The 54,880-nt window shown below is 70.4% G+C and carries 59 protein-coding genes (2 of these 59 only partly in view); 28 read left to right on the forward strand and 31 right to left on the reverse strand.

The genetic code is table 11. The features are described 5' to 3' along the window. The 6 genes from infA to rplQ all read left to right on the forward strand — a co-directional run. A protein-coding gene (infA, locus tag J2W21_RS11545; protein ID WP_011775571.1) for a translation initiation factor IF-1 crosses the window boundary here: on the forward strand, window positions 1-191 show its 3' portion. 31 nt of this gene lie to the left of the window's left edge; only the last 191 of its 222 coding nucleotides appear in the window; its start codon lies beyond the left edge, outside the window; it ends in the stop codon at window positions 189-191. 67 nt (window positions 192-258) lie between these two features. Then, window positions 259-372 (forward strand): 50S ribosomal protein L36, encoded by a 114-nt coding sequence (gene rpmJ / locus J2W21_RS11550; protein ID WP_011775570.1) that lies wholly within the window; start codon window positions 259-261, stop codon window positions 370-372. Window positions 373-558: 186 nt separating this feature from the next. After that, on the forward strand, window positions 559-936 hold the full coding sequence (rpsM, locus tag J2W21_RS11555; protein ID WP_066499470.1) for a 30S ribosomal protein S13: 378 nt from the start codon (window positions 559-561) through the stop codon (window positions 934-936). A 36-nt stretch (window positions 937-972) separates the two neighbouring features. Beyond that, complete coding sequence (gene rpsK, locus J2W21_RS11560; RefSeq protein WP_043120112.1) at window positions 973-1,377, forward strand: 30S ribosomal protein S11; 405 nt, start codon at window positions 973-975, stop codon at window positions 1,375-1,377. Window positions 1,378-1,564: 187 nt separating this feature from the next. Beyond that, window positions 1,565-2,578: a DNA-directed RNA polymerase subunit alpha gene (locus tag J2W21_RS11565; protein ID WP_307114648.1), complete on the forward strand. Its 1,014-nt coding sequence runs from the start codon at window positions 1,565-1,567 to the stop codon at window positions 2,576-2,578. A 57-nt stretch (window positions 2,579-2,635) separates the two neighbouring features. Then, entirely contained in the window at window positions 2,636-3,217 is a 582-nt protein-coding gene (rplQ, locus tag J2W21_RS11570; protein ID WP_307114649.1) for a 50S ribosomal protein L17, read from the forward strand. A 133-nt stretch (window positions 3,218-3,350) separates the two neighbouring features. Here the strand turns inward: rplQ and J2W21_RS11575 are convergent, their stop codons facing one another. Further along, a complete protein-coding gene (locus J2W21_RS11575) occupies window positions 3,351-5,009 on the reverse strand; it encodes a sensor histidine kinase (protein ID WP_307114650.1) in 1,659 nt (552 codons plus the stop codon). A gap of 124 nt (window positions 5,010-5,133) precedes the next feature. Here J2W21_RS11575 and J2W21_RS11580 point away from each other — a divergent pair, with 124 nt between their 5' ends. Beyond that, window positions 5,134-5,997, forward strand: coding sequence for a response regulator transcription factor (locus J2W21_RS11580; protein WP_307114651.1), 864 nt, complete (start codon window positions 5,134-5,136; stop codon window positions 5,995-5,997). Here J2W21_RS11580 and J2W21_RS11585 read toward each other — a convergent pair. Further along, window positions 5,970-6,182: a hypothetical protein gene (locus J2W21_RS11585; protein ID WP_307114652.1), complete on the reverse strand. Its 213-nt coding sequence runs from the start codon at window positions 6,180-6,182 to the stop codon at window positions 5,970-5,972. The genes J2W21_RS11580 and J2W21_RS11585 overlap by 28 nt on opposite strands. A 591-nt stretch (window positions 6,183-6,773) precedes the next feature. Between J2W21_RS11585 and J2W21_RS11590 the strand changes: the two genes are divergently transcribed. The 12 genes from J2W21_RS11590 (at window position 6,774) to J2W21_RS11640 (ending at window position 17,867) form a co-directional block, all read left to right on the forward strand. After that, window positions 6,774-8,300 (forward strand): hypothetical protein, encoded by a 1,527-nt coding sequence (locus tag J2W21_RS11590; protein WP_307114653.1) that lies wholly within the window; start codon window positions 6,774-6,776, stop codon window positions 8,298-8,300. 753 nt (window positions 8,301-9,053) lie between these two features. After that, window positions 9,054-9,260 (forward strand): Flp family type IVb pilin, encoded by a 207-nt coding sequence (locus tag J2W21_RS11595; protein ID WP_307114654.1) that lies wholly within the window; start codon window positions 9,054-9,056, stop codon window positions 9,258-9,260. Then, the gene (locus tag J2W21_RS11600) at window positions 9,257-9,433 is read left to right on the forward strand and encodes a Flp family type IVb pilin (protein ID WP_307114655.1); all 177 of its coding nucleotides are present in this window, start codon (window positions 9,257-9,259) and stop codon (window positions 9,431-9,433) included. Before J2W21_RS11595 ends, J2W21_RS11600 begins: the two co-directional genes overlap by 4 nt. Window positions 9,434-9,521: 88 nt before the next feature. Then, window positions 9,522-9,893, forward strand: a complete 372-nt coding sequence (locus J2W21_RS11605) for a TadE/TadG family type IV pilus assembly protein (RefSeq protein ID WP_307114656.1) — start codon at window positions 9,522-9,524, stop codon at window positions 9,891-9,893. Further along, window positions 9,881-10,921, forward strand: coding sequence for a pilus assembly protein TadG-related protein (locus tag J2W21_RS11610; protein ID WP_307114657.1), 1,041 nt, complete (start codon window positions 9,881-9,883; stop codon window positions 10,919-10,921). Before J2W21_RS11605 ends, J2W21_RS11610 begins: the two co-directional genes overlap by 13 nt. 33 nt (window positions 10,922-10,954) lie before the next feature. Beyond that, the gene (gene cpaB / locus J2W21_RS11615; protein WP_307114658.1) at window positions 10,955-11,674 is read left to right on the forward strand and encodes a Flp pilus assembly protein CpaB; all 720 of its coding nucleotides are present in this window, start codon (window positions 10,955-10,957) and stop codon (window positions 11,672-11,674) included. Then, entirely contained in the window at window positions 11,671-12,870 is a 1,200-nt protein-coding gene (locus J2W21_RS11620) for an AAA family ATPase (RefSeq protein ID WP_307114659.1), read from the forward strand. Before cpaB (J2W21_RS11615) ends, J2W21_RS11620 begins: the two co-directional genes overlap by 4 nt. After that, a complete protein-coding gene (locus J2W21_RS11625) occupies window positions 12,867-14,309 on the forward strand; it encodes a CpaF family protein (RefSeq protein ID WP_307114660.1) in 1,443 nt (480 codons plus the stop codon). The genes J2W21_RS11620 and J2W21_RS11625 overlap by 4 nt, the downstream gene beginning before the upstream one ends. Then, a complete protein-coding gene (locus tag J2W21_RS11630; protein ID WP_307114706.1) occupies window positions 14,306-15,232 on the forward strand; it encodes a type II secretion system F family protein in 927 nt (308 codons plus the stop codon). The genes J2W21_RS11625 and J2W21_RS11630 overlap by 4 nt, the downstream gene beginning before the upstream one ends. A gap of 9 nt (window positions 15,233-15,241) precedes the next feature. After that, window positions 15,242-16,132: a type II secretion system F family protein gene (locus tag J2W21_RS11635; RefSeq protein ID WP_307114661.1), complete on the forward strand. Its 891-nt coding sequence runs from the start codon at window positions 15,242-15,244 to the stop codon at window positions 16,130-16,132. Between the two features lie 3 nt (window positions 16,133-16,135). Further along, complete coding sequence (locus tag J2W21_RS19810) at window positions 16,136-16,567, forward strand: Hpt domain-containing protein (RefSeq protein WP_373423103.1); 432 nt, start codon at window positions 16,136-16,138, stop codon at window positions 16,565-16,567. A 418-nt stretch (window positions 16,568-16,985) separates the two neighbouring features. Beyond that, complete coding sequence (locus J2W21_RS11640) at window positions 16,986-17,867, forward strand: tRNA pseudouridine synthase A (protein WP_307114662.1); 882 nt, start codon at window positions 16,986-16,988, stop codon at window positions 17,865-17,867. 12 nt (window positions 17,868-17,879) lie between these two features. Here J2W21_RS11640 and J2W21_RS11645 read toward each other — a convergent pair whose 3' ends face one another. The 11 genes from J2W21_RS11645 to J2W21_RS11695 form a co-directional block, all read right to left on the reverse strand. Beyond that, window positions 17,880-18,047, reverse strand: a complete 168-nt coding sequence (locus J2W21_RS11645; protein ID WP_307114663.1) for a hypothetical protein — start codon at window positions 18,045-18,047, stop codon at window positions 17,880-17,882. A 232-nt stretch (window positions 18,048-18,279) separates the two neighbouring features. Next, window positions 18,280-19,173, reverse strand: a complete 894-nt coding sequence (locus tag J2W21_RS11650; protein ID WP_307114664.1) for a hypothetical protein — start codon at window positions 19,171-19,173, stop codon at window positions 18,280-18,282. A 107-nt stretch (window positions 19,174-19,280) separates the two neighbouring features. Next, a complete protein-coding gene (locus J2W21_RS11655; RefSeq protein WP_307114665.1) occupies window positions 19,281-19,472 on the reverse strand; it encodes a Flp family type IVb pilin in 192 nt (63 codons plus the stop codon). Between the two features lie 15 nt (window positions 19,473-19,487). Next, entirely contained in the window at window positions 19,488-20,363 is an 876-nt protein-coding gene (locus tag J2W21_RS11660; RefSeq protein ID WP_307114666.1) for a type II secretion system F family protein, read from the reverse strand. Between the two features lie 11 nt (window positions 20,364-20,374). Continuing rightward, the gene (locus J2W21_RS11665; RefSeq protein WP_307114667.1) at window positions 20,375-21,316 is read right to left on the reverse strand and encodes a type II secretion system F family protein; all 942 of its coding nucleotides are present in this window, start codon (window positions 21,314-21,316) and stop codon (window positions 20,375-20,377) included. Window positions 21,317-21,320: 4 nt separating this feature from the next. Then, a complete protein-coding gene (locus tag J2W21_RS11670; protein WP_307114668.1) occupies window positions 21,321-22,790 on the reverse strand; it encodes a CpaF family protein in 1,470 nt (489 codons plus the stop codon). Continuing rightward, a complete protein-coding gene (locus J2W21_RS11675) occupies window positions 22,787-23,983 on the reverse strand; it encodes an AAA family ATPase (RefSeq protein WP_307114669.1) in 1,197 nt (398 codons plus the stop codon). Before J2W21_RS11675 ends, J2W21_RS11670 begins: the two co-directional genes overlap by 4 nt. Then, window positions 23,980-24,732 (reverse strand): Flp pilus assembly protein CpaB, encoded by a 753-nt coding sequence (gene cpaB, locus J2W21_RS11680; RefSeq protein WP_307114670.1) that lies wholly within the window; start codon window positions 24,730-24,732, stop codon window positions 23,980-23,982. The genes J2W21_RS11675 and cpaB (J2W21_RS11680) overlap by 4 nt, the downstream gene beginning before the upstream one ends. A gap of 54 nt (window positions 24,733-24,786) precedes the next feature. Then, window positions 24,787-25,794 carry a pilus assembly protein TadG-related protein gene (locus J2W21_RS11685; protein WP_307114671.1) on the reverse strand — a complete coding sequence of 336 codons (1,008 nt, stop codon included), beginning with the start codon at window positions 25,792-25,794 and terminating at the stop codon, window positions 24,787-24,789. Continuing rightward, window positions 25,782-26,174, reverse strand: coding sequence for a TadE/TadG family type IV pilus assembly protein (locus J2W21_RS11690; RefSeq protein WP_307114672.1), 393 nt, complete (start codon window positions 26,172-26,174; stop codon window positions 25,782-25,784). Before J2W21_RS11690 ends, J2W21_RS11685 begins: the two co-directional genes overlap by 13 nt. A gap of 74 nt (window positions 26,175-26,248) precedes the next feature. Beyond that, entirely contained in the window at window positions 26,249-26,452 is a 204-nt protein-coding gene (locus J2W21_RS11695) for a Flp family type IVb pilin (protein ID WP_307114673.1), read from the reverse strand. A gap of 555 nt (window positions 26,453-27,007) precedes the next feature. Between J2W21_RS11695 and rplM the strand changes: the two genes are divergently transcribed. After that, window positions 27,008-27,451, forward strand: a complete 444-nt coding sequence (gene rplM, locus J2W21_RS11700) for a 50S ribosomal protein L13 (protein ID WP_307114674.1) — start codon at window positions 27,008-27,010, stop codon at window positions 27,449-27,451. 38 nt (window positions 27,452-27,489) lie between these two features. Continuing rightward, complete coding sequence (rpsI, locus tag J2W21_RS11705; protein ID WP_307114675.1) at window positions 27,490-27,990, forward strand: 30S ribosomal protein S9; 501 nt, start codon at window positions 27,490-27,492, stop codon at window positions 27,988-27,990. A gap of 53 nt (window positions 27,991-28,043) precedes the next feature. Here rpsI and J2W21_RS11710 read toward each other — a convergent pair whose 3' ends face one another. Further along, entirely contained in the window at window positions 28,044-29,912 is a 1,869-nt protein-coding gene (locus J2W21_RS11710) for a glycosyltransferase family 39 protein (RefSeq protein ID WP_307114676.1), read from the reverse strand. Window positions 29,913-30,210: 298 nt separating this feature from the next. After that, a complete protein-coding gene (locus J2W21_RS11715) occupies window positions 30,211-31,611 on the reverse strand; it encodes a phenylacetate--CoA ligase family protein (RefSeq protein ID WP_307114677.1) in 1,401 nt (466 codons plus the stop codon). 127 nt (window positions 31,612-31,738) lie between these two features. Here J2W21_RS11715 and glmM point away from each other — a divergent pair, with 127 nt between their 5' ends. Together glmM and J2W21_RS11725 are read left to right on the forward strand one after the other, a co-directional pair. Next, a complete protein-coding gene (glmM, locus tag J2W21_RS11720; RefSeq protein ID WP_307114678.1) occupies window positions 31,739-33,088 on the forward strand; it encodes a phosphoglucosamine mutase in 1,350 nt (449 codons plus the stop codon). A gap of 128 nt (window positions 33,089-33,216) precedes the next feature. After that, window positions 33,217-34,293, forward strand: coding sequence for a methyltransferase (locus J2W21_RS11725; RefSeq protein ID WP_307114679.1), 1,077 nt, complete (start codon window positions 33,217-33,219; stop codon window positions 34,291-34,293). A 95-nt stretch (window positions 34,294-34,388) separates the two neighbouring features. On the opposite strand, the gene mscL is transcribed toward J2W21_RS11725, so the two are convergent. The 4 genes from mscL to coaA form a co-directional block, all read right to left on the reverse strand. Next, window positions 34,389-34,784: a large conductance mechanosensitive channel protein MscL gene (gene mscL, locus J2W21_RS11730; RefSeq protein WP_307114680.1), complete on the reverse strand. Its 396-nt coding sequence runs from the start codon at window positions 34,782-34,784 to the stop codon at window positions 34,389-34,391. Window positions 34,785-34,804: 20 nt separating this feature from the next. Further along, window positions 34,805-35,938: a glutathione-independent formaldehyde dehydrogenase gene (locus tag J2W21_RS11735; protein ID WP_307114681.1), complete on the reverse strand. Its 1,134-nt coding sequence runs from the start codon at window positions 35,936-35,938 to the stop codon at window positions 34,805-34,807. Window positions 35,939-36,018: 80 nt separating this feature from the next. Further along, entirely contained in the window at window positions 36,019-38,268 is a 2,250-nt protein-coding gene (locus tag J2W21_RS11740; RefSeq protein WP_307114682.1) for a transglycosylase domain-containing protein, read from the reverse strand. Window positions 38,269-38,325: 57 nt separating this feature from the next. Beyond that, window positions 38,326-39,291: a type I pantothenate kinase gene (coaA, locus tag J2W21_RS11745; RefSeq protein ID WP_307114683.1), complete on the reverse strand. Its 966-nt coding sequence runs from the start codon at window positions 39,289-39,291 to the stop codon at window positions 38,326-38,328. A 94-nt stretch (window positions 39,292-39,385) separates the two neighbouring features. Between coaA and glmS the strand changes: the two genes are divergently transcribed. Further along, window positions 39,386-41,275, forward strand: a complete 1,890-nt coding sequence (gene glmS / locus J2W21_RS11750; RefSeq protein ID WP_307114684.1) for a glutamine--fructose-6-phosphate transaminase (isomerizing) — start codon at window positions 39,386-39,388, stop codon at window positions 41,273-41,275. A 130-nt stretch (window positions 41,276-41,405) separates the two neighbouring features. Here glmS and J2W21_RS11755 read toward each other — a convergent pair whose 3' ends face one another. From J2W21_RS11755 to J2W21_RS11770, 4 genes are all read right to left on the reverse strand, one after another. Next, window positions 41,406-42,341 carry a polysaccharide deacetylase family protein gene (locus J2W21_RS11755; protein ID WP_307114685.1) on the reverse strand — a complete coding sequence of 312 codons (936 nt, stop codon included), beginning with the start codon at window positions 42,339-42,341 and terminating at the stop codon, window positions 41,406-41,408. Window positions 42,342-42,405: 64 nt separating this feature from the next. Continuing rightward, on the reverse strand, window positions 42,406-42,969 hold the full coding sequence (locus tag J2W21_RS11760) for a mycothiol transferase (RefSeq protein ID WP_307114686.1): 564 nt from the start codon (window positions 42,967-42,969) through the stop codon (window positions 42,406-42,408). A gap of 193 nt (window positions 42,970-43,162) precedes the next feature. Continuing rightward, complete coding sequence (locus J2W21_RS11765) at window positions 43,163-43,291, reverse strand: hypothetical protein (RefSeq protein WP_307114687.1); 129 nt, start codon at window positions 43,289-43,291, stop codon at window positions 43,163-43,165. Continuing rightward, window positions 43,288-43,998 (reverse strand): hypothetical protein, encoded by a 711-nt coding sequence (locus J2W21_RS11770; protein ID WP_307114688.1) that lies wholly within the window; start codon window positions 43,996-43,998, stop codon window positions 43,288-43,290. The genes J2W21_RS11765 and J2W21_RS11770 overlap by 4 nt, the downstream gene beginning before the upstream one ends. Window positions 43,999-44,466: 468 nt before the next feature. Between J2W21_RS11770 and J2W21_RS11775 the strand changes: the two genes are divergently transcribed. Then, the gene (locus J2W21_RS11775) at window positions 44,467-45,258 is read left to right on the forward strand and encodes a dioxygenase family protein (protein WP_307114689.1); all 792 of its coding nucleotides are present in this window, start codon (window positions 44,467-44,469) and stop codon (window positions 45,256-45,258) included. 62 nt (window positions 45,259-45,320) lie between these two features. On the opposite strand, the gene J2W21_RS11780 is transcribed toward J2W21_RS11775, so the two are convergent. The 5 genes from J2W21_RS11780 to J2W21_RS11800 are packed head-to-tail and all read right to left on the reverse strand — an operon-like array spanning window position 45,321 to window position 49,813. Then, the gene (locus J2W21_RS11780; protein WP_307114690.1) at window positions 45,321-45,533 is read right to left on the reverse strand and encodes a hypothetical protein; all 213 of its coding nucleotides are present in this window, start codon (window positions 45,531-45,533) and stop codon (window positions 45,321-45,323) included. Beyond that, complete coding sequence (locus J2W21_RS11785; RefSeq protein WP_307114691.1) at window positions 45,530-47,092, reverse strand: glycosyltransferase family 2 protein; 1,563 nt, start codon at window positions 47,090-47,092, stop codon at window positions 45,530-45,532. The genes J2W21_RS11780 and J2W21_RS11785 overlap by 4 nt, the downstream gene beginning before the upstream one ends. A gap of 10 nt (window positions 47,093-47,102) precedes the next feature. Then, window positions 47,103-47,885: a class I SAM-dependent methyltransferase gene (locus tag J2W21_RS11790; protein ID WP_307114692.1), complete on the reverse strand. Its 783-nt coding sequence runs from the start codon at window positions 47,883-47,885 to the stop codon at window positions 47,103-47,105. Then, on the reverse strand, window positions 47,872-49,428 hold the full coding sequence (locus J2W21_RS11795; protein WP_307114693.1) for a putative bifunctional diguanylate cyclase/phosphodiesterase: 1,557 nt from the start codon (window positions 49,426-49,428) through the stop codon (window positions 47,872-47,874). Before J2W21_RS11795 ends, J2W21_RS11790 begins: the two co-directional genes overlap by 14 nt. Continuing rightward, the gene (locus J2W21_RS11800; RefSeq protein ID WP_307114694.1) at window positions 49,418-49,813 is read right to left on the reverse strand and encodes a DUF7793 family protein; all 396 of its coding nucleotides are present in this window, start codon (window positions 49,811-49,813) and stop codon (window positions 49,418-49,420) included. The genes J2W21_RS11795 and J2W21_RS11800 overlap by 11 nt, the downstream gene beginning before the upstream one ends. Window positions 49,814-49,937: 124 nt before the next feature. On the opposite strand from J2W21_RS11800, the gene J2W21_RS11805 reads away from it, so the two are divergent. After that, window positions 49,938-51,092, forward strand: coding sequence for a GGDEF domain-containing protein (locus J2W21_RS11805; RefSeq protein WP_307114695.1), 1,155 nt, complete (start codon window positions 49,938-49,940; stop codon window positions 51,090-51,092). 4 nt (window positions 51,093-51,096) lie between these two features. After that, window positions 51,097-51,447, forward strand: a complete 351-nt coding sequence (locus tag J2W21_RS11810) for a holo-ACP synthase (protein WP_307004395.1) — start codon at window positions 51,097-51,099, stop codon at window positions 51,445-51,447. A gap of 5 nt (window positions 51,448-51,452) precedes the next feature. Here J2W21_RS11810 and J2W21_RS11815 read toward each other — a convergent pair whose 3' ends face one another. Beyond that, window positions 51,453-51,860 (reverse strand): hypothetical protein, encoded by a 408-nt coding sequence (locus J2W21_RS11815; protein WP_307114696.1) that lies wholly within the window; start codon window positions 51,858-51,860, stop codon window positions 51,453-51,455. 140 nt (window positions 51,861-52,000) lie between these two features. Here J2W21_RS11815 and J2W21_RS11820 point away from each other — a divergent pair, with 140 nt between their 5' ends. After that, window positions 52,001-53,455 carry an NAD(P)H-hydrate dehydratase gene (locus J2W21_RS11820; RefSeq protein WP_307114697.1) on the forward strand — a complete coding sequence of 485 codons (1,455 nt, stop codon included), beginning with the start codon at window positions 52,001-52,003 and terminating at the stop codon, window positions 53,453-53,455. On the opposite strand, the gene J2W21_RS11825 is transcribed toward J2W21_RS11820, so the two are convergent. Both J2W21_RS11825 and J2W21_RS11830 read right to left on the reverse strand, forming a co-directional pair. Next, complete coding sequence (locus tag J2W21_RS11825) at window positions 53,452-54,099, reverse strand: TetR/AcrR family transcriptional regulator (RefSeq protein ID WP_307114698.1); 648 nt, start codon at window positions 54,097-54,099, stop codon at window positions 53,452-53,454. The two genes, J2W21_RS11820 and J2W21_RS11825, sit on opposite strands and share 4 nt — an antisense overlap. Window positions 54,100-54,234: 135 nt before the next feature. Continuing rightward, on the reverse strand, window positions 54,235-54,880 hold the 3' portion of the coding sequence (locus J2W21_RS11830) for a TetR/AcrR family transcriptional regulator (RefSeq protein WP_307114699.1). 32 nt of this gene lie beyond the right edge of the window; the window shows 646 of its 678 coding nt (coding positions 33-678); its start codon lies off the right edge, out of view — the gene reads right to left on this strand; its stop codon occupies window positions 54,235-54,237.

Raw genomic sequence — 54,880 nt, forward strand, 5'->3', positions numbered from 1 at the left:
AGGGCGTCGTGACTGAAGCGCTGCCCAACGCAATGTTCCGCGTTGAGCTGACGAACAAGCACGTCGTACTCGCTCACATCTCTGGCAAGATGCGCCAGCACTACATCCGCATCCTCCCCGAGGATCGCGTCGTGGTGGAGCTCAGCCCGTACGACCTGACTCGCGGCCGGATCGTCTACCGCTACAAGTAAGCAGCCGCGCCCGGGGGCACCCGGGCGTCAATGCTGACCACCTGCAGAACACGCAAAGGACACAGCCATGAAGGTCAAGCCGAGCGTCAAGCAGATCTGCGACAAGTGCAAGGTGATCCGCCGCAATGGGCGGGTCATGGTGATCTGCGAGAACCCGCGCCACAAGCAGCGCCAGGGCTGATCCGCCTCCCGCGAGGGAGAGGATCAGGCCGGGCAACGCCCACGCAATAACTAGAGAAGGCAGCACAAGCTGCGCTGGGACGAATGGGCCCGGACAGCTGACCCCCGGCCCGGAGGCTGGGGCCGCTCGAGAACGGAGCGGGTGTCCTGCCTACGACCTCCGGATAGCACAAGGAGAACCGCCGATATGGCTCGTCTCGCTGGCGTTGACATTCCCCGCGAAAAGCGGCTGGAAATCGCGCTCACTTACATCTACGGCGTGGGTCGCACCCGTGCGAAGGAAACGCTCGCTGCCACGGGCATCAGCGCGGATGTCCGGGTCAAGGACCTGACGGACGCTGAGCTGGTCCAGCTGCGTGACTACATCGAGGGCAACTACAAGGTTGAGGGTGACCTCCGCCGCGAGGTGGCCGCCGACATCCGCCGCAAGGTCGAGATCGGCAGCTACGAGGGTCTGCGCCACCGCCGGGGCCTTCCGGTCCGCGGCCAGCGCACCAAGACCAACGCTCGTACCCGCAAGGGCCCGAAGCGCACCGTCGCAGGCAAGAAGAAGGCCGGCCGCTGATAGCGGTCACCCAAGACTTTAGGTAGGAGAAGCTACATGCCCCCAAAGACTCGTGCGACGTCGGTCCGTAAGCCGCGCCGCAAGGACAAGAAGAACATCGCGCTCGGTCAGGCGCACATCAAGAGCACCTTCAACAACACCATCGTGTCCATCACGGACCCGTCCGGTGCTGTGATCTCCTGGGCTTCGGCCGGTGAGGTCGGCTTCAAGGGCTCGCGCAAGTCCACCCCGTACGCCGCGCAGCAGGCCGCCGAGTCCGCCGCGAAGCGTGCCCAGGAGCACGGCCTCCGCAAGGTCGACGTGTTCGTGAAGGGCCCGGGCTCGGGCCGCGAGACCGCCATCCGCGCGCTGCAGGCCGCTGGCCTCGAGGTCGGGTCCATCCAGGACGTGACCCCGAGCGCGCACAACGGCTGCCGCCCGCCGAAGCGCCGCCGCGTCTAACAGGTTGCCGGGGCCGGCGGGGCCGGTCCGCCCGAGGCGAGCCCACGGCGTCGTGCGTCACAGACAACGCACGACGGCGCGGCTCGCCTCCAGCGGCCTGCCCCGCCCGGCTTCATTACTTAGTTCAGACCTTTTCCATCCATCTGTGTTGCGTCATATAGCGGATGCTTCCTGAAAGGAAAACCCAGTGCTCATTGCACAGCGCCCCACCCTGTCTGAAGAAGTAGTATCCGAGAACCGCTCCCGCTTCGTCATCGAGCCGCTGGAGCCGGGCTTCGGCTACACCCTCGGCAACTCGCTGCGCCGCACCCTGCTGTCCTCGATCCCGGGGGCTGCCGTCACCAGCATCCGGATTGACGGCGTGCTGCACGAATTCACCACGGTTGAGGGGGTCAAGGAGGATGTCACCGAGATCATCCTTAACCTGAAGAGCCTCTCGATCTCCTCCGACCAGGACGAGCCCGTCGTCGCGTACCTGCGCAAGCAGGGCCCCGGCGTCGTGACGGCCGCGGACATCGCCCCGCCGGCCGGCGTGGAGATCCACAACCCGGATCTGCACATCGCCACCCTGAACTCCAAGGGCAAGTTCGAGCTCGAGCTGACCATCGAGCGCGGCCGCGGGTACGTCTCCGCGGCGCAGAACAAGTCCGCGGACGCGGAGATCGGCCGCATCCCGGTCGACTCGATCTACTCCCCGGTGCTGAAGGTGACCTTCCGCGTCGAGGCGACCCGTGTCGAGCAGCGCACCGACTTCGACAAGCTCATCGTCGACGTGGAGACGAAGCCGGCCATCAAGCCGCGCGACGCCGTCGCGTCGGCCGGCACCACGCTCGTGGAGCTGTTCGGCCTCGCCCGCGAGCTGAACACCGCCGCCGAGGGCATCGAGATCGGCCCGTCGCCGACGGACGCCGCGCTCGCTGCGGACATGGCCCTGCCGATCGAGGACCTGGACCTCACCGTCCGTTCGTACAACTGCCTCAAGCGCGAGGGCATCCACACGGTGGGCGAGCTCGTGGCCCGTTCCGAGGCGGACCTGATGGACATCCGCAACTTCGGTGCCAAGTCGATCGACGAGGTCAAGGCCAAGCTCCTCGAGCTGGGCCTCTCGCTCAAGGATTCGCCGGTCGGCTTCGACCCCCTCGCTGCGCGCGCTGCCGCGGGCGACGAGGACGAGGCCGCGTACAGCGACGACGAGCTCTAAGAAGAATTTGCCCGCCGCCGGTGAGAGCCGGCAGCGGTCCACAACAGGAGAAACGACATGCCTGCACCCACCAAGGGTCCGCGTCTGGGCGGTGGCCCGGCGCACGAGCGCCTCATGCTCAACAACCTCGCCGCTGCGCTCTTCGAGCACAAGCGCATCACCACGACCGTGACGAAGGCCAAGCGCCTCCGCCCGGTGGCCGAGCGCCTCATCACGTTCGCGAAGCGCGGCGACCTCGCTTCGCGCCGCCGTGTCCAGGCCGCCATCTCGGCCCGCACGAACACCAACAAGGGCATCATCCACGAGCTCTTCACCGAGATCGCCCCGCAGCTGTCGGAGCGCAACGGTGGCTACACCCGCATCACCAAGATCGGCAACCGCAAGGGCGACAACGCCCCCATGGCTGTCATCGAGCTCGTGCTCGAGCCGGTCTCGGCGAAGCAGGCTGTGGTGAAGGAGGCCGAGAAGGCCGCCGAGAAGAGCGCGCCGAAGGCCGACGCCACCGTCGAGGCCCCGGCCGAGGAGACCGCCGTCGAGGAGACCGCTGCTGAGGCTCCCGCCGAGGCCGAGGTCACCGAGGCTCCGGCCGAGGAAGCCGCTGAGGCTCCCGCCGAGGAGAAGGCCGACGACGCCAAGTAGTCGCCTCCCGGCCGTCCCGCACCGTCGGGGCGTCTGATCCTCGCAGGGCCCCCGCTCCCATCAGGGAGCGGGGGCCCTGCTGCGTTCCCGGGCGGCGAGGCCGAGCCGGACCCCGGCTGTGGTGGGGCCGCGTCTAGGTGAGCCCGCCCGTGGGGAGGATGAGCGAGAAGACACTGCCGCAGCCGGGCTCGCTCTGCACCTGGAGCCGTCCGCCGTGGCGCTCGGCGACCATGCGCGTGAAGGACAGCCCGAGGCCCACGCCGGGGATGTCGAGCCCCCGGGCCGCCTCGGTGCGGAAGAACCGGTCGAAGATGTGCGGGCGGTCGTCGGCGGAGATGCCGATGCCGGTGTCGGCGACCTCGACGGTGGCCCATCCGCAGGCCTCGGCGGCCCGGAGGGTGACCACGCCGCCGTCGGGGGAGTACTTGACCGCGTTGGAGAGCAGGTTGTCGGCGGCCTGCCCGATGCGCAGCGGGTCGGCCTGCACCCACAGGTTCGCCGGGAGGTCGACGACGAGCCGCACCCGGGCGGCGTCGGCCGCCGTCTGCACGGCCTCGGCGCGGGCCGCGAGCACTGCGGAGAGGTCGATCCGGGCGGGCCTGATCGGGAGGGTGACCTCAGAGGAGGCCATGAGGTCGCGGGCCAGGTCGATGAGGCGCTCGGCGTTGCCCTGGGCGACCTCGAGCCGGGTCCTGGCCGCGGCCGGGAGCTCGGACTCGAGCGCGAGGTCGAGGTTGCCGAGCACAGACGTGAGGGGCGTGCGGAACTCGTGGGCCACTGTGCGCACGAGCTCGGCCTTGTCCTCGGCCGTCTGGGCGAGCTGGGTCACGTCGGTGTAGGAGACGACGGCGCCCCCGCGGTCGCCGTCGACCGGGCGCGCGACGACCTGGAGCGCCCGGGCCCGGGGCCCCCAGCCGAGCCAGACCATCTCCCCGTCGATCGCCTCGCCGCGGGCCGCCCGGTGGAGGACCCGGTGGTCCGGCTCGACCCGGGCCCGCCGGTCCTTCGTGAACACGGGGAAGGCCCGGTCGGCGATGTCGAAGTCCGCCGGGGACTCCCAGCCCACGCCCTCGAGCATGCTTCGGAACGCCTCGTTCCAGCGCACGGGCCGGCCGCCGGGGTCCACGGCGACGATCCCCACGCTCGCCGCGTCGAGGATCGTGGCCAGGAGGGCCTCCTTCTCCACGGCGTCCTCGAGGAGCTCCTTGAGCTTGGCCTGGTGCGCCCGCAGCTGGCGCTCCTGCAGGCGCAGGCCGGCTCCGGCGGCGCGGATCGCGACCGCGACCGTGAGCATGAGGGGCGGCAGCAGCAGGGCGTCGGTGAAGGCGGCATGGCCGCCTGCGCCGGGGGCCAGGAGCGTGGGCAGCGTGATGAGGAGCGGGCCGACGAGGGCCGTGGGCAGGGCGATGCGGGCCGAGAGCGTCGAGCCGGCGATCCAGATGACCGGGAACACGGCGAGCGCGCCGGTCCCCGTGAGCGCCCCGTGCGGGCCGCCGTTGCGCAGGAGCCACACGGAGACGAGGTCGAGGGCCGGGACGAAGAGCGCGGCGTCGGCGCTCAGCTGCTCCCAGGGCAGCACGAAGCACAGGAGCGCGGCCGCCATCTGGGCGAGGATGCCGGCGGCGAACAGGGGCGAGGCCGCCGCTTCCGACCAGGCCGCCGGGGCGGCGAGGGCAATGACGGCCACGGCCACGGAGAGCGGCAGTTGGCAGAGGAGCACGCGCGTGCGTGCCCCGGCCCGGTCCACGTAGCGGAGGACCTTGCCGGCGGTGGCCAGCTCCTTGACAGACACGATCCCTCCCGGATACGTGAGACGTCCCCCTTCACTTATTTATCATGCATAACGGATACTGTGACATAAGGGCATGGTTCCAATGACAGGCTGTGTCGCTTCCCGGTCGTATGGAGGGCTCACTGTGAACGGTCTGGGTATTGCGTTGGTCGTGGAGGATGACGAAGATATTCGCGGCCTCCTCGAGGATGTGTTGGGGCATGCCGGCTTCGACGTGCGGACGGCGTCGACGGGCCGAGAGGGCGCCGAACTGGCCCGCACTGAGCACCCCACCGTGGTCACGCTCGACGTCGGGCTGCCGGACATCGACGGCTTCGAGGTCCTCCGGCGGATCCGGGGTGCCAGCGACGCCTACGTGGTGATGGTCTCCGCGCGGGACGAGGAGCCGGATGCCCTGTTCGCGCTCCAGTCCGGGGCGGATGACTACCTCACCAAGCCGTTCCGTCCCCGCGAGCTGCGCGCCAGGATCGGCGCGATGCTGCGCCGGCCCCGCGCGGGCCACGTGGCGGGCACGGCCGGTGCTCTGGCCACAGCGGGCGGCGACCCCCGGCCGCCGCAGGCACACGCTCACGGGTGGATGCCCCGGCCCGAGCAGGCGCCGAGGCCGTCGGAGCAGGGGCGGCCCTACCCCGCACCGACTCCGCCCCAGCCCGGCGACCGCGTGCTGCGCAATGGTCGCCTGGCGCTGGATCCGCACACCCGCATGGCATCGGTGGCCGGAGTGGAGCTCGAGCTCACCCGCAGCGAGTTCGACCTGCTGCACGCGCTCCTGCGCGCGGGCGGACGGGTGCTGACCCGGGCCGAGCTCGTCCGGGTGGCCCGGGGCGACCGGTTCCGCGACGACGCGTACGTGAGCGAGGCGGACGAGCGCGCCGTCGAGGTCCACATCGGCAATCTGCGCCGCAAACTCGGCGACGACCCACGCGCCCCGCGCTGGCTCATGACGATCAGGGGCGTGGGCTACCGGCTCCGGCCGGCGGCCGGCTGAGCCCTGCGGCCTCGCCCGGCCGCGGCCGTCGGCGCGGCGGGGACCCCGCGCGCCAGGACCACGGCGGTGACATCCCCGCACGCGAGGGCCTGGGGCAGGAGGGCCATCGCGGCCCGGGGCCCGTCCGCCCGCACGCGCCCGACGCCGCGGTCCGCGGCGTCGGCGAGGCGCACCGCCCCGGCCATGGATGCCGCGGTGCGACGGTGGACCGCTCGGCGAGCCCGAGGTAGGCGGCCCGGCGGGTGCGGCCCACCTGCATGTCCTGCAGGGTAGGGGAGAGCTCCTGCGCGAACGGCCCGCGGCCCGTGGCGGCGCCCCGGGACACGGCGGCCTCGAAGCCGTGGCCAACCTCAACAGAGATGAGCAGCTGGTCGAGGGTGTTCGGCAGCTCCCGTTAGATCGCGGTCTGCCGCAAGCCTGTGATGGGCCATCGCGTGCAGGCGAGCGTACCGTCGCGGTGTGCGTGGCGGACGAGGCGGGGGGAGCCCCCCGCTGTCCCGTCCTGAAGGAACAGGCCAACAGGTTGGCATCCGAGATTCTGGCAAGGAATGCCCAAGGATCCCCAGCGGATCGGCTCCCGGCCCCTCTTCCCTTGGAATGATCGCTCCAGTAGCAGCGCCGGCCCCCTCCTGGGCATCCGGCCGGACGCGCGGAATCGGGGGAATGGAATGATCAGCCTGACGTGGCCTAAGCCCAGGGGCGCCGTGGGCGTCCGGACCGAAAGCCCTTCCCGGGCCGCCGTGCGCGGTGGAGTCGCTGATTGCATAGGCCTGATTGTGGCGGTCGCGTTCGCGCTGCTGACTGTGTGGCACATCGATGCCACCGACCGGTCGTCGATGCTGTACTACGACGGAGACTCGGTGCTGCCAGCGCTGGTTCGCGGGTCGATCCAGTCGGGGCAGCCGCAGGATTGGGCCCTCTCGGCTGTGCTGTTCATCCCAGAGATGGGGCTGTACTTCGCCCTTTCCGCGCTGGGGCTCGGGATCAAGGCCACCTTCGCGCTCAACGCAGCCATCAACCTGACCCTCTTTTACGGATTGCTCAGATTCTTGAGCGGTGTCGTCCAGCACGACCGCCCGCGGGTCCACCGGGTCGTGGGTGCGCTTGCCGCCTTCGGGACGGCCACGGGCCTGGCGCTCCTGGAGGACTCCCCTGGCCGGAATACCTTCGAGCTCGCATCGCTCCTTGCGACCACGACGTACTATAGCATGACGCTCCTCGCCTCGGTCGCCACGACGGGGCTCGCTGCACGGCTCGTCGCGCCCGGAGCTCGAAGCCGTTGGCGTTGGCTCGAGCTGGCTCTCGTGGTCGTCGGCGCGCTCTCGAGTTTGACGAACCCCCTGTTCCTGGCCTGGGAGGTGCTCCCCGTCGCTGTCGTGCTCGGGCTCATCGCGTGGCGGCGGGTGATCAGCTGGCGACGATTTGCGTTTGTCGGCGTGCTCTTGGCCGCCGGCAGTGGGCTCGGTCTTCTGGCACGAATCCTCTTCGCGTCCCTCATCCTCAAGGACGGGCCCTCCTACGCCAAGCCGGGGGTGGCCGGGCTCACCGCCATCTTCTACCCAGTCATGCTGGCAGAGCGGGCGTCGACCATCGCGGGAGCCGTGTGGCTCACCATCATCGTCTCTCTGATCCTCATCTCCGCGATCGTCTTCCGCAGGTCCCTCGCGGTACGTGATGCGCGCGCCGCCCTCGTCAGCGGACTGGGATGGGTGGCGCCGTTGGCGGTCCTCGGCGGAGTGATCGTGCTTGGCCAATTCTGGATCCGATACCTTCAGCCGATGTATTTCGCTCCCGTGTGCACTCTGGTGTTGGCACCAAGGCTCTTCGTGCACGGTTCGGCGTTGATCCGACGCCTTCCCAAGGGGACGGTCAAGGGCCTTCTCGTGGGCGTTGTCGTCGGTTGCCTGGGTGCCTCGGCAGCGGCGACGGGAGCGCTGAGCCGGTCGGCCGCCGTCGTCGATCCTGATGTCCGCTGCGTCGGCACCTGGGTGAGCGCAAGCCATGAGATCGGCGCGGGAAGGTTCTGGACCATCCGCGCCCCCAAGGCCTTTCTTCCTGAGCCTGGCCAGCTCGTCCAGGTGGACAGCCACTTCGGAGAGTACCCGTGGCTCGCCGACCGGGCGGACTACTCGAGCGCAAGGGTGTCCTTCGTGCTCACCGACTCGGAGGCCACCCCGTTCGTCCTGCCTTCCGTGGCCGAGACTGCCCCGTCCAGCACCATCCGCTGCGGCCGCTACACGATCACTGACTTCGGCTCCCCGATCCTTCCTATAGGCCCAGCTACCCCCGACGCCATACCGTGAGGCGGCCGCTCCCGGCTGATCTTGGGCGACTGTGAGGCGATGACCTCCCTGGACGAGGGCCGGGAGGCGGGCGCCCTCAGTGGTGTGCCCGGGTGGCGACCGGCAGGGCCCCAGTGGTCGGCCCGGTCCACGTCCATCAGCACCGGCCACTGCTCGGCGAGGGATCTGAGTCGCCCCGGAGCTGGGCATCGTCATCCGCAAGGGTCTGGCCCGCGCATGGCCTTCCTGCCGGATTCCTGTCAGGGCCCGCGGCGATGGGTCGGTGGTCGGACCCGGCGGCGTCAAAGCGTCGGCCTCCTCAGCCGTGGCCCAAGGTCAAGCGGAGAGGTGCAGCTCCCACGCCGGATCCGTCGGGTGCATCTTCGAGGGCCTCGTGTGCATACTCCCATCTGTCAGGGGCCCGGCCGCCGTCGAAGCGGTAGGGGATCCAGTTGTCCAGCGTCCCCGGCCGTGGCCGGCCGTGGTCTCCGCCAGCCTGTAAGGCCAGCCTGTAAGGTTTCCGGCGTCGCGGACCGGCGATCGGCGGCGTGCTCTCGAGCCGCGCAGCAGCGGCGCTGCAGCATTTCGCATCGAAAGCCCGGTGCTGGCACCCGGATGGGACCGCCGAGGGATGCTGGGAACCACTTTGCCGAGCATTCCCCCAAGTCCTCCCAAGCTTTTCCCGAAGTCCGGAGTCCACCCGCGGCGGGGCGCCTAGCGTTGATCGTGGAGCTGGTAACCGCCAGCGGAACCACCCCAAACAGGAGACAGACAATGCTTTCTCTCATCGCTTCCCTGCACGTCCTGGGCATCAAGGCCAAGGAGCGCTTCCTCTCCGACGAGAAGGGTGCCACCGCCGTCGAGTACGGCATCATGGTCGCCCTCATCGCCGTCGTCATCATCGTGGCTGTGACCCTGCTCGGTGGCAACCTCAAGACGATGTTCAACAACGTCGCCACCCAGGTTCCGACGACCGCGTGATCCGTCCCAAGATGCGCCGCCACTGCTCGGGCGAAGAGGGTGCTACCGCTGTCGAGTACGGCATCATGGTCGCCCTCATCGCCGTCGTCATCATCGTTGCCGTCAGCCTTCTCGGTGGCAATCTCCAGGCGATGTTCAACAACGTCGCCGGGCAGGTTCCCACGACCGCGTGATCTGTTGAGGCCGCCCGGATCCGTCCCACGCCGGCTCCGGGCGGTCTCTTCGTGTCCGCCCCGTTCACCCGACCAAAGGGGAGTCCCCATGCGTGCACAGCACCCTGAGCGCGGAGCCGCTGCAGTCGAGTTCGCACTCGTCCTGCCGGCCCTGCTCCTGCTGGTGCTCGGTATCATCGACTTCGGCCGGATCTTCAGCGCCCAGCAGACGCTCACGTACGCTGCCCGCGCCGGGGCGCGTGTCATGGTCCTGCAGAACAGCCAGACCGCAGCGGTCACCGCCGCGCAGAATGCGGCCTCCCCGCTCGGCCAGCTCCCGTCGTCGTCGTTCGCCGTCTCGCCGTCGACGTGCACGTCGGGAACGCAGGTGGCCTTCACCGTGAACTACACGTTCTCCGGCACCGGCTTCTTCGGCACCTTTCCTCTCCAGGGCAAGGGGGTCATGCTGTGCGGCGGGTGATCGCGAAGTGCGACGGCGGGGCGGACCGTGAACGAGGGGCCGTCGCCGTGGTGACAGCCCTGCTCTTGGTCGTGCTGCTGGCCGCAGGCGCCCTCGCGGTCGACGGCGGGATGCTCTACGCCAAGCGTGCGCAGCTCCAGAGCGGCGCGGACGCTGCGGCTATCGCCGTGGCCCAGAAGTGCGGCGCGTCGCTCAGCGACACCCAATGCTCAAGCACCTCCCCGCTTGCCACCTCGCTCGCGCAGTCCAACATGTACCAGGCGCAGGCCGGCATCGCGTCCCTAACCGTCAACACCACGGCCCAGACCGTCACCGCAGCCACGCAGCCGCTCCAGCCCGGCATGCAGGCGGGCTCGGTCTCGCTGTTTCTGGCCCAGACGCTGGGCATCACGAGCGCGACGCTGGGAACGACGGCGACGGCGGCGTGGGGGAGCCCCAGCAAGGGCATCGCCCCGTTCCCGCTGGCCTTCTCCGTGTGCCAGGTCCAGGGCATGGTCGGCGGGGCATACCAGCTGCTTCAGGACCACGGCTCCGGCGCCAACCCGAGCTGCGGCTACGGCCCCTCCGGGGCGGTGGTCCCGGGAGGGTTCGGCTGGCTCGTGCAGGATCCGAACCAATGCGGTGCGACGATCGACATCGCATTGTCCGAGGGCGGCAGCGTCCCCGGCAACAGCGGACCTTCGAACTGCGACACCATCCTCAACCAATGGGCCACCGCGATTCAGGCTGGCCAGACAGCGGTCGTTCTGCTCCCGGTATTCACAGCAGTGTCGGGAACCGGCAGCTCGGCCATCTACACGCTCGCGGGCTTCGCAGCGTTCAAGGTCCTCGGCTGGAAATTCTCCGGGGGAACGAGCCTTCCCTCCGTGTACAACAACCAGAACCCCAACGGTTCCTCGGCCTTGGCCTGCACGGGCAACTGCCGCGGGATCATCGGCCAGTTCATCAAGTACGTCGACTTGGACAGCGTCTACCAGCTCGGCCCTTCGACAAGCTTCGGCGCGACGATCGTCAAGCTCACCAACTGACCGCACCACCGAACCACCGAACTCAGGAGCATCGTGAAGTCCAGACTCGTTGCCGGCGCCGCCGCCCTCGTCGCGGCCATCCTCGGAGTCGTGCTCGTGGTCGCCTACGCCAACGGCGCCGACGCCCGGGCCCAGGCCGGGATGAAGCCGACCGACGTCCTGGTCGTCACCAAGCCCATCACGCAGGGCGCCCCCGCCGCCAGCATCGCTGACTCGGTGCAGCTGAAGCCGCTCCCAGCCAGTGCAATCGCGCCGACGGCGCTGCACTCCCTCGACGGAATGTCCGGCAAGGTCGTCTCCGTCGCGATGCAGCCGGGCGAGCAGCTGCTCTCGGACCACCTCGCCGACCCGAGCACGCTGACCGCCCCCGGCTCGGTGGCGGTGCCGGCGGGCCTCCAGCAGGTCTCGTTCTCGATCAGCGCAGACCGTGCGGTGGGCGGCAAGCTCCAGGCCGGCGACACCGTGGGCGTCTTCCTCTCCTTCGACCACGGGGCCGTCCCCACCGGCGGCCCGGAGTCCACGGCCCTGGTCTACCACTCGGTCCTCATCACCTCGCTGCAGGGTGAGCCCCAGAACCCGGACAACTCCAAGCCGGCAACGGGCAGCATCACGCTGACCGTCGCGGTCAACGACATCCAGGCCACGAAGATCGTCTTCGCGGCCCAGTGGGGCACCATCTGGCTGAGCAAGGAACAGCCCAACCTCCCGCAGACGACCCCGAACCCGATCGACCGATCAAAGGTGTACCAATGAGCCGCTTCGTGCTGATCACCCCGAGCCCCGACTTCGCGGAGCGCATGCGGGCAGCGGTCGAGGGCGCGCTCCCGGGCGGAGTGCACACGGTCCCCACCGCGGAACTGCCCGAGCAGCCCGAGCAGATCTTCGACCTGCTCGGCGGGGTGCGGCCCGCCGTTGTCGTCCTCGGACCCAGCGTGCCGCTCGACGGCGCGCTGCGCCTCGCAACCGTCTTCGACATCCGCTTCCCCGATGTCTCCATCCTGCTGGCAGCGGAAGCCGACGCGGAGCTCATGCTCCAGGCCATGCGGGCCGGCATCCGCGACGTGGTGTCTGCCAACGTCGAGCCGGACCAGCTGCGGGTTGTCCTTCAGCGCTCTGTGCAGACCTCGGAGGGGCGGCGCCGCGAGTCGAGTGTGCCGCCCCCCGCCAAGGACCACCGGGGCCGCGTCATCGGCGTCTTCTCGCCCAAAGGCGGCGTCGGCAAGACGACGCTCGCGACGAACATCGCCGTCGGCCTCGGCAAGGTCTCGCCCATGAACGTCGTCATCGTCGACCTCGACCTCCAGTTCGGCGATGTCGCCTCCGGACTCGATCTCGATCCCGAGCACACCGTCACGGACGCCGTCTCCCGCGCAGCGGCCCAGGACTCACTCGTGCTCAAGGCATTCCTCACGCTCCACCCGGCCGGGATCTACGCCCTGTGCGCGCCCCGCGATCCAGTCGAGGCGGACCACATCACGCCAGAGCAGGTCGCGCGCCTCGTCCGCCAGCTCGCCGACCAGTTCGACTACGTCATCGTGGACACTGCGCCGGGACTGGGCGAGTGCACGCTCTCGGCGCTCGAGGAGTGCACCGACGGCGTGTGGGTCACTGGTATGGACGTCCCGGGCGTACGCGGCCTGCGCTCGAGCCTCGACGTCCTGAGCCGGCTCGGGCTCCTCCCCGAGACGCGCCACCTCGTGATCAACATGGCCGACGCGAAGGCCGACCTGAGCGTGCGCGACGTCGAGGCAACCGTCGGGGTTCCGGTCGACGTGAGCGTCCCCCGCTCGCGCTGGGTCTCCTACTCGACCAATCGTGGAGTCCCTGTCCTCCAGTCCAGCCGCCGTGACAAGGCAACGACCGCTCTCGGCTATGTCGTCGACAGGTTCACTCCCGACGGCACTGCCAAAGCACGCCGCCGTCTCCACCGAAGGGTTGTGGTCTCATGAAGCTCTCCGAACGCATCAGCATCGCCGAGGGCCGCCCGGCCCCCGCCGCCCCAACTGCGGCTTTCAGCGCCGTGGACCCCGACGCGCACGTCGTTCCCGCCGCGGCGCCCGGGGGCCCGGCCGTGGCCGCCGCGCCGGCGGCCACGGACGCCCTCGCTGGCCTCAAGCAGCGCGCTGCCGAGGCCCTGTTCGAGCGGATGGGCTCGCGCTTCGGCGACTCGGGGGCCACCGAGGAAGAGCTGCGCTCCGCCGCCCGGGACGAGCTCACCGAGGTCATCGACGCCGAGCGCGTCCCGCTCAGTGCCACCGAGCGGACGCGCCTGCTGCGCGACATCGAGGACGACGTCCTCGGCTACGGTCCGCTCCAGCGGCTCCTCGACGACGACGACGTCACCGAGATCATGGTCAACCGCCACGACCAGATCTACATCGAGCGCAAGGGCCATCTGGTGCTCGCAGAGCAGCAATTCCGCTCGGAGCAGCAGCTGCGCACGGTCATCGAGCGCATCGTCTCCCGTGTCGGGCGCCGCATCGACGAATCGTCCCCCCTCGTGGACGCCCGCCTGGCCGACGGCTCCCGCGTCAACGCCGTGATCCCCCCTCTGGCCGTCGGCGGCTCCTCGCTCACCATCCGAAAGTTCGGGAAGGTCCCGCTCACGGTGCGGGACCTCATCGGCTTCGGAACCCTCACTCTCGAGATGGCCGAGCTCCTCCAGGCATGCGTCAAGGCCAAGCTGAACATCATCGTCTCGGGAGGTACCGGCACAGGAAAGACGACCCTGCTGAACGTGCTCTCATCCTTCATCCCGGACGACGAGCGCATCGTCACCATTGAGGACGCCGTGGAGTTGCAGATCCAGCAGGAGCACGTGGTCCGGCTCGAGAGCCGGCCGCAGAACACCGAGGGCAAGGGTGAGATCACCATCCGCGACCTCGTCCGCAACTCCCTGCGCATGCGGCCCGATCGCATCGTGGTGGGCGAGGTCCGCGGCGGAGAGTCCCTCGACATGCTCCAGGCCATGAACACTGGCCACGACGGCTCCCTCTCGACCGTGCACTCCAACTCCCCCCGCGACGCGATCGCGCGCCTCGAGACCCTCGTGCTCATGGCCGGCATGGACCTGCCCCTGCGCGCCATCCGCGAGCAGATCGCCTCGGCCGTGAACCTCATCGTGCAGATCTCCCGCCTGCGCGACGGCACCCGCCGCATCACCCACGTCACCGAGGTCCAGGGCATGGAGGGCGAGATCGTCACGCTCCAGGACGCGTTCGTCTTCGACTACGGTGCGGGAGTAGACGGGCACGGCCGTTTCCTCGGCAAGCCCATCGCCACGGGAGTGCGGCCGCGGTTCCTCGAGCGCTTCGAGGACCTCGGCATCCACGTCCGCCCGAGTGTGTTCGCCTCGGCCGCCCAGCCTCAGGAGCAGCCGTGGAAATGATGCTCGCCTGCGGCCTCATCCTCGCCAGCGGCCTCATCTCAACCCTCCTCGCCCTGCGTCCGGGGCATCGCGCCCTCCCCGCCTCCCGGCGCCGTCCTCCCGCCGCCTCCAACGGAACGGGCTTCGGGCGCGCCGCGGCCGGGTTCGCAGACGCCCTCCAGAGATGGATCTCGGCGCGGCGCTTCCGCGTCGTCTCCCCCGAGTCACTCGACCTCGCCGGGCTGCGCGTCCGCCAGGCCGACCTGCTCATCTGGGTGATCGCAGGCGCAGCCATGGGCATCGCCCTCGGCCTCCTCGGCGGCAGCCTCGGGATCGGCATCCTGCTCGCGCTCCTCGCGCCGGTCGCTCCGCACCTGCTCGTGCGCTCCCGGATCGGCAAGCGCCGCAAGCGGTTCGACACCCAGCTCCCGGACACCCTGAACCTGCTCGCAGGGGGCCTGCGCGCCGGCCACAGCATCCTGAGGGCGATCGACGCGGCCGCCGCCGAGAGCCCGGAGCCGACGGCGAACGAGATGCGCCGCCTCGTTCACGAGACCGCGCTGGGCCGCGACCTGCTCGCCTCTCTGCAGGACACCTCCACGCGGATGCGGAACGAGGACTTCGTCTGGGTCGCACAGGCCATCCAGATCAACCGGGAGGTCGGCGGCAACCTCGCCGACGTCCTCGACCAGGTCAACGAGACCATCCGCGAGCGAAGCGAGATCAAAGGCCACATCTCGGCGCTGGCCGCGGAAGGCAAGTTCTCCGCGTACATCCTTATGGCGCTGCCCATCGGCATCGTCGTCATGCTCATGCTGGTCAATCCCAGCTACATGACCCCCATGTTCACAGACCCGCTCGGCTGGGCGATGATCGGCGCGTCCGTGGTGCTCATGGGCATCGGCGGGTTCTGGCTGAAGAAGATCATCACCATCCAGTTCTAGGAAGCAGCTATGGCCATCCCCCTCCTCGCAGCCGCTGTCGTCGGCGCCGCCCTCGCGGCCCTATGCTGGTCCCTCCTCTCGGTCGACCGTGTCGGGTTCCGCGCAATCCGGACGAACCTCGGCCGCGGCATCGCCCCCGCCGCCACGGCGCCGCAGACGAGCCCGGACCTCAGCGCCGTCCTCGAGGGGATCACCCGTCGACTCACTCCCGCGGCCTACGTCCGCCGCCTCGACAGGCTCCTCATGCACGCGGGTCGACCGGCGTCCCTCCCTCTCGGACGCCTCCTCGCCGCGAAGCCCGCCCTCGCCCTCCTGGGCGCAGTGTCCGGCCTGCTCGTGCTGTCGCTCGACTCGATCCCCACGTTCCGGCTCATCGCACTGTTCCTGGTGGTCTTCGGATACATGGTTCCCGACCTCATGCTCCTGAGCCGCGGCATGGAACGCCAGAAGATCATTCAGCGCGACCTCCCCAACACTCTCGACCAGCTCCTCATCTCGGTCGAAGCCGGCCTCGGCTTCGAAGCCGCCCTCGCCCGGGCAAGCTCGAACGGCAAGGGCCCGCTCGCTGAAGAACTCGCGCGCACCCTCCAGGACATGCAGGTCGGCCGGTCCCGGCGCGAGGCCTACCTCGGCCTCGCCGAACGCACCACAGCAGCAGAGGTCCGTAGCTTCGTCCAGGCCGTCGTCCAGGCCGACGCGTACGGCATCGCGATCGCCCGGGTGCTCCACATCCAGGCCAAGGCCATGCGCGTCAAACGCCGTCAGCGCGCCGAGGAACAGGCGATGAAGCTCCCCGTCAAGGTGCTCTTCCCGTTGCTCTTCTTCATCTTTCCGGTGCTGTTCATCGCGATCCTCGGACCCGCTGTCATCAACACCATCGCAACGTTGTCGGGGCGGTAGCGCATGGGCACGAAACAGACCGTCGTGACCGCGCCCGGCAGAGTGTCCGAGAGGGCAGGCGGCGTCCAGCCGCTCGTGGACCCCGCGGCCCTGCAGGGGCTCGCCGAGGACGTCGGCCCCGAGACGGCGGCGTCATTCTCACGCGCCTTCGTGCGCCTCTGGCCGCGACGCCGTGACAGCCTCATCGCCGCCCTCGGACAGGACGACTACGGTGCCGCACACGACGCTGCCCTCAGCCTGCGGAGCTCCTCTGCGATGGTCGGAGCCTCCCGACTCGCCGGGCTCGCCGGGCAGCTCGAACGGTGCTTGCGTGCGGAAGGCACAGTCGCTGCGGCAAGGTTTCTCCCGTCGATTCTCGAGTGCGGGCCCCCCACCCTGTTGCGGCTGTCCAATGACAGCAGCGTGAGCATAGGGGGACCCGGCGAACTGCAGTAATCCGTTTGCTGAGTCCGGCGACCACGCCGGCGGGCGCTCCCGGGAAGGGCTGCGAACGAAGATTCACCACGCCTGTTGAGGTTGCCGCCGAGCGCGCTGGCCGCACCGATGATCACGACCGCGATGGCGACCATGATGCGGTACGCGACGGCGATGGCGCCCTGCACGCCTGAGAGGGTGCGCTCCTTGAGCTTGAGGCCGGCGACGTGCAGGGGGGCCATGCTGGAAAGCATCTTGTGCTCCTGGGGTGTGTGGTGGTTGTCGTCGGCTGGTCCGATCACCAGCTCCACCATCGACGTCAGGGAGGCGGCTCGGCGCGGGGTGCCGAGCTGGAGCGAAGCTCGCGGAAGCGTCGCCAGGCGGGCGGTTCCTGCGGTTCCGCGGCGGCGTTCCTGCGTGAATCCTTAGACTGGCAGGCATGACTTCTGAGCCCTCCACGGTGCGTGTGCGCCTCGATCTGGCGTACGACGGCGCCCCGTTCAGCGGGTGGGCGGTGCAGCCGGGGCGCCGCACGGCGCAGGGGTCCCTCGAGGAGGCGCTCGCGCTGATCCTGCGCCGGCCGGTCCGGGTGGTCGTGGCCGGCCGCACCGACGCCGGGGTGCACGCCCGCGGGCAAGTGGTGCACCTGGACCTCGCGCCCGCGGAGTGGGACGGGCTCGCGCGGCGCTCGTCCGAGGCGCCCGAGGAGGTCCTCGTGCGGCGGCTGCGCGGTGCCCTGAGCCGGGTGCTCGGGGAGGAGACGGGCGCGCTCGAGGTGCGCAGCGCCGTCGTGCCTCCGGCCGGGTTCGACGCGCGGTTCTCGGCGCTGTGGCGGCGCTACTCCTACCGGATCGCGGACGGCCCCGAGGACTGGGATCCGGTGCTGCGCGGGATCACGCTGTGGCACCGCGCGGCCGTCGACGTGGGGCGGATGAACGCCGCCGCGGACCAGTTGCTGGGCCTGGGCGACTTCCTCGCGTTCTGCAAGCCGCGCGAGGGGTCAACCACGGTGCGCACGCTGCAGGAGTTCGCGTTCGAGCGGACGGACGACGGCGTGGTGGTCGCCCGGGTGCGGGCCGACGCCTTCTGCCACAACATGGTCCGGGCCCTGATCGGCTCTGCGCTGCGCGTGGGGGAGGGGCTCGAGTCCGTGGAGTGGCTGCACGAGCGGATGCTCGCCCGGGTGCGGGACGCGAAGACGCGGCTCGCGCCGGCGCACCCGCTCGTGCTCGAGGCGGTCGGGTACCCCGAGTCGGCAGCGGAGATGGCCGAGCGGGCGGAGCTCACGCGGGCGCTGCGGGAGGAGATCCCGGGCGGTTGAGGGGGTCGAACCCTACGCGATCAGGATCTGCATCCCGATGTTCAGGCCGAGGAACACCCAGCCCATCATCGCGAAGTGCTTCAGGCGCGGGGCGGGCCACTTCGCGGCCAGCCAGAGTCCGAGGAGGAGGCCGTTGATCGCGGTGCCGTACGAGATGAGCGCGATCATGACGGCCCTCATGGGAGCAGCCCCGTCGTCGCGCCGGCTCGGGTCTGGGTGTCGCGGCCCATGTCTTCTCCGTCCAGAAGAGCGTGGCCTCGGGGTAGCCTGCCCAGACGTCCCAGAGGTGACCCCCAGCGTAAGCGCTCGGCTGGCCGGCGGGCAATGGCGCCGACGGCATTGAGGAGTTCCCTCCCGACTCTGGGCATCGGGAGGGAACTCCGGCTTGGAGGGACCTCGCGGTTCCGGCGGCCTAGACGAGCAGCTCCTGGAGCGCCTCCTGCAGGCCGGGCAGGCGGGCGGTGCCGGCGAAGCCGTACGCGCACGTGTTGCCGATGCGCTCGAGAGCCGCGGAGGCCGCGAGCAGGTGGACCCCGTGCTGGGACAGGCTCGCCCGCCCGGGTGCGGTCCTCGCGCCATGGACCACGACGATCGGGATGACCTCGACTTCCGGACCGAGGATCAGGCGGAGTTCGTCGGCCGCGTGGTGCAGGGGCAGCGGGAGCGGCTGGCCGGCATGATCGGTGCGGATTGCGGTGTCGCGTCCGCCCGGCGCCCACTGCCAGGTCCCGCCCCGGACGTGGACTGAGTCGAGGAGGAACACGGCGTTCCCGCAGGCCACGGCGTGGTCGGCGGAAGCGCCATCAGGGAGCCCTATCCGGTGGAAGACCGCAGGGCCGGGAAGCGCGAGGAGCAGGTCCAGGAGCACTGCGGTGGCGCGGGCCGGCCTCAGGGCGGGCACCGGGGATGCCGCGCCGGCAGAGTGCACGGAGGCCACGTACGGGATGCCGAAGATCCGGTCTGCCCGTGCGGCCCTGGCGGCCGCCGCCACGTTGCGGCGCCGCGCCGCCAGCGCGCGCCTCGCCACGTGCCTCGTGTAGAGCCCGATGCCGGTGACGCCGCAGAGTGCGATGAGTGCGACCGGGCGCCAGGAGAGCGACCCGTGGGCCCACAGCAGGCTCGACCCGATGACGGCCCCGCCGACGACGGCGGCGAGGGCACCGGCCTTGGCCAGCGCCCGGCGGCCGATCCGCCGGTTCCGGGCCCGGACCGCGGGCGGCACCGCGGCGCCGCCCCCGAACTCGCGGTACCACGCCCAGTCGACCGGATGGACGCTGGGACCCTGGACGCCGATGTCGCTGCGCATGGCACCTCCCGATATTGGTTGAGGGGTCCCCTCCCGGTTCTGGGCATCGGGAGGGGACCCGGCTTGGGCGCCCCCGCGGGCCAGCTGCTTGGACCGCGGGGGCGAGATCAGCGGAGGACGTCGCGGAGCTCTTGGCCCATGCCGGCGTAGTAGCCGCCCAGCCAGGCCCCGGAGATCGTCACTCCCGCGATGATGGCGAGGACCATGAAGGCGATCAGGACCGCGTATTCGGTGGCGGTCGCCCCGCGCTCGGAGTCGCTGACCGGGTCGGTCCACGCGCTGGTCTCGCTGGCGTTCATCTCAGGCGCTTCCGCTTACGAGAACAAGTGGATGATGCTGAGGATGGTCGGCCCCAGGATGATGATGAACAAGGCGGGCAGGATGGAGAAGATCAGCGGGAAGAGGATTTTCACCGGGATCTTCATCGCGTGCTCCTCGGCCCGTTGGCGGCGCTTGATCCTCATCTCCTTGGCCTGGGCCCGCAGGACGTTCGCAATCGCGATGCCGTACTGGTCAGCCTGGACCACTGAGCGGATGAACGACCGCAGTTCGGGGAAGGCAGCCCGGGCTGCGAGATCGAGGTAGGCCTCGCGGCGTGAGCGGCCCACTTGGATGTCCTGCAAGGTGCGGATGAACTCGTCCGCCAGCGGACCGCTGCTGTTCTGCGCGGCCTTGGCCATCGCGGATTCGAAGCCGACGCCCGCCTCGACCGAGATGAGCATCTGGTCGAGCAGGTTGGGCAGGGCCAGCTGCATAGACTCGCGCCGCTTCTGGGCCACGTTGTGCAGGAGGATGTCCGGCACGAAGTATGCAAGGAGCGCTGCCCCGAGGGTCACCGCAGCCATCTGCGGCCCGGGACTGTGCACCAATATGAGAATTCCCAGCGTCAGTCCGAAGGCGCCGAGGATCGGCTTGACGACAATGACCTTCTCGAGCGGCCACCCTTTGGGCCGCCCAGCGCCCGCCAGCTTCTTGTCGAGCCACGCCGCGTAGCCCTTGGGCGTGATGCGTCCGGACGCGGCGCGGAGCGCGGCTCCCATCGAGAGCTGCTTGGGCTGGTTTGCCTTGATGAGGCCGAGGTTCTGGGCGATGGCCCTGCGGGCCGAGCGGTCCGTGGACGCGAGGGACCAGGTCAGGTACGCGGCGGGTGCGATGATCGCGAGGATCGCGGCGAGCATGATGAACGGCATGACGGCCTCCCTCAGTACTTGGGCTTGATGAGTCGGCTGAGCCAGAAGGTGCCGACGCCGAGAAGCAGTGCCGCGGCGCCTAGCATGATCCATCCGAGAACGCTCGCGAAGAACGTGCTGGCGTAGAAGGGGTTCATCAGACAGAGCAGGGCGAGCATCACGATGGGAAGCGCCACGAGGACGATGGCCGAGGTCCGGCCCTCCGCGCTCAGTGACTTCACCATGCGGCCCAGCTGGGCCCGCTCCCGGATGGTCTCGTTGACGTTCTCGAGGACCTCTGCGAGATTGCCGCCCACCTCCCGCTGCGTCTCAATGGCCTGAGCCGCCCAGAGGAAGTCCTCGCTCTTCATCCTGGCTGCGGTGTCCAGGAGCGAGTCGATGAGGTCGCGCCCGATGCGGGTCTCGTTGATGACCCGCTGCAGCTCCTCGCGCATGGGCGACTCGGCATCGTCGGCTCCGCCGTCGATCGCGTGGAGGAGGCTGTGTCCGGCACGAAGGCTGCCGGCGATGCCCTGGAGCGCGTCCGGGAGCTGCTCGGCAAACTTCGCCTGTCGGCGGGAGGCCTTGAGGTTGACCCAGAGGAAGAGCCCAGCCGGAGCCGCGATGACGAGGAGGAATCCGAGGCCAAGACCCCCGAGGAGGAATCCGAGGATGCCCCCGGCGAGGAGGCCGGCGCCGCACATGAGGAGGAAGTCGGCAGCCCGGATCTTGAGCCCCGCCTGCTCGAACTTGTCGGCGGACATCAGCCGGAGGCGGCGGCCGCCGAGCGTCTGGTTGAGCGCCCCTACCGCGCTGTCGGTCACCTTCGTCAGAGTCGAGACCGAGGTCTGGACTCCCTGCCGCCGGCGTTCGAGGGGGACGCCGCGGTGCGACTTCAGGACGAAGAACACGCCCGCGCCGAGGGCGCCGTAGATGCAGAGGAGTCCGGCGATGAGGACCACTGGAGTCTGCATGCCGCTACCTCCGCCCTGCGGGCGGGCCGAACAGCGTGGGGCTGACCTTGATGCCCAGATCCGCGAACCGCTCGGTGAAGCGCGGACGCACTCCGGTGGAGATCGGGCGGCCGAGGAAGCGGCCGTTGGCATCGATGCCGGCCGCGTAGTCGAATACGAACGCGTCCTGCAGCGTCACGACGTCGCCCTCCATGCCCTGCACCTCGGTCACGTGGGTCACCCGGCGGGTTCCGTCCCGCAGGCGGGCCAGCTGGACGATGAGGTTCACGGCCGAGGCGACCTGTTCGCGGATGGCCCGCAGCGGCAGGTCCATGCCGGCCATGAGCACGAGGGTCTCGAGGCGGGCAATCGCGTCGCGCGGCGAGTTGGCGTGGACCGTGGAGAGCGAGCCGTCATGGCCCGTGTTCATGGCCTGGAGCATGTCCAACGTTTCGCCGCCGCGGACCTCACCGACCACGATCCGATCCGGCCGCATGCGCAGGGAGTTGCGCACCAGGTCGCGGATGGAGATGGCGCCGTGACCCTCGATGTTCGGCGGTCGACTCTCGAGGCGTACCACGTGCTCCTGCTGGAGCTGGAGCTCCACGGCGTCCTCGATGGTCACGATCCGCTCGGTGGCGGGGATGAAACCGGAGAGGACGTTGAGCAGGGTGGTCTTGCCGGTGCCGGTGCCGCCCGAGACGATGATGTTCATCCTCGCCTCGACGCAGGCCCGGAGGAGCTCAGACATCTCCGGTGTGAGAGTGCCGAGCCCCTGGAGTTTCTCGACGCTGAGTGCCTCCCGCGAGAACTTGCGGATGGTGAGCGCCGAACCGTTGACCGCGAGGGGCGGGATGATGGCGTTGACGCGCGAGCCGTCCGCGAGGCGCGCATCCACGAGAGGCGAGGACTCGTCGACGCGACGGCCCACGCGGGTGACGATCCTGTCGATGACCCGGCGCAGCTGTTCCTCGGACGTAAAGACCGTCTCGGTGGCGTAGAGCCGGCCATGCCGCTCGATGTACACCTGGTCCTGGCGGTTGACCATGACCTCGGTGACGCTCGGGTCGTCGATGTAGCGCTGGATCGGGCCGAGGCCGAGGACGTCGTCCATGATCTCGCTCAGCAGGCGCTCGCGCTCGGTCGACGTCAGAGGCACCGGCTGGTCCGTCAGGACCGCCCGCAGCTCGCTCTTGACGAGGTCCTGGAGGTCCGCCTCGCTCAGCGAGGAGTCGGTGATCCTTCCGCCGACCCGCTCGAAGAGCTCCTCGGTGGACTTCTCCTTCAGCTCGCGGAGGGCTTGGCTCGAGGCGATGCTCCCATGGGTGGGCGCGTTGGCGAGACGGGCCTCGGCCTCGGCTGCCGCATGGGCCTCGAGGCGCACGCCTAGGGTCGCGGGCTGGTCGGCGTCCTCCACTGCCGGCACGGCACCGGCGGTGGATGGAGGCGCTGCGGGCAGATCCTTGGCTGCCCGGAGGCGGTCGACGAGGCTCACTGGAACACCACCCTCTTGTGCACGGCCCGGCGGTTCGACTCGTTCCACGTGGGCTTGAAGCGATCGACCAGACGCTCGAGGGCCTTGACGGTCCGGTCCCTCGGGCCGTCCTGGAGGGCAGGTACCCCGCGGTTGGTGGCCATGGGGAGGACCTTGGACCGCGCGAGCACCACGTCGACGGGGAGACCGAGGGTCGCCTCGACGTCCTGGACCGATAGGCCGGACCTCTTGTCCGCCATGTTGAGCACGAGGTGGCGGTGCTCGGGGAGCAGGTGCAGCTCCGAGAGGACCTCAAGGCCGGTCTTGAGGCCGCGGACGCTGGGGATGTCCATGCCGCAGACCCACACCGCGTCGCTGGCTTCGTCGAGGACGGCGAGCACGTGGTCGCCGAGGCCGGGAGAGGTGTCCACCACCACGTACTGGAACTCCGAGGCGAGCCGGCCGACGAGTTCGCCTACCTGGTCCGCAGAGATGCGCTCGGCATCTGCCGGGTTGCGGGGGGCGCACAGCGCGTACAGATTGGTCGAGTGGTGGGCCAGGTACGTCTTCAAGGACAGCGAGTCCTTCGGCCCGTTCACGGCGTCGAGCACGCTGCGCTCGGGATCCAGCATGAGCCCGCTGGCCACGTCGCCGAACTGGAGGTCGAGGTCCACGATCACCACAGACATGGGCGCCGTCTTGGCCAGGCCCACGGCGATGTTGGTGGCGATGGTCGTCTTCCCGACGCCGCCCTTCGGGGACATGACGGCGATGACGCGACCGCGTCCCTGGCCGGCGGCCGCCACGTCGATCGCCGGGCCGGCCGAGAGGCGGTACGTCGCGGCCGCGGCGGCGTCCTCGAGACGCCCTCGGAGCTGGTCCGCTGTGGCACCCGGGTCGATGAACTCGCGGATGCCGGACCGCATGGCCGCCGCGACCAGGTCCCCGGTGGGCTCGGCCGCGAAGGCCATGCTCACGTGGGGGAAGCGGACGTCGACGGCGGCGGCGAAGTTCACCACATCCTCGGCCCTGAGGTCTGGCCCCAGGACGAGCACTTCAATTGGCTCCCCGACGAGCTGGTCGAAGACGTCGTCGATCGACGAGGGCAGGAAGTTCGCGTGGAACACCTGGATAGACCCTGGCAGGCCCGCGGTGGCCAGCCTGACCCGATGATCGAAGTCCGGATCCTGCGTGATCAGTGCGAAGCGGCTCATCGGAATACCTTCGTCCGGTCCACGACGCCGGAGGTGTTTTCCTGGGCAGCCGCCGGCTCCTTGGTCAGGTAGACCTTGCCGAACTCGGCCGCGTAGACGATCCGCTCGGCGTCGGCCGCGGGTCGCGCGATTGTGACCAGGTAGTCGCCCGCAGGCTGCGAGGAGCTCTTCGTGCTGCTGTTGAGGCCGCCGCCGCTGCTGCCGCTCTGCTGTGATCCAGAGGCCGCCTCGCCGGCGTTGGCGCCGCTCGAGAGTTGGACGGCGGTCACGAGCACCTTGTGGTAGGCGAGCTGGGTCTGGGCCGGCGCGTTGTCCTCCTTGGGGAGGGAGAGCAGGACGCCGACCGTGTCGCCGGGAGCGAGGGCGCCCCCAATGACGCGCTCGATCGGAAGGCGGACGGTCAGCTCCTGCATGCCGGACGGGACCTCGGCGCGACCTGGCGTCGCGAGCGCCGCCGGGTCGACGAGGCGGCTCGAGAGGAGCTGCTCGCCGGGCTCGAGGGCCACGGACGTGACCTTGCCCTTGAGTGCCGTGAGGTCCGTGACCGGGTCCGCGGGGATTGCGGCCTTCGGGATCGGCTTGAGGGCGACGGCGGCCGAGACGGCGTCTGCTGCTGCGCCGGCCGGGATGGACTTCTGGACGACGTAGACGTCCTGCGTCTGGACGTCGGCGAGGGCGCGGCGGTCTGCGCCGTTGACGTAGGTGAGGAGAAGTACGGTGCCGATGATTGCGACAATCAGTGCAGCCACGCCTCCCAGTAGGCGGGTCCTCATGGTGAATCCTTTCGGTCGTGGCGCTGCGGGTTATCCGATGAGCTTGGTGAGGTACATGGCGCCAGGCTGTGGGGTCGGACTCGTCTGGAATCCGCTGAAGACGCTCGGGTCCGCGGAGAACCCGAGGAAGTAGCCGTAGATGCCGTTGTTGTTCGTCGGCGCGGGCCACGTCCCCTGCTGCGTGCTGGGGAAGCTCCAACCCAGGATGTGGAAGCCGGCCCACTTGGAGACGTGGTAATAGGTGTTGTTGCCTGTGCCGCGGAAGTCGTCGTAGATCGGGACGGCCACGTTGGTGCCAAGGAGGGAGGGCTGGAAGACAGCATTGATGCAGCCGTGCGGCGCCGAAGCACCCGTGCTTGTCTGGGCCCAGTCGCCGACTCCGACCGTGAGCTCGCAGGCCCCAGGACCTGTTGGCATGAGCCACGCGAACCCGCCGGGCATGATCTGGTTGGACGGCGTGCGCCCGTTGCAGTCGGGGGTGCCGCCCCCGCCCTGGGTGAGGATCTTCTGCATGACCGGAGTCGCGGCCGAGCTGTTCAGGTTGAACTCGCACACGTTCATCGCGAGGGGAAGGATCGACTTCCCGCGCGTGGGGTAGCCCCAGGATGCGGTGGCCGTGGCGCGCGCGCTGCCGGTGTTGATGCCGAGAAAGCGCGCGAAGCTCAGGATCATGCTTGGCGACCCGTCGTTTGTGAGCGTGGAGGCGTTTGCGGTGACGGTGCCCGCCGTGAAGTCGATGGCCGGCGGCCCGATGGTCGTGGCGCCGTCGTTCGCGTTCGCGTTGCCGTACGTCGTTCCGAGGTCTCCCGAACCGCTCGCGCACGTGCTCGGCGACTTGGCGCACGAGTCGGCTACCGCGAGGGCGGCTGCGTCCGCGCCGTTCTGGAGCTGGGCCCGCTCGGCGGCCAGCTGACCGAAATCGACCGCGACGGCGCCAGCGCCCAGCAGCACCACGAGGAGCACGGCAACGAAGGCGATCGTGGCTCCCTTCTCGCGCTCGGACGCCGGGGGAAACAGACGAGAGATCAGCCGCCGCATCGCATGGCTCCTCTTCCGGTGACGGTGATGCTGGAGCCGATGTTGAACCAGGGCCCCGTCAGCAGTGCGACGTTGGACATCACGGTGGCGTTGGCCTCGGCACCGTTGGTGCATGCCCCGGTGCCCGGCGTGATCTGGATGCTGGACAGCGTGACGTTCGTGACGGCGTTGTTGACCGCCGTGGTGGCGACGCCCGTGTCGTTCTTGATGGCCATCGTCCTGGCGCCCTCGCGTGCCGCGTTCGTCACCATGATCTGGACGTTGTAGATGCGGGAGAACTCGACTATGCCCAGAATGAGTGCAAGTAGCAGCGGGACGACAATGGCGAATTCGACGACTGCGGCGCCCCGTTCGTGGTTCCTGCGTGCTCTTCTCGACATGACTCTTATCTCCCGGTGAGTGCTGATACGGCTGCGGGCCGGCCGGAAAGACCAGCCGGCCCGCGCGGGTCCTTCTAGCCGGCGGTGTTGGTCACGCGGCCCGCGAGGGTGTTGAACCAGCCGCTGAGCTGGTTTCCGAAGACCGTGACACCGCCGATGACCACAAGTGCAATGAAAGCCACGAGCACCGCGTACTCGGTGGCCGTCGCACCCTTTTCCTTCTCGCCGTTCACAATGCCGTTCCAGAAGGTGAGAACGGAAACAAAGAGCTTGTCCATGGTGATGTCCTTTTCGTGAGGTGGAGCAATTTGTAAAAGGGGTCTTTGTGGCGGGCCACCCCCGGTATTCCTGCCCGTGCCACAAATCTCCCACCTCCTGGAGGCCGGCACCATAAGCATTGATACGTGAATCTCAGGCTTATAACAGCCGCCGAATACCGGGCTGACGCTCGCGGTGGTACCCGGTGGCCACGCGGACCGACCCGTGGGCGGTACTCAGCTGGGGACCTTTGGACTACTTGCGTACTGGACATGTCCATCGGAGGGGGTGCGTACACTGTTTCCGGCGGCCGGCCCGGCGCCCGTCCGGAGGCCTCCTGGGCCTCGCTTTGACCCGGCGAGCCGCGCCAAGCTACTCTTGATAGTCGTTGTGCGTGTCCTGACTCGATGGAACGCGCCTCGGGAGTGTCCAGTTGCAGGACGCCGGCTTCCGGGCGCATTCGAGATGCAAGGGATAACTGGTCTGGGAGCCCTCACCTCTGGTCCGGTAGCGCACCGAAGCACGGGGTGTATCTCACCGGCACCCCACCAGACCAAGAAACGAAGGCAATAACTGTGCGTACGTACACTCCGAAGCCCGGCGACGCCGACCGTCAGTGGCACGTCATCGACGCCACCGACGTCGTTCTGGGTCGTCTTGCCAGCCAGACCGCAACGCTGCTGCGCGGGAAGCACAAGCCGACCTACGCGTCCCACATGGATATGGGCGATTTCGTCATCATCATCAACGCGGACAAGGTGGCCCTCACCGGTGCCAAGCTCCAGCAGAAGCGCGCCTACCGCCACTCGGGCTTCCCGGGCGGCCTCACGAGCGTGACCTACGCCGAGCTGCTCGAGAAGAACCCGGTCCGCGCCGTGGAGAAGGCCATCAAGGGCATGCTCCCGAAGAACAAGCTGGCCGCCCAGCAGCTGTCCAAGCTCAAGGTCTACGCGGGCCCCAACCACCCGCACGCTGCCCAGCAGCCCAAGACCTTCGAGATCAACCAGGTCGCCCAGTAGTCCTGGCCACTACTCAAGAATTCATCAAGGAGAACACTGTGGCTCAGAACGAAGAGCTGAACACCGCGGCTGAGGAGAACCTCACCAGCTACACCTCCGAGAGCGCCCCGGCCGCGGCCGAGACCGCCACGCGCGAGCGCCCGGCCCTCACCGTTGCCGGTGCGGCCGTCGGCCGCCGCAAGGAGGCCGTGGCCCGCGTCCGCGTCGTCCCCGGTTCCGGCCAGTGGACCATCAACGGCCGCACGCTCGAGAACTACTTCCCGAACAAGCTGCACCAGCAGGAGGTGAACGATCCGTTCAAGCTTCTCGACCTCGAGGGCGCCTACGACGTGATCGTCCGCATCCACGGTGGTGGCCCCTCCGGCCAGGCCGGTGCTGTGCGCCTCGGTGTCTCGCGCGCTCTGAACGAGATCGACGTCGAGAACAACCGTCCGGCCCTGAAGAAGGCCGGCTTCCTGACCCGCGACGCCCGCGTGGTCGAGCGCAAGAAGGCCGGCCTCAAGAAGGCCCGCCGCGCACCGCAGTACTCGAAGCGCTGATTTCAGCCCTTCCGGAGGCCCGTCCCACTACTGTGGGGCGGGCCTTCCGCCGTTCACTCGGGGGGGCCGAAGCGATACACGCACGCGTGCCCGGCGGGTCTGCATGGGTAGTTGGCTTTGACCCAGGTTAGGATCTTCGCGGCCTCACCCACCCCTAGCGCCGTGGCCGGCGGCACGTTCCCCACGATCAGCTCGCCGACCCGTCCTGAAGCCAGACGGCTCTTGAAGTCCTCGAGGGTGGGGGAGGGGTCTGTGCCGTCAAAGCCGCCTACGGCCAGAATGCTTCGACGGGCGGCGATCTCGTACTTCGCGGCGCTCGACGAACCGATGACGGCCGCGGGCCAGGTAACGCTTTTGGGCTCGCGACTTAGCCCTTCGATTGCGCTGGGCTCGATGAAGTCCCCGAATTTCAAGGCCGCATATTGCGGCCCGTCCTGGCGCTGCATCCCCGGGTCGGCGGGGTCATCAGGACGATGCCCTCCGACAGGCGGTCCTCCGGCCAGCCCTGCACCTTCGTGCGCGCTTCCGGCGGTGAATCCCGACCACAGAGCTGGACCCATGAGGATGAGGCAGACGGTAAGCGCCATACCTGGCGCGACCAGCTTCCGCAGAGGAGGCAGTATCGCCCAAGCCATTGCAAGCGACCCGGTTCCGAGAATGAACATTGGGAACCACGGAAACGAGTTGACTCCCTGCATCGCAACGATGTAATCGAGCAACAGCGTAACGGCGAGACATGAGGCCAACAGTGACCGATAGCGAATGGATTTCCTTTTCTCGATGAGGGTTTTCAATGCCACGGCGGCAAGGCACGTGGCCGAGGGGACTGTCGGCAGAAGATAATATGCGTGCACAATTCCGGACATATAGGCAACAACGGTAATGGAACAGAAGAACCATACGAAATTCAATGCAAGGAATGCCCGCAACTGTCCCTGCGCACTCCTCCAGAGGACTACGGCCAGAACAGTGCCAGCGACGGCGAGGGGTAGCACCCAGAGAATCTGACCGGCCATCTGCGGGAGGACGAATCGGAGAGGGCCTACCGGGAGGTCGGTCTTCGTGCCGAGGTCTTCGTAGACCTCAGCGCGCTGCGCATCCAGGCCGGTCAGCCGATCGAGGCCGTTGTAGCCGAACGTCAGCTCCCAGAAACTGTTGCTCCGCGTTCCGCCGATGAAGGGCCGCGAGCCCGCCGGCGTCAGCGCGAGAACCGCAAGCCATGCCCCCGCCGTGGCCAGGGCAGTGCCTGCGGCGAGGGCCGCCCCGCGGATCCTCTGGCCCAGTCGCCCGGGGCCGAGCCAGATCACGGCGACGAGCAGGGCGGGCACGATGAGAGCCACCTGCAGCTGCTTGGTGAGGAATCCCGCTCCGATGAGGGCACCGGCAAGGGCAAGGAAACGCTGCCTCTCGGTCCTGATCGCCCGGAGTGTTGCCCACGCAGCCGCAGTCATGAGGAATGTCAGCAGGGCATCCGGGTTGTTGTAGCGGAAGACGGCTGTCGCGGCGGGCATGATCGCCATCAGGGTTCCGGCAAGCAGGCCCCACCGGTGGCCGAGGTGCTGTGCCGCCATCCGGTGGATGAGCCACACCGTGCCCACCCCCATCAGGGCTTGAGGCACCAGAAGGCTCCAGGAGTTCAGCCCGAATAGCTTGACGCTGAGGCTCATCACCCAGAGGGCCAGCGGCGGCTTGTCGACCGAGATGGCGTTGGCGGGATCGGAGGATCCGAAGAAGAAGGCCGTGAAATTATCCGCGCCTGAGAAGGCTGCCGCCGTGTAGAAGGCATTGGCCCACCCGTTGATGCTGAGGTTCCAGAGATACAGCACAGCGGTACCGGCCAGCAGCCCGGCCGTCTCCCAACGGCTCCGTGCGAGCGTCCCGCTCACCGGGGCCTTCGTCGGAAGGGCGGCCACGGTGATCATGCCGGCCCCGCGGCTCGTTGGCCCCCATCAGCGCTGTCCATGCGAGCAGAGTAGGGGACCGGTGGCACACGGCTCTACCCGCTCCGAGGAAGTCAAGTAGCCGAGTTTGCCGCCGGGTAATAAGCAAGTAGTCGTGCATGGTCGAATCGGGTACCCAGCCCCGAAAGACAAGTGGTGCTGCGATCGCACTTCATCGATAGGTCCGTCGCGGGGGCCAAGATGCCTCCGCACGAGACCGCGCCGCCAGCGGGAACGGGAGGGGACCTCGGGCCTCTCCCGCCGCCGCATGCCTGGGCTACTACCTGTCACCAGCCGGCGGCGCGGACGGCGCGTGGAGCACATGGCGCAGCTTCCCGCCCCGGGGGTTCACGCGGATCGGCTCGGGGTCGAGGCCCAGACCGACGTCGGGGAGGCCCTGTTCAGCGAGGTAGGCGCGCAGGCGCGCGAGAGCCTCCGCCTCCACGGTGTGCCGCTCCTGCCCGGGCAGGACCTCGACGCGGACGGCCAACGTGGCCGGGCCCGTCTGCAGCACCTGGAACCGGTGCACGCCGGGGGTCTCCTCCACGACCGTGCCCAGCGCCATGGGCAGCAGGACCACGGTCCCGGCCGGTCCCTCGACCCGGAGGATCTCATCCGTGCGGCCCTCGATCCGGACCGTGGGCAGGGGGCTCCCGCAGCGGCACGGTTCCGCCCCGAGGCGGACGGAATCGCCGAGCTCGTAGCGGATGAGCGGCTGGACGAAGTTGGCCAGGTTGGTCAGCAGCACCGAATGGGAGAGGACCCCAACGGGGACCGGCCTGCCGGCGCTGTCGATCGGCTCGAGGATGAACCAGTCCGCGTTGAGGTGCTGCTGGCCGTAGCGGCAGGGCAGGGTGAGCGGGCCGGCCTCCGAGGCGCTGTACAGCTCCAGCAGCGGGCAGCCGAACACCTGCTCGATGCGGCGCCGCACGGCCGGCAGCAGCTGCTCTCCGCCGCAGGCCACCAGCGCCGGGGCGATGTGCAGCCGTCCGGCGGCCTGCTCCTCCGCCAGCACTTCAAGCCCGCTCGCGTACGACTCCAGCATCCCCGGCCGGTACGCATTCAGCTCCTGCACCAGCTGCGGCATCGGCTCCAGCACGGAGAAGGAGCGCACGTACCGGCGGCGGAACGGCACCGAGCGGATCCGGCGCGCGTACATGACGGTCGTGAGGAAGTGGCCCCCGGTGGCGAAGACGAGGGCGGCCCGGATTCCCTTGGCCATCATCCGGGCCATCACCCGCGGATCGACGTACGGCGGCCGGCCGTAGGCCAGCCCGTTCATGACGGCGAGGGCCCGCGCGTCCTGCACGAGCAGCGTGGGCTCGCCGGTGGAGCCCGAGGTGGTGAAGACGACATAGCGGCCGAGGAAGTCGGTCCCGATCGTGTCCTGCCGCGCGGTGAAGCGCAGGAGGGCGTCCTTGGTGACCTCGGGGTCGGTGACCCAGCGGTCGAAGTGGCCCATCAGCTCGGCCTTGGTCACCGGGGGCAGCGACCCCAGCTCCGCGTCCTGCGGGAGCCCGGCGTACAGCTGGGCATAGAAGTCCGAGTGGGCGCGGGCGTGCTGCAGCAGGGCGGCCAGGCGCTCCCGCTGGCGCGCCTCGATCGCCGCGGGGCCGCCCCGCAGCACCCGCCGCGCGTCCCGCAGGACGCCGAGCGTGGTGAGGCGGCCGGATCTGCGCATGAGGCCATTGTCGGCAGGGGCTGCAGCGGGCAATAGGGCCAGTTGGCGCGCAGGTTTCGGCTCCGCTCGACCACCGGGGTCTCGGCTCGGCCACGGGCCTTTCCCCACGCCCAGTAAACTAGGGCGGGTGACTAGGCTCTTCGGTACTGACGGCGTGCGCGGGCTGGCCAATGGCCTCCTCGACGCCGAGCTCGCCCTCAAGCTCTCCCAGGCGGCCGCCGTCGTCCTCGGCCACCAGCAGGTGCCGGACGGCACCCGGCCGCGCGCCGTCGTCGCCCGTGACCCCCGAGCCTCCGGCGAGTTCCTCGGTGCGGCGGTCGAGGCCGGCCTCGCGAGCGCGGGCGTGGACGTGTACGACGCCGGCGTCCTCCCGACCCCCGCGGCCGCCTACCTCGTGGCGGACCTCGGCGCCGACTTCGGCGTGATGATCTCCGCGAGCCACAACCCGGCCCCGGACAACGGCATCAAGTTCTTCGCCCGCGGCGGGCAGAAGCTCCCCGACGAGGTCGAGGACCAGATCGAGGCCCTCCTCTCCGGCGAGCCGCACCGCCCCACCGGCGCCGGCGTGGGCCGCATCCAGCGCTTCTCCGACGCGGAGGACCGCTACATCGTCCACCTGCTCACCACCCTCCCGCACCGCCTCGACGGGCTGACCGTGGTGCTCGACTGCGCCAACGGTGCCGCCTCGGGCTGCTCGCCGCAGGTGTTCAAGGACGCCGGCGCCGAGGTCGTGGTGATCGGCGCCGACCCGGACGGGCTCAACATCAACGACGGCGTGGGCTCCACCCACCTCGAGAAGCTCCAGGCCGCGGTCGTGGAGCACGGCGCGGACCTGGGCGTGGCGCACGACGGCGACGCCGACCGCTGCCTCGCCGTGGACCACGAGGGCACCGTGGTGGACGGCGACCAGATCATGGCGATCCTCGGCCTCGCCCTCAAGGACGCCGGCAAGCTGCACGACGACGTGCTCGTGGCCACGGTGATGAGCAACCTCGGCCTCAAGATCGCCTTGCGCGAGGCGGGCATCACCATCCGTGAGACCGCCGTGGGGGACCGCTACGTGCTCGAGGAGATGCGCGCCGGCGGGTACTCGCTCGGCGGCGAGCAGTCCGGGCACGTGATCTTCTCCGACTTCGCCACCACCGGCGACGGCGTGCTCACGGGCCTGCAGATCGCGGCCCAGGTGGCCCGCACGGGCAAGACGCTCAAGGAGCTCGCGGCCGTGATGACCCGGCTCCCGCAGGTGCTCATCAACGTCAAGGGTGTCGACAAGGCCCGGGTCTCCGCTGACCCGGGCGTGGCCGCCGCCGTGGCCGATGCGGAGGCCGAGCTCGGGGAGACCGGCCGCGTGCTCCTGCGCCCCTCGGGCACCGAGCCCGTGGTCCGGGTCATGGTCGAGGCCGCGGACGAGGAGACCGCCCAGGCCGTCGCCGGGCGCCTGGCCGAGGTGGTCCAGAGCCAGCTCGCGCTCGCGTAGGCCTTGGGGCGGTCGGAGGCCGCGCCTTCCTGCTCACCTTGAAGCGCTGAGGGTCGTCCTGCCCGGCGCGCCGCGCCTCGACGCGCCGGGCCCCACGGCCAAGGTGAGCAGGACGGTACGCTCGCCTCATGCGCACGCCCCCGCCTGCCGCCGTCCGGGCCGTCCAGCGCCTCAGCCGGGCCCTCACTCGGGCCGGCGCGGCGCTCCAGCCACCGCAGGCGCGCTTCCTCGAGGTCTCCGGCGGAGTCGCGGCCATCGCGCTCATGCGGGCGGCCGTCCGCACCCGGCTCGTCGAGCCCCTCGCGGGAGGCCGCCGCACCGCCGCGGAGGTGGCCCGCGAGCTCGGCCTGCACGCTGACACCGCGCACCGGGTGCTGCGCGGCCTCGCGGTCTACGGCCTCGTGACCCTGGACCGCCGCGGGGCCTTCGCGCTCACGGCCACCGGCCGGCTGCTGCTCGAGGACCATCCGCGCTCGATGGCCGGCTGGGTCCGGTACGCGACCTCAGACGCCGTCCTGGCCGGCTGGCTGCGACTGCCCGAGACCCTCGCGGACGGGCGGCCGGCCTTCAACGCCGCCACGGGCAGGAGCCTCTGGGACCACCTCGCCGAGCACCCGGACGAGGAGGCCGGCTTCGCGCGCACCATGCACGAGCTCACCCTCCTCGCGGCCCCGCTCATCGTCGCCGCGTACCCCTGGCCCGAGCGGGGCACGGTGTGCGACGTGGGCGGCGGCGTGGGCGCCATGCTCGCCTCCGTCCTCTCCGCCCGGCCCGCGCTCGACGGCGTGCTCGTGGACCAGGCGGGTCCGCTCGCGGCCTCGGGGGAGTACCTCGCCGGCCGGGGCGTGGGCGGGAGGGTCCGCGCGGTGGAGGGCGACATCTTCGTCGGCTTCGAGGCCGCCGCCGACGTCTACCTCCTCAAGGACGTGCTCCACGACTGGGACGACGACCAGTGCCGCCGGATCCTCCGCACGGTCAGGGCCGCCGCCGCCCCGGGAACGCGGGTGCTGGTCCTCGAGTGGCTCCAGGAGCCCAACGCCGCCGAGTTCCCCGTCTCGATCTCGGACGTCATGATGCTCGCCCAGACCGAGGGGCGCCAGCGCTCCGCCGCCGAGCACCTCGCGCTCGGCGAGGCAGCCGGCTTCCGGCCGGGCCGGGTCCTCGACACGGGGGCGTACGGGATCGTCGAGCTCGTGGTCCCGTGAGCGCGTGCCGTCCCGGCGCGCTGGGACGCCGCAGGCGAGCACGACGTCGGCCCCCCACCTCTTGGGTGAGGGGCCGGCGTCGTGCGTGGGGCAGGTCAGAGTTCGCGGTCGCGGGACTTCAGGGCGTCGCGGATCTCGGTGAGCAGGGCGATCTGCGGGTCCACCGGCGTCTCCGCCGACTTCTCCTTGATGCCGAGCTTGCGGTTGCGGTGCTCGATCATCTTGTTCATCGGGACGATGATCACGAAGTAGATCGACGCCGCGATGAGCAGGAAGTTCACGATCGCGGTCAGCAGGACCCCGAACTTCACCGGCCCGACCACGAGGAAATTGTTGAAGTCGTGCTGGCCGATCAGCACCGAGATGGCGGGCATGAGGACGCTCTTGACGAGGGCGTCCACCACGCCGCCGAACGCGGCCCCCATGATCACGGCCACGGCGAGGTCAATGACGTTGCCCTTCATGATGAAGGTTCTGAATCCACTGAGCATGGGGACCACCTTAGACGGGTCTACGGGTGCAGCAGCACCTTGGTGTAGCCGTCCTCGCGCGCGTCGAACTTGGCGTAGGCGTCCACGGCGTCGTCGAGGGCCACCTCGTGGGAGACGATCCAGGACGGGGCGGCGCGGTCGGCGGTGATGAGGTCGCGGAGCTCGCGGTTGTACCTCTTCACCGGGCACTGCCCGCCCGCCAGGCTGATCCCCTTGGTGAAGGCCTGCCCGTACTCGAATGGGAGCCGGCCCTGCTTCGCGAGGCCGTAGGCGGCGCCGGGGTCCTCGGGGACGTAGACGCCCACCACCCCGATGTGGCCGGTGGCCCGGACCACCTCGATGAGGTTGTCGAGCACCATCTCGGGGTGCTCCTCGCCGGCCGGGTCGTGGGCCTGGTAGCCCACGGCCTCGACGCCACAGTCCACGCCGAAGCCGTCCGTGGCGTCCATGATGGCCAGGCCCGGGTCCACGTCGGCGAAGTTCACCGGCGTCGCGCCGATGCGCGCTGCGAGATCGAGGCGGTCGGGCTCCTTGTCCACCACGAACACCCGTGCGGCGCCCTTGAGCAGCGAGCTGTACGCCGCCATGAGGCCCACGGGGCCGGCGCCGAACACCGCGACGGTCTTCCCGGGGGAGACCTGGGCCATCGTGGCGCCGTGGTAGCCGGTGGGGAAGATGTCCGAGAGCATCGTGTAGTCGTTCTCGTGCTCGTTGCCGGCCGGGAGCCGGAGCAGGTTGAAGTCCGCCCACGGCACCCTCAGCAGCTCCGCCTGGCCGCCCCAGTAGGGCCCCATCTTCGGGTAGCCGTAGCCCGCGCCCGGGTCCCCGGACGGGTTGGCGCGCAGGCACGCGGACGTCCAGCCGTCGTTGCAGTTGCGGCACGTGCCGCACGCGAGGTTGAACGGCACGGACACGCGGTCGCCGACCTTGATCCGGTTGACCCCGGGCCCCACCTCCTCGACGATGCCCATGTTCTCGTGGCCCAGGACCATCCCGGAGTCGAGCTCCGCGCGCCCCTCATAGGGGTGCAGGTCCGAGCCGCAGATGTTCGCGGTGGTGATCCGGATGACTGCGTCGAGCGGCTCCTCGATCCTCGGGTCATCGACCTGCTCCACGGCCAGTTCCCGCGGACCCTTGTACACGACTGCCTTCATGAGGACTCCTCCTGCCAGTCGGTGCGGTTGTCCTCAGGGCACCATCCCCGGCGTGGGCGGGGCCAAACATGGGCGGCGGGTCAGCCGTTGTTGTTGCCGGTGTCGTTTCCGGTGGTGGGGCCGGGGCCGGTGGTGCCGGTGCCGCCGCCGTCGGTCGTGCCGGTGCCGCCGTCGGGCGTCCCGGCGTCACCCGTGATGAGGCTCTGCGGCGGGGTGTCGAAGTCGCCGTGGTCGTAGTACCCCGCCGCCTGCTGCATGTAGGAGGCCCACTGCGGGCCGGCGATGTACGCGCCGTCGACCACCGGGTAGAACTTCCCGTTGACGGTGACGTCGCGGCCCATCCGGGCGCTCGGGCCGTTGAGGGCCTCGCCGAAGTACGACGCCGTCGCGAGCCCCCGCGTGTAGCCCACCACCCACGTCTGGCTGTTCTCGTTGTTCGTGCCCGTCTTCATCGCGTCGGGGACGCTCAGCTTCTGGGGGATGAGCACGCCGGAGCCCTTCGTGGCCACGTCCTGGAGGACGCTGGTCGCGGCGCTGGCCACGTCGCGACTGAGCGCGCCCTGCTGGCACTGGCTGGTCTGGCCGCCGATCTTCTGGCCCTTGACGTCGTCCACCTCGGTGATGGACATCGGGGCGCAGTACGTGCCGCCGCTCGCAAAGGTCGCGAACGCGCTGGCCATGGTCATCGGCGCGACGTTGGTGCCGCCGAGGAGGTTGCCGAGGGTGGAGAGGTCGAGCTTCTTGCCCGACCCCGCGCCGTCGTGCATCCCCATGGCGTCCGCGGCGCGCTGGATGTCGCAGAAGTCGTTGAGGTCCGCGGCCGAGGCGAACGTGGCGGTGTTGATCGAGTTGTAGATGCCCGCGCGGACGGTCATGGGGCGGTAGTAGCCCTCGGAGTCGTTCTGCAGGTCCGTGGAGCCCGGGACGGTGCTGTCGAAGACGCCGTGGACCGGCCCGCAGGTGGACTTCCACGGGAAGTCGGCGCCGTAGCGGCGGCGCGTCGCGTCCACCACCTGGTTGGTGGGCTTGCCCTCGTTCAGCCAGGCCGCGAGCGTGACCGGCTTCATGGTGGAGCCGGGCTGGTAGCCGCCGGCGCCGCCGAGGTCGTTGCCTGATCCGTCCGTCGAGTCGACGTTGAAGTTGTAGGAGGTGACGAACCCGGAGCCCTGGCCGTCCACCATCCGGCTGTTCTGCGCCATCGCCAGGACCTGGCCGGTGCCCGGCTGGACGGTGACGAGCGAGGCGCCCCACTGGTCCGGGTTCGCCCCGGCGGTCGCGTCCACCTGCGCCTGGGCCGGGCCCTGGAGGCGGGGGTCGAGGGTGGTCTTGATCGTCAGGCCGCCGAGCATGACCTTCTGCAGCCGGGCCGTGGTGTCCTTGCCGTAGGCGGGATCGTTGAGGATCTGGTGCAGGACGTAGTCGCAGAAGTACGGGGCCGAGGAGTAGGGGCAGCCCTGCCTGGGCGGGTTCAGCTTGAGCTGGATCGGGGACTTGACCGCGTCGTCGTGCTGGCTCTTGTTGATGTAGCCGTGCTGGAGCATCGCGTCGAGCACGAGGTTGCGGCGGTCCTTGGCCCGGTCCGGGTGCTGCGAGGGGTCGAAGTAGGCGGGGCCGTTGACGAGGCCGGCGAGGAGCGCGCCCTGGGGGAGCGTGAGGTCCTTCGCGTCCTCGGAGAAGAAGTACTGGCTCGCGGCCTGGATCCCGTAGGCGTTGGCGTTGAACGGGACGATGTTGAGGTAGCCGGCCAGGATCTGGTCCTTCGAGAACTTCTGCTCGAGCCCGATCGAGAGCTCCATCTCGCGCAGCTTGTCGCTCACGCTCTTCTGCCCGTTGAGCACGATGTCCGCGCTCTGCCCCTGGGCGATGAGCTGCTCGTTGAGGGCGTTGGTCACGTACTGCTGGGTCAGCGTCGAGGCGCCCTGCCGCCCGCCCCCCGCGTCCGTGACGAGGGCACGGGCGATGCCCAGCGGGTCCACGCCGCCGTGCTGATAGAAGCGGTAGTCCTCGATGGCCACGATCGCGTTCTTGATGTTCGGCGACATCTTGTCCAGCGGCACGTCGGTGCGGTTCTCGCTGAAGAGCGTGGCGATCACCGACCCGTCCGCCGCGACAATCTTTGACGCCTGGCCCGGCTGCGCCTCCGTGAGGTCGGACGGCACCGAGGTGGTCAATGTCTCCGTGGCGCCGCTCGCCGCGTTCCCCGTGAGGGCGACGGCGGGGGTCATGAGCCCGGCGACGAGCACACCGCACAGCCCGCTCACGGCGAGGAATGCGAGGATCCTGCCGAGGGTCGTGGACGTGTCGAAGTACTTCTTGCTGCCAGGGGACATGCCGTGTAGCGTATGCGGCCCGCCTAAATGCAACCTGTGAGGGGCCGCCACCGGCCGTCAGACCTTGCGCAGCAGCATCCTCCGGATGGAGTGGTCGGCGTCCTTGGTGAGCACGAGCTGCGCGCGGCCGCGCGTGGGCAGGACATTCTGGATGAGGTTCGGCTCGTTGATGCGCTTCCAGATGCTCCGGGCCGTGGTGACCGCCTCCTCGTCCGACAGCGAGGCGTAGCGGTGGAAGTAGCTCTCGGGCTGGGCGAACGCGCCCGAGCGCAGCTTGAGGAACCGCTCCACGTACCAGTGCTCGATGTAGCTCGTCTTCGCGTCGACGTAGACGGAGAAGTCGAAGAAGTCGCTCAGGGCCAGGCCGGTGGTGCCGTCGCCGCGGGGCCGCGCGGGGGCCAGGACGTTCAGGCCCTCCACGATCAGCACGTCGGGCCGGCGCACCACGACCTCCCGTCCGGGCACGATGTCGTACGTCAGGTGCGAGTACCAGGGCGCCCGCACCTCCTCGGCGCCCGACTTGATCTCGGCCACGAAGCGGAGCAGCGCCCGCCGGTCGTAGGACTCCGGGAAGCCCTTGCGGTCGAGGACGCCGCGGCGGGTCAGCTCGGCGAGCGGATACAGGAAGCCGTCCGTGGTGACGAGCTGCACATTCGGGGTCGACGGCCAGCGCTGCAGCATCTCGCGCAGCACGCGGGCGATCGTCGACTTGCCCACGGCCACCGAGCCTGCCACGCCGATCACGAACGGCGTGCGCTGGGTCGACTCCCCGAGGAACGTCTGCGTGGCCGTGTGCAGCTCGCCGGACGCCTCGACATAGAGGGAGAGCAGCCGGCTCAGCGGCAGGTAGACGTCGCGGATCTCCCGGAGGTCGAGGGGATCGCCGAGCCCGCGGATGCGGTCGATGTCGTCCTGGTTGAGGGGCTGCTCCATGCGGTCCGCGAGGCGGGCCCACGTGGCGCGGTCGAGCTCGACGAACGGGGACGCGCCGTCGCCGGGGGACTCGCTTCTCTGCAGACTCACCCGTGCATTCTGCCAACTGGGACCTCGCTGCGCGAACTGCAGGGGTTCGGGCTCGGCTCAGCCACCGTCCGGGCGCGCCGGTAGGATGTGACGCATGTGTGGAATCGTCGGCTATGTCGGTACCGCCCGCGCGCTCGCAGCCGCGGATGGCAACAGCAGTCACAGTGCCCTTGATGTCGTGATCGAAGGCCTGCGGCGCCTCGAGTACCGCGGCTATGACTCCGCGGGCGTGGCCGTCGTCGCGGACGGGGCCATCGAGTCCCGGAAGAAGGCCGGGAAGCTGAAGAACCTCGAGAAGGAGCTCGCCGAGCGGCCCCTTCCCGAGAGCGTCACCGGGATCGGGCACACCCGCTGGGCCACCCACGGCGGCCCCACGGACGCCAACGCGCACCCGCACCTGGCGGACGGTGGCCGCCTCGCCGTCATCCACAACGGCATCATCGAGAACTACGCCTCCCTCAAGGCCGAGCTGGCCGCGAAGGGCGTCCCGTTCCTCTCCGAGACGGACACGGAGGTCGCCGCGGCCCTGATCGGCGACTACTACCGCGGCGAGGCCGACGGCGACATCACCCGCGCGATGCAGCTCGCCTGCCAGCGGCTCGAGGGCGCGTTCACCCTGCTGGCCGTGCACGCGGAGCAGCCCGGCACCGTGGTGGCGGCCCGGCGGAACTCGCCGCTCGTCGTCGGCCTCGGCGAGGGGGAGAACTTCCTCGGCTCCGACGTCTCCGGCTTCATCGACTACACCCGCCGTGCCGTCGAGCTCGGCCAGGACCAGATCGTCACCATCACCCCGGACTCGTTCGAGGTGACCGACTTCTTCGGCGCCCCCGCGAGCGGCAAGGAGTTCGAGGTCTCGTGGGACGCGGCCTCGGCGGAGAAGGGCGGGTTCAACTCCTTCATGGAGAAGGAGATCAACGACCAGCCCGCCGCCGTGCACGACACCCTCCTGGGCCGCTCCGACGCCTCCGGCCGCCTCGTCCTCGACGAGCTGCGCATCGATCCGGAGGAGCTCAAGAAGGTCAACAAGATCATCGTCCTCGCGTGCGGCACCGCCGCCTACGCGGGCCTCGTGGCCAAGTACGCGATCGAGAAGTGGTGCCGGATCCCCACCGAGGTGGAGCTCGCGCACGAGTTCCGCTACCGCGAGCCGATCGTGGACGCCCACACCCTGGTCGTGTCCATCAGCCAGTCCGGCGAGACCATGGACACCCTCATGGCCGTGCGCTACGCCCGCGAGCAGGGCGCCAAGACGGTCTCGATCTGCAACACGAACGGCTCCACGATCCCGCGCGAGTCCGACGCCGTCCTCTACACGCACGCGGGCCCCGAGATCGCCGTCGCCTCGACCAAGGCGTTCCTGGCCCAGATCACCGCCGCGTACCTCCTCGGCCTGTACCTCGCCCAGCTGCGCGGGAACATCTTCTCCGGCCAGATCAGGGACGTCCTCGCGGACCTGAACAAGATCCCGGAGAAGATCCAGACCGTCCTGGACGCCGCCGGGCCGCTGCGCGAGCTCGCCCGCAGCATGAAGGACGAGAAGTCCGTGCTGTTCCTGGGCCGCCACGTGGGCTACCCGGTGGCCCTCGAGGGCGCGCTGAAGCTCAAGGAGATCGCGTACATCCACGCCGAGGGCTTCGCCGCCGGCGAGCTCAAGCACGGCCCGATCGCGCTGATCGACGAGGGCCAGCCCGTGTTCGTGGTGGTCCCGTCGCCGCAGGGCCGCGACTCGCTGCACGCCAAGGTGGTCTCCAACATCCAGGAGGTCCGCGCCCGCGGTGCCCGCACCCTCGTGATCGCGGAGGAGGGGGACGAGGCCGTGCGCGCGTACGCCGAGTACGTCTTCTACGTCCCGCAGACCCCGCCGCTGCTCATGCCGCTGCTGACCACGGTCCCGCTGCAGATCTTCGCCGCCGAGCTTGCCTCCGCGAAGGGCTACGACGTGGACCAGCCGCGCAACCTCGCCAAGTCCGTCACGGTGGAGTAGCCCCCCGTTCCGGGTACGCATCTCGTCGCCTTTTCGGGCTTTCGGGTACGCAGGCTCTGACGTACGACGACGGCCGGTCACGTTCCGCTGGGAGGTGACCGGCCGTCGTCGTCCGCCGCGGGCGACCAGGTCAGATCAGGGCGTCGAGCGTGACGAAGGTGTAGCCCTCCGTGCGCATCTGGTCGATGATGCCGGGGAGGGCGGCGGCGTCGAGGGTCGAGCCGTCGTCGGGGTTGGAGCCGACGTGCATGAGCACGATCTCGCCCGGCTGGATCGCGTTCATCACCCGCTGGATCACCGACGGCGCACCGCGCGTGCCGCCCACGGTGCCCTGCCAGCCGAGGGAGTCGACGGTCCAGCGGATCGCCGCGTACCCGCTCGCGTTCACGGCGGCGATGGTGCGGGCATTGCGGGCGCCGGAGGGGAAGCGGAAGAACGGCCGCGGGTCCACGCCGTCGGCCCGGATGGCCGCCTGCGCCGAGGACAGCTCCGCGGCGATCTGCGCGTCCGTCAGCGTGGTCATGTCGGGGTGGGTCATCGAGTGGTTGCCGACCCGGTGGCCGCCGGCCGCAATCTGGGCGACGTCCGCGGGGTGGGCCTTGGCCCACGCGCCCGTGAGGAAGAAGGTCGCGGGCACGTGCTGCGCCGCGAGGGTCGAGAGGATGGAGGCCAGGCCTGCGTCGTTGGCGCCCGCGTCGAACGTGAGGGCCACGACCTTGTCCTGGGTGGGGATCCGCTCGATGTCCTGCCCGCGCAGGTTCGGCGGCAGCGCCATCGGGGGCAGCGGCGGCCGGGCCGTCGCGGTGGGCTGCTTGGGCGGCGCGGACGACGTCGGCGGGGCGCCGGGCGTGGACGGGCGGCCGGACGTCGGGACCGGCGAGGCGGATCCCGTCGGGGTCGATGCGGTGGGGGACGCGGTCGGCGAGCCGGACGCGGCAGGTGGGGCGGCCGGCGTCGGCTGCGAGGTCGAGCGGGTCAGGACGATCACGAGGGCCGTCGCGGCGAGGACAAGCACCACCGCCGCCACGATGATGATCGTGAGCCGTCGCCTGCCGAGTGCCGCCATGTGCAACCCCCTCGGTCATGACGGTACGCCCGCGGGTGCCGGGGCGCGAGGGACTTTGGTCGGCTCAGCCGAGCACGAGGCCCCGCACGTAGGCGGCCTGGCCCACGTGCTGGGTCGCGTCGTTGAGCAGGCTCACGAGGCGCACGGCCGCGGTGACCGGCGGGGACCAGCGCTCGTCGACGACGCGGCCGAGGTCCTCGGGCTGCAGGCCCTTGACGACCTCGGTGATCCGGGCATGGACGGCATCGTGGTAGCCGCGCAGCACCTCGGCGTCCACGGCCGGGAAGGCGCCGACCTCCTCGCTCGACTGTCCGTAGCCGGTGGCCCAGTCCCCGTACGGCAGGGCGAACCGCTCGCGCCACTGGGGCCACAGCTGCCCGGGAGGGACCTCGCGGGTTCGGGCCTTGGGCGGCTCGTTGCCCTCGAGGACGTGGGCGAGGGCGGCGATGTGGTCGTCCTCCACGCGGGTCAGGTGCCACACGAGCCAGGCGACGTGGTTGGCGTGGGGGCCGGGGCGCTGGAGCAGCTGTGCGGGGGAGAGGCCCAGGAGCACGTGCTCCACCGATTCCTGCACCCTGCCGAAGCCGTCCAGCAGGATGTCCGTGGCCCAGTTCTGGTCTGCAGTCATGCGGCCCACCCTATTCCCCGCGCGCCGGGGTCCGGGAGTGGCGGGCGCGCAGGGAGCATGTCCCCTCCTGCTGTGCGATTCTGCTCATGCTCGTTCCGTGGTCGCCGAGTTGCGGGGCGTGTCATGCGGAAACGCGCCGGGGTGGCGTGCGGGCGTGAGCACCATCGCTCGGAGGCATTGGACTCTTCGGCACTCATGGCAGGAAGTGAGGCCAGAGCTCGAGGACCCGCGCGATCTCATCGACCACGGATTGGCGGTCGTACCAGATGCGCTCCGGCAGGTAGCGCAATGTCGGCTGGCCTTGGAGGAGGGCGGCGTTCATGCGGTAGCGGTCCTTGGCGAACGACTTCCGGTCACCGTGGTACTGAAGCCGTCGATCTCAACGGGCAGGACGCGCTCGATCCTGAAGTCCACGGTGCCGACGCCGGGGAGCCAGACCTGAGTTTCGACCTCCCACCCCTGTGCGAGGAAGAGCAGCCTGGCTTCGACCTCTGGCTGGGACTGGGCCTGCCTGTCCGTGTCGAAGATGACCTGGGCGAGCACCTTCCGGGCGCGAGCGTCGGACCGGCTGTCGAGTGCGGTCCAGAGCGTCTCGCGCTTCACGCGTCCGGCTCTCGCAGCAGATTCCACCATGCTGACTGCCTGGGGCGCGTCCATGCAGCCCAGGGCGTGGATCAACGCGTCCTCCACCGACACGAGGGGCAACTCGTGGTGTGGGGGAAAGAGCAGCTTCCGGTGGCTCACGCAGCCTTGGGCCCGCGCATGGCGGGTGGCGAGATGCCGGCGGTCGGGGGCGGATCGGATCCACAGGCCGTGATAGCTCGCGGCCGAGCCGCAGGTGATGAGGCCGTCACGCATGAGGGCGAACAGGAAGTCGGGATTCGCATCCGGCAATGCCCAGAGTCCTTTGCGGGGCCTGCGCGCACGCCCTTCGAGCGATCCGATCTCACGTCTGGTGAAGCCCGCGCGGAGCAATGCTCCCGTACGGGCAACGCCGCCCAGTGATCTGAGGTAGTCGATGGGATCCATCCCTCCACTTCAGTCCTCAGGTGGCCGGGCTGGGCGAGCGCATTCGCGCTATGTGGACGACGCCCCCGATCCGCTCTGCGTGGGGGACAGGGGGGAGCGGTCATGTGCGGGCGATCTTGCTCACCGAGATGGGCTTGGTAGTGGGCATCGGCGGCGTGTTGGTTCGGACGCGCGGGGCCTCGGCGGGACGGTGAGCAGAACCGTTGTTGGCGCCGTGCTGCCGGGACTGGGCGACATTGGGGAGCAGACGTACGGTTCTGCTCACCGAGCTGGGAGCGGCACCTGGCCGTGCGGCGCGTCGAGCGCAGCCACGCCGAGGCCCGCGCCGACCATGAGCAGAATTGCTCGACTGCCGGGCTGGAGGCTGGAGCGGGGCGGAGGTCGGAGCGGGCGGGGACGGGATATGGAGCGGAGGGGCGCGGTCGGATTTTACTTGAAGTATCAACTAAATGCCCTTATGCTGGATGCATGACCGCAGCCCAGCCCCCCGTCCTGTTCCTCAGCCACGGCGCGCCACCGCTCGCCGACGACGCCACGTGGACCCGCCAGCTTCACGAGTGGTCGAGCACGTTCGCCAAGCCCAAGGACATCCTCATGGTCTCGGCGCACTGGGAGAACGCGCCGGTGACCCTGAGTGCGACCGAGCGCCCGCAGGAGCTCGTCTACGACTTCTGGGGCTTCCCGCAGAAGTACTACGACGTGCGCTACGAGGCCCCGCTCGCTCCCGAGCTCGCGAACGAGGTGGCCCGGCTGACCTCCCAGCACGGCCACCATGTGGAGCGCGATGAGGCCCGTGGCCTCGACCACGGCGCGTACGTCCCGCTCAAGGAGCTCTTCCCGGGAGCGGACGTCCCGGTGGTGCAGATGTCGATGCCGACCCTGGATCCGCGAGGCCTGTTCGAGCTGGGCAGGACCCTGGCGCCGCTGCGCGACCGTGGGACGCTGATCGTGGGCTCCGGTTTCACCACCCACAACCTGCGCTGGTTCAACCCGCGCGCCGGCGCCGACGTGGCCCCGCCCGCAGCGTCCTCCGAGTTCGACCACTGGGCCGAGGAAGCCATGTCCCGCGGCGACGTGGACTCCATCCTCGACTTCATCCACAAGGCCCCGGCCGCCCGCGAGGCGCACCCGCGCTCGGAGCACTGGGCCCCGCTGTATGTGGCCCTCGGCGCGGCCTCGGAGTCGGGCGGGATCGACGCGGAGACTGCGATCGAGGGCTTCTGGTTCGGGCTGTCCAAGAGGTCTTGGACCCTCACCTAGGTCACTGCAGAAGGAGCGCCGCGACCCGCGACCCGCCGAAGGCGCCCCCGAGCATCCGGACCCTACACGCGCCCGTCGGGGTAGATGCTGCGGGTCTCGGCCCGCTGGTACCGGCGCCGCCAGCGCAGGCGGGGGCGCGGGAGCACGCGGGACACCGCGAGCACCGCGTACATGAGCGTGTTGAGGGCCACGAACGTCGCGAGCACGTTGACGAACGGGCTCTGCAGGATCGACTCGTCGAACAGGATGCCCAGTGGGACGCGGACAGGGTTCATCGCGGGGTCTCCTCGGCAGCGGGAGCAGCGGGTATGGAAGGAACCCCAGCAACAGCAGGACCGGCGGGTAAGGCGGGAATACCAGCAGCAGCGGGTACGGCAGGAGCAGGAGCAGGAGCAGGAGCAGCAGCGGCACCAGCCCCGGCCTCCGCCGGCCGCACGAGGTGCTTCCACGCGGCCTTCCGCCCCGCGGTGATGTCCGCGATCCCCTTGAGGTAGACGACGTTGAGGAACATGTCGAAGACCAGCTCGGGGAACAGGCAGGCGGCGAGGATCCGGGCCCGCCAGCCCCCGCCCCACGCGGTGACGAGCCGCTCGAGCGTGAACCAGAACCCGAGTCCGAGCCAGAACGGGAACCAGATCCAGGTGTCCATGGACAGGGCCATCAGGGCGATGAGGAAAAGGTAGGTCCCGAGGGCGATCACGCTGTAGCCGATCCCGAGCTGCTGGAACCAGTACCGCGCGGTCTGGGGCGTGACCCCGTAGGCGCCGAGGTTCTCGAGCGCGCCGCGCTGCCAGCGCAGCCGCTGCGCCCAGAGCATCCGCCACGTGGGCATGAGTTCGGTCTCCACCGTGCACTCGGGCGGGGAGACCATGAGCGCGCCGAGGGACTTGAGCGCGATCGTCAGCTCGTTGTCCTCCGTGAGCGCGGCGGTGTCGTACACGTCGCCGTGCCGGCCCGGGAGCTGGGTGCCGCGGGCGTCGGCGACGGCCCGCAGGGCCACGGGCCGGAACACGGACGCCGTGCCGGTCAGGACGAACACGCGCCCGCGGCGCCGGCGGATCTCGCGCGAGTAGCGGATGTACTCGTTGCGCTGGAACTGGCCGATCAGGCCGTGCCCCTCCTCGCCGTAGAAGAGGCCGCCCACGGCGACGAGGGCGCGGTCGTCCGTGAACCGCCGCACGGCCTCGGCGAGGAACTGGCCGCCCAGCTTGGTGTCCGCGTCCATCACCATGACCACGTCGTTGCCGCCGAGCCCGGGCAGCAGGGTGCGCAGCGCCTGGTTGAGCGCCCCGCCCTTCTTGTCCGTGTTGCCGCGGGTGATGAAGACCTCGGCGCCGGCTGACCGCGCGATCTCGGGGGTGCGGTCGGTGCAGTTGTCCGCCACCACGATCACTCGGTCCGGGCGGAGGGCCTGCGCGTCGAGCGAGGCGAGCGTCGCGGGCAGCGAGGCCTCCTCGTTGTGCGCGGGGATGAGGACGGTGACGGTCACGGGCCCGGCGAAGACGCCGCGGGTGGCGGCCATGATGGTCTTCGGCGCGAGCGGCCTGGCCCGCACGTGCGCGGAGGCCCGGCGCGCGCGCGTGGCGATCGCCCGGTCCACGAGCGCGACGCCGGCCCCGAGCAGGATCGCCGCGGCCACGGCGGCCAGGACCACGCGCCAGTGCGGCGCGTGGGCGTCGTAGAAGACGTCCCATACCCCCGCGATCGAGACCTCGGCGGGCTGCCAGAGCGGCGGCGGCTGGCTCGCGGCCACCCCCCACCACAGCAGGAGCGCGGCGCCGGTCACGGCCGCGACGATCAGGAGGCCTACGAGCCTCTGGAACCATCTCCCCATGGCGCGCATGCTACCGGGCCGAAGTGACGGCCCAGTAGGCCGGGACGCGGAGGTGGCTCCCGTCCGCCGGCAGCGCGAGCGCCAGGGCCGTCGAGCCGTCCGCCTCGAGCCGCCACTGCTCCTCCGGGAAGGCCCTCGCGCGCTCGGCCGGACCGAAGTGCCCGGGCTGCGGCAGGGTGCGGATGGCCTGCGCGAGCGGCGGCGGGATGGACTCGCCGCTCGCCCCGAGGGCGCGAAGGTAGCCGAGCCCGCCCCCGGGAACGTTCGTCTCGACGAGGTACACCCGTCCCCGCGCCCCCACCAGTGTGCGGAGGCCCGCGGCGAGGGCCCGCTGCCTGGCGGGGGTGAGGACGTGGAGCACCCCGCGCACGACGGCGTTCGCGTCCCCGAGCTCCCCGTGGAGCCGCGCGCTGGTCTCGGGATCAGTCGCGTCGGCTGCGAGGAAGTCGACGCGCCCCGGATCCCCGTGGTGCCTGGCGGCGAGGTCCACGGCGGCGGCGGAGGCATCGACACCGAGCACGCGGGGGAACGCCCCGGCGAGGGCGGCGGAGAGCCACCCGGAGCCGCAGCCCACGTCCACCAGGGGCAGGGAGGCGTCGAGGTGGTCAATCCCGCGGGCCACGTGTTCGGTGGCCTCCGAGCGCGGGTCGCCCTCCCAGAGCACGTCCTCGGGGAGGCTGCCCTCGGCGATGCCCGCCCAGAACCGCTCCCACGCGGTGGAGGGGCTGCGCGGGACCTTGCCGGAGAGGACGGCCACGCGGGAGGCGAGCCGGATGCTGTCACCGAGGGGCATCATGGTCTCCTTCCTGCACGGCCCGCAGGAGCAGGGCCAGGTCGGCGGCTGGCATGGGCCGGGCGAAGAGGTAGCCCTGGCCGTACTCGCAGCCCAGCTCGCGCAGGAGCCTGGCCTGGGCCTCTTCCTCGATGCCCTCGGCGACCACGGTGAGCCCGGCAGCGTGGATGAGCCGCACGATCGCGTCGACGAACGCGACCTGGGTCGGGTCGCTCGCGATGGTGTCGACGAGCGACTTGTCGATCTTGGCCCGCACCGCGGGAAGGGTGCGGAGGTAGCTGATGGAGGAGTAGCCGGTGCCGAAGTCGTCGATCTCGATGGGCACGCCGAGTTCCCCGAGGGAGCGCAGGGTCTGGCGTGTGTCGGGGCCGCCGGTCATGATGGCGGACTCGGTGATCTCCACCGTCAGCCGCGGGCCGGGCAGGCCGGCGTCGTCCAGCAGCCTGCGGATGTGGGCCGTGAGGTCCCCGTGGGCGAGCTCGGCAGGGGAGATGTTCACGTGCAGGCTGAAGTGCTCGGGCAGGCCGGGGTCGCGGGCCCACTCGCCCGCGGCCTCGACCACCTGGGTCAGCACGCAGCGGCCGAGCTCGACCATGAGCCCGGCGTCCTCGGCGACGTCGAGGAAGGTGGACGGCGGCAGCAGACCCCGGACGGGGTGGCGCCAGCGCACGAGGGCCTCGGCGCCCGCGAGGGTCGCGTCGGCGAGCCCGACGATCGGCTGGTAGAAGACCTCGATCTCGCCCCTGGAGAAGGCGGCCCGCAGGTCGGCCGCGACGCGCACGCGCTGGGCGACGACCTCGTGCATGGCGGGGTTGAACACGCTGATGCCCCCGTGGCCCTTGGCCTTGCCGGCCTCGAGCGCGGCGTCCGCGTCGCGCAGCATCTCCTCGACCGCCAGGTGCCGCTCGGCGTACCGGATGCCGACGTTGCCGCGCAGGCTGACCTGGATGCCGTTGACCAGGACACGCTCCTTGAGCGTGTCGAGGACGGTCCGGGCGGTCCAGAGCACGCCCTCCGCGTCCTGCCCGGTCACGAGCACCGCGAACTCGTCGCCGCCCAGCCGGCCCACGAGGTGCCCGTCGCCCCCGGCGTCCCCCACCGCGGCCCGGAGCCGCTGGGCCACCTCGACGAGCACGGCGTCGCCGGCCGAGTGGCCGAAGGTGTCGTTGATGAGCCGGAACCCGCGCAGGGCGAGGATGACGACGGCGGCCAGCCCGCCGTCGTCGGCCGTCTGCAGGGCGGCGTCGATCCGCTCGCGCACGCACCGGCGGCTGGCGAGGCCGGTCAGCTCGTCCGTGTCGACGAGGCGGCGCAGCTCCTCCTGGGCGCGCTCGAGCAGCTCGGTGCGGTGGGCGATGCGGGCCTCGAGCTGGTCGTACAGGGTCTCGAGCTCCTCGGCGAGGAGGTTGATGCCCGTGGTGACGGCGTCGATGGAGTCGCGTGCGGGGGAGGTCTCCATCCGCTGGGAGAGGTCTCCGGCCGAGAGCCGCACGATCAGGTCGATGAGCTTCTCGAGCCTGTCGTCCGCCGGCTCAGCTGCCATCGGCGGCCTCCGCAAGCCAGGCCCGGGCGCGGTCCTCGTCGGTGAAGAACTTGGTGGGGCACGGTGCCTTGTTGACGCCGAGGAAGAAGTTGGCGAGCACGCGGTCCACGGCAGAGGCGCCGAGCAGGGCGATCGCGGCCGCCGCGCAGGGCCGGGCGAACACGGCCCGGGCCGAGCGGCTCACGGAGGAGGTCGTGGCCATGTCGATCAGGAGCGGGACGCGGCCCTGCCCGGCGGCCTCGTTGACGCGGGCCATGGCGGCCTCGGCCTGGGGCGCGTCGATGTCCACACCGCGCTCCCACACGAGGCGGAGCACGCCGGAATCGTCGAAGGAGAGCGAGCTGATGCCCGAGTCGGTCCCGTTGGGGCTCTGCTGGGGATCCACGCCGCTCCTCTCACGTCCAGGCGCCGCGGCGGCGCCACGTTGGGAGCATACCCCGGGCCCTGCCCGGCGGCCGGTACGCTGGGCCCACGGGAGGTGCCCGCTTACGGGCACGGGGAGGAACACTGTGGGGGTCGCTCTGGACCTGGGCACGCTCACCGTCGTGATGGCGGTCGTCTCGCTGTGCGTGCTCGTGCTGTTCTACTTCGATGCGTACCGGGCGAATCCCACGGGGCCGGCCCGGTGGTGGTGCCTCGCCCTCGCGACGCTGTGTGCCGCCGGCATCCTCAACGACGGCGGTGTGGCGGTGGTCAGCCTCATCGGCCAGGGCCTCATGGTGATGGGCGTGGCGTCCATGTGGGCCGGCGTGCGCCGTCTCCGCGACCCGGAAACGCCCGCCGTGTACCTCGTGCTCGGGGTCCTGGCCACCGGGCTCGTCGGATTCGTCGCCCGCTTCCTCGACCCTTACATGTGGGGAGCCGTGGTGCTCCTGCTGCTCTCCGGCCTGTTCTGCGCGGCGATCTTCGTCGAGCTGCGGCGCCAGCGCACCGTGCCGTGGCGGACGGCCCGGAACTTCGCAGTGATCGCGGTGATCACCGGCGTGTACGACCTGGTCCGGGCCATCGCCCTGGCGGCCCTGGGCGGCGCCAGCCCGGCCTTCAAGGCGATCTTCGGGCAGGGCTTCTCGCTGCTGGCGGCGATCGTGCTCATTGTGGCCGCCGCCACGAGCCTGGCCGCGCTCAACAGCGCCACCCGCACGGCCCACTTCCAGCAGCTCGCCACGAAGGACGCGCTCACCGGCCTGCTGAACCGCACCGAGTTCATGCGCCGGGCGGGGGAGATGCTCGGCAGGGCGCACGAGCAGGGCACTGTGGTCACGGTGATCATGGCGGACCTGGACAAGTTCAAGTCGATCAACGACGACTTCGGCCATCTGACCGGGGACGAGGTGATCCGCGCCTTCGGCGTGGCCTGCCGGCAGTCGGTGCGCTCGCGGGACCTCGTGGGCCGGTTCGGCGGCGAGGAGTTCATCATGGCGCTCGCCGGCTCGTCGGCGGCCGACGGCGTGGCGGTCGCCGAGCGCATCCAGTTCGTCCTCTCCGCCCAGCGCATCCTCCTCGACGGGCACACCGTGCCGACGGCGAGCTTCGGGGTGGCGGACAGCGCGGTGCACGGGGATGACCTCGGGGCGCTCATCGCGAGCGCGGACGCGGCCCTGTACGGCGCGAAGTCGGCCGGGCGGAACTGCGTGATGGTCAGCGGCGCGGCCCCGATAGAGTAGCCGCATGGCTATCATCGGCATCGGCGTGGACGTCGTGGACATCGCACGGTTCGAGCGTCAGCTGGAGCGGACCCCGGGCCTGCGGGACCGGCTGTTCGTGCCCGCGGAGCGCGAGCTGCACGTCCGGTCCCTGGCCGCGCGCTTCGCCGCGAAGGAGGCCGTGGCCAAGGTCCTCGGCGCCCCGGCGGGCATGAACTGGCAGGACTGCTGGATCGGCCTGGGCCCCGCGGGCCCCGAGATCCAGGTCAAGGGCACCGTGCTCGCCGTCGCCGAGGAGCGCGGGGTGCGCTCTTGGCACCTGAGCATGAGCCATGACGGCGGGATCGCCACCGCGATGGTCGTCGCCGAACGCTGACCCGGTCAGGCCGAGGCCGGCTGGGCGACGACGCCCGAGTGGCCCGCCGAGGTCGGGAAGCCGCCCGCAAGGCGGCCGGAGGACGTCGGCGCCGGGCGCGCCGGAGCCGACGGCGCCGCGGCGTCGGAGACCGCGCCCGCGAGCACCTGCTCGGCGGCGGCCACCGCCTGCGCGGAGGCATCGACGGCGACGGCTGCATTGGAGGAGACCGCAGGGGAGGCAGCGTGTGCCCGAGACGGCCGCCTGACGGACCACACCACGGCGAAGCCGTACACGAGGCCGAGCACCCCGCTGCCGGCCCAGACGATGAGCCCGATCTCCTCGGACAGGGCCGCTGCCACTGCCGAGGCCAGGATCACGGCCGCCGCGACGATCGCAGAGATCCGAGCCCTGCGGTCCAGAAAGTCCCCCATCAATGCCCCCCACCGATGCCCCGCCCAACGCGGAGTGAGTTATGACTTGCATTACCGGGACTGAAAACGGTAATGCCTCGTTGATTCTACATTCGATGGCGGAGCACAACCAGCCCGGTGTCCCTCATTACAATCGCCCCATGACCGAGGCCTTCACCGGAACACAGGTCCGCGCGGCGGAGACGCCGCTCCTCGACGCCGGGCGAGGCCCCGAACTCATGGCGAGGGCCGCGCACGGGCTCGCACTCGCCGTCGTCCGCCTGATCCGGCGGGAGCGCGGCCGGGTGGCGGGGGCCCGGGTGGCGGCGCTCATTGGGAAGGGCAACAACGGCGGGGACGCGCTGTTCGCCCTGGCCGAGCTGGCGCGCCGGGGGGCCCGGGCCACCGCCGTGCTCACGGGCGGGAGGGCCCACCCCGAGGGCCTCGCGGCCTTCACACGGGCCGGCGGGCGCGTCACAGAACGCCTCGAGGAGGCCGACATCGTGGTTGACGCGGTGCTCGGCACCGGCTTCTCCGGCGAGTATGCGCCCCCGCTCCCGCGGCCGGACGCCCTCGTGGTGGCCTGCGACCTCCCCTCCGGCCTCGACGCGGACACCGGCACCGCCGGTCCCGAGGTGTGGCGCGCCGACCTCACGGTGACGTTCGGCGCGCTCAAGACGGGGCTGCTGGCGGGCCGGGGGCGGGCGCTGGCCGGCCGGGTGGAGGTCGTGGACATCGGCCTCGGACCGCACCTGCCTGCCCCGGACGTCCGCTCGCTCGACGCCGCGGCCGCCGCCGCGCTGCTTCCCTCCCCCCGCGACGACTGGCACAAGTACTCCCGTGGGGTCCTGGGCCTCGTCGCGGGCTCGGAGCCGTACCCGGGGGCGGCGGTGCTCGCCACGGCGGGCGCGCTCGCCACGGGCGTCGGGATGGTGCGGATTGTGGCGCCGGACGCCGTGCGCCGGCTCGTGCTCTCCGCGCACCCGGAGGTGGTGGGCTCGTCGGAGCCTGCGGGGCGGGTGCAGGCCTGGGCGGCGGGGCCGGGGATCGCGGACGACGCCGCGCAGCGCCGCGCGCTGGCCGTGGCCCTTGAGTCCGGGCTCCCCGCGGTGGTGGACGCGTCCGCGCTCGACGTGCTCCTCGGGCTCCTGGAGCGGTCGGCCGGGGAGCACGTGGTGATCACTCCGCACGCGGGGGAGCTCGAGCGGCTCCTGGGGGATCCGTCCCGCGAGGCGATCGAGGCGGAGCCAGTGCGGTGGGCGCGGGCGGCCTCGGTGCGGCTGGGGGTGACGGTGCTGCTGAAGGGCCCGGCCACGGTCTGCGCCGCGCCGGACGGCACCGCGTGGGTGCAGGGGGAGGGCCACCCGTACCTTGCGACGGCCGGCAGCGGGGACACGCTGACCGGGGTCCTCGGAGCGCTGCTCGCCACGGCCCAGGACCTCCGGCCCGTGGAGGCGGCAGCGCTCGCGGCCTTCGTGCACGGGGCGGCCGGGCGCGTGGCCGCCGAGTCCGGGCCGTTCGGCGCCGGTGCGCTCGCACCGGCCGTGCGGGAGGCGGTCTCACGGCTGTCGGCCCGTGCCGCCCTCGGCCGGGCTGCGGGGTCTTCGGGCCGCTAGGGTCCCGGCGAGTCCGGGCTGCTGGCTGCGAGCTCATCATCGGCTTGGGCCTGCAGCACCACGGCGGCGAGGTCCTTGGCGCGGGCGGCGGCGCGCGGGTCGCCCTCCGCGGCGGCCACGAAGCTGCCGCAGATCAGTGTCTGGAGGGTGCGGGCCACCGAGGCGGGGTCGTCGACCCCGGCCTCTGCGGCGATCTCCTCGAGGTGGGCCAGGGTCGGGTCGAGCTGCTCGGCGGCGGCGCGGCTGAGGGGGTGCTCGGCGCCCATCTCCAGGATCACCCGCTCCAGGGGGCCGGGCGGGTCTCCGCGGAGGATCAGGCCGTCGAGGTCGTCGAAGATCCCGAGCAGCGCCTCCCGCCCGCTCCCGTGGCTGTCCCGGGCGGTCCGCACCATGCCCGCGCGGGCGCGGCCCCAGGCCTCGAGGCAGGCCAGGACCAGCTTGTCCTTGCTGCGGAACTGCCGGTAGAACGTGGACTTCGCCACCCCGGAGCGGGCGATCAGCTCGTCCACGCCGACTGCCCGGATGCCCCGGGTCGCGAAGAGGCCTTGGGCGGCCGAGAGGATCCGTGCCCTCGAAGACTGCCTGGCCCGCCGTGGGGCCGCCAGGCCCAGACCCATCGTCGCGACTGCGACTGGTAGATGCATGCCCGCCCCCTCCCACTGCCAACTTCCTGACATCGTGGGAGATAGGTTTCCCGGCGCCCTCGCAACCGAAACGGCGCCCAGGCCGCCGGGCGGCCTGGGCGCAGGGGAGGGGGCGGGACGGGCCCTGTGCGCGCCCTAGTTCTGGTTGGCCTTCTCGCGGCGGCGGAGGTCGATCTGGCGCTTGTCGTCCTCGCGGGTCTGGGCGGGGCGCCCTGGGGTGGCCGGCCGGTGCAGGTCGATGAGCGCCCGGGCGAGCTTGCGCGCGCGGGCGGCGGCCCGCTGGTCGCCTTCGATGGAGGCGACCATGGCGCCCTTGGTGAGGATGTGGAAGGACCAGGCGAAGCCCACCGGATCCTCGAGCCCCGCGGCCTCCGCGAGGGCACACAGGCGCTCGCGGATGTCGGTGAGGTGCCTCATCGCGGCACGCCCGAGAAGATGGCCGGGCCCGAATTCGATCACCACATGGAGGAACGTGTTGACCTCGGCCGCGCCGCGGCTGAACCAGTCGTCGAGCACGGTGAACGCGGCCAGGATCGCGTCGTCCGGGTTGTGCGCGTGGGCGATGGCTTCCTCGATGGCGTTCTCGCGGACCTGGTACCAGCGGTCCATGTAGGCCAGCACGAGGGCTTCCTTCGAGGGGAAGTGCCGGTAGAACGTCGCCTTGGCGACTCCGGAGTGGGCGATGATCTCGTCGATGCCGACGTCTCGTACGCCTCGTCTTGCGAAGAGCCCATAGGCGGTCTCTAGGATCCGCTCGCGGGCAGGTTTGCGTGCCGCGGCC

This window comes from Sinomonas atrocyanea (assembly GCF_030811715.1).
Classification (GTDB): Bacteria; Actinomycetota; Actinomycetes; order Actinomycetales; family Micrococcaceae; genus Sinomonas; species Sinomonas atrocyanea_A.

Coding starts and splice junctions, on each gene's coding strand:
- J2W21_RS11585 (WP_307114652.1), bottom strand. CDS start 6,182: ATGGCCGGGGCGGTGCGCCTCGCCGACGCCGCGGACCGCGGCGTCGGG.
- J2W21_RS11755 (WP_307114685.1), bottom strand. CDS start 42,341: ATGGCGGCACTCGGCAGGCGACGGCTCACGATCATCATCGTGGCGGCG.
- rpsK (WP_043120112.1), top strand. CDS start 973: ATGCCCCCAAAGACTCGTGCGACGTCGGTCCGTAAGCCGCGCCGCAAG.
- J2W21_RS11620 (WP_307114659.1), top strand. CDS start 11,671: ATGAGCCGCTTCGTGCTGATCACCCCGAGCCCCGACTTCGCGGAGCGC.
- J2W21_RS11605 (WP_307114656.1), top strand. CDS start 9,522: ATGCGTGCACAGCACCCTGAGCGCGGAGCCGCTGCAGTCGAGTTCGCA.
- J2W21_RS11795 (WP_307114693.1), bottom strand. CDS start 49,428: ATGGCAGCTGAGCCGGCGGACGACAGGCTCGAGAAGCTCATCGACCTG.
- J2W21_RS11765 (WP_307114687.1), bottom strand. CDS start 43,291: ATGAACGCCGCCCTCCTCCAAGGCCAGCCGACATTGCGCTACCTGCCG.
- J2W21_RS11770 (WP_307114688.1), bottom strand. CDS start 43,998: ATGGATCCCATCGACTACCTCAGATCACTGGGCGGCGTTGCCCGTACG.
- mscL (WP_307114680.1), bottom strand. CDS start 34,784: ATGCTCAGTGGATTCAGAACCTTCATCATGAAGGGCAACGTCATTGAC.
- J2W21_RS11640 (WP_307114662.1), top strand. CDS start 16,986: ATGACTTCTGAGCCCTCCACGGTGCGTGTGCGCCTCGATCTGGCGTAC.
- J2W21_RS11635 (WP_307114661.1), top strand. CDS start 15,242: ATGGCCATCCCCCTCCTCGCAGCCGCTGTCGTCGGCGCCGCCCTCGCG.
- J2W21_RS11790 (WP_307114692.1), bottom strand. CDS start 47,885: ATGCCCCTCGGTGACAGCATCCGGCTCGCCTCCCGCGTGGCCGTCCTC.
- J2W21_RS11815 (WP_307114696.1), bottom strand. CDS start 51,860: ATGGGGGACTTTCTGGACCGCAGGGCTCGGATCTCTGCGATCGTCGCG.
- J2W21_RS11595 (WP_307114654.1), top strand. CDS start 9,054: ATGCTTTCTCTCATCGCTTCCCTGCACGTCCTGGGCATCAAGGCCAAG.
- J2W21_RS11625 (WP_307114660.1), top strand. CDS start 12,867: ATGAAGCTCTCCGAACGCATCAGCATCGCCGAGGGCCGCCCGGCCCCC.
- J2W21_RS11645 (WP_307114663.1), bottom strand. CDS start 18,047: ATGAGGGCCGTCATGATCGCGCTCATCTCGTACGGCACCGCGATCAAC.
- J2W21_RS11675 (WP_307114669.1), bottom strand. CDS start 23,983: ATGAGCCGCTTCGCACTGATCACGCAGGATCCGGACTTCGATCATCGG.
- J2W21_RS11655 (WP_307114665.1), bottom strand. CDS start 19,472: ATGAACGCCAGCGAGACCAGCGCGTGGACCGACCCGGTCAGCGACTCC.
- J2W21_RS11820 (WP_307114697.1), top strand. CDS start 52,001: ATGACCGAGGCCTTCACCGGAACACAGGTCCGCGCGGCGGAGACGCCG.
- J2W21_RS11775 (WP_307114689.1), top strand. CDS start 44,467: ATGACCGCAGCCCAGCCCCCCGTCCTGTTCCTCAGCCACGGCGCGCCA.
- J2W21_RS11810 (WP_307004395.1), top strand. CDS start 51,097: ATGGCTATCATCGGCATCGGCGTGGACGTCGTGGACATCGCACGGTTC.
- rpsM (WP_066499470.1), top strand. CDS start 559: ATGGCTCGTCTCGCTGGCGTTGACATTCCCCGCGAAAAGCGGCTGGAA.
- rpmJ (WP_011775570.1), top strand. CDS start 259: ATGAAGGTCAAGCCGAGCGTCAAGCAGATCTGCGACAAGTGCAAGGTG.
- J2W21_RS11665 (WP_307114667.1), bottom strand. CDS start 21,316: ATGCAGACTCCAGTGGTCCTCATCGCCGGACTCCTCTGCATCTACGGC.
- J2W21_RS11760 (WP_307114686.1), bottom strand. CDS start 42,969: ATGACTGCAGACCAGAACTGGGCCACGGACATCCTGCTGGACGGCTTC.
- J2W21_RS11735 (WP_307114681.1), bottom strand. CDS start 35,938: ATGAAGGCAGTCGTGTACAAGGGTCCGCGGGAACTGGCCGTGGAGCAG.
- J2W21_RS11695 (WP_307114673.1), bottom strand. CDS start 26,452: ATGGACAAGCTCTTTGTTTCCGTTCTCACCTTCTGGAACGGCATTGTG.
- J2W21_RS11630 (WP_307114706.1), top strand. CDS start 14,306: ATGATGCTCGCCTGCGGCCTCATCCTCGCCAGCGGCCTCATCTCAACC.
- glmS (WP_307114684.1), top strand. CDS start 39,386: ATGTGTGGAATCGTCGGCTATGTCGGTACCGCCCGCGCGCTCGCAGCC.
- J2W21_RS11690 (WP_307114672.1), bottom strand. CDS start 26,174: ATGTCGAGAAGAGCACGCAGGAACCACGAACGGGGCGCCGCAGTCGTC.
- rplQ (WP_307114649.1), top strand. CDS start 2,636: ATGCCTGCACCCACCAAGGGTCCGCGTCTGGGCGGTGGCCCGGCGCAC.
- J2W21_RS11780 (WP_307114690.1), bottom strand. CDS start 45,533: ATGAACCCTGTCCGCGTCCCACTGGGCATCCTGTTCGACGAGTCGATC.
- J2W21_RS19810 (WP_373423103.1), top strand. CDS start 16,136: ATGGGCACGAAACAGACCGTCGTGACCGCGCCCGGCAGAGTGTCCGAG.
- J2W21_RS11725 (WP_307114679.1), top strand. CDS start 33,217: ATGCGCACGCCCCCGCCTGCCGCCGTCCGGGCCGTCCAGCGCCTCAGC.
- J2W21_RS11650 (WP_307114664.1), bottom strand. CDS start 19,173: ATGCGCAGCGACATCGGCGTCCAGGGTCCCAGCGTCCATCCGGTCGAC.
- J2W21_RS11660 (WP_307114666.1), bottom strand. CDS start 20,363: ATGCCGTTCATCATGCTCGCCGCGATCCTCGCGATCATCGCACCCGCC.
- J2W21_RS11685 (WP_307114671.1), bottom strand. CDS start 25,794: ATGCGGCGGCTGATCTCTCGTCTGTTTCCCCCGGCGTCCGAGCGCGAG.
- J2W21_RS11715 (WP_307114677.1), bottom strand. CDS start 31,611: ATGCGCAGATCCGGCCGCCTCACCACGCTCGGCGTCCTGCGGGACGCG.
- J2W21_RS11785 (WP_307114691.1), bottom strand. CDS start 47,092: ATGGGGAGATGGTTCCAGAGGCTCGTAGGCCTCCTGATCGTCGCGGCC.
- J2W21_RS11740 (WP_307114682.1), bottom strand. CDS start 38,268: ATGTCCCCTGGCAGCAAGAAGTACTTCGACACGTCCACGACCCTCGGC.
- J2W21_RS11710 (WP_307114676.1), bottom strand. CDS start 29,912: ATGATCACCGTGGCCGCCCTTCCGACGAAGGCCCCGGTGAGCGGGACG.
- J2W21_RS11825 (WP_307114698.1), bottom strand. CDS start 54,099: ATGCATCTACCAGTCGCAGTCGCGACGATGGGTCTGGGCCTGGCGGCC.